This is a genomic window from Solimonas sp. SE-A11, from assembly GCF_030345715.1.
Taxonomy (GTDB): Bacteria; Pseudomonadota; Gammaproteobacteria; order Nevskiales; family Nevskiaceae; genus Solimonas_A.
Genome location: NZ_JAUASX010000010.1, coordinates 113,939 through 170,660 on the forward strand (window position 1 = coordinate 113,939; position 56,722 = coordinate 170,660).

General features: G+C 67.5%; 53 protein-coding genes and 1 tRNA gene (2 of these 54 cut by a window edge). 17 read left to right on the forward strand and 37 right to left on the reverse strand.

Annotated elements, in window-relative coordinates; genetic code table 11:
• From QT386_RS12960 to QT386_RS12990, 7 genes are all read right to left on the reverse strand, one after another.
• Positions 1-762, reverse strand: the 5' portion of a protein-coding gene (locus tag QT386_RS12960) for a prephenate dehydrogenase/arogenate dehydrogenase family protein (protein WP_289274192.1). It extends 132 nt beyond the left edge of the window; the window shows 762 of its 894 coding nt (coding positions 1-762); it begins with the start codon at positions 760-762; the stop codon falls past the left edge of the window.
• Positions 759-1,892, reverse strand: coding sequence for a histidinol-phosphate transaminase (gene hisC, locus QT386_RS12965; protein ID WP_289274193.1), 1,134 nt, complete (start codon positions 1,890-1,892; stop codon positions 759-761). Before hisC ends, QT386_RS12960 begins: the two co-directional genes overlap by 4 nt.
• An 8-nt stretch (positions 1,893-1,900) precedes the next feature.
• Positions 1,901-2,995, reverse strand: coding sequence for a prephenate dehydratase (gene pheA / locus QT386_RS12970; RefSeq protein ID WP_367401437.1), 1,095 nt, complete (start codon positions 2,993-2,995; stop codon positions 1,901-1,903).
• A 158-nt stretch (positions 2,996-3,153) separates the two neighbouring features.
• Positions 3,154-4,329 (reverse strand): phosphoglycerate dehydrogenase, encoded by a 1,176-nt coding sequence (locus QT386_RS12975; protein WP_289274195.1) that lies wholly within the window; start codon positions 4,327-4,329, stop codon positions 3,154-3,156.
• A gap of 120 nt (positions 4,330-4,449) precedes the next feature.
• The gene (gene serC / locus QT386_RS12980) at positions 4,450-5,532 is read right to left on the reverse strand and encodes a 3-phosphoserine/phosphohydroxythreonine transaminase (RefSeq protein ID WP_289274196.1); all 1,083 of its coding nucleotides are present in this window, start codon (positions 5,530-5,532) and stop codon (positions 4,450-4,452) included.
• Between the two features lie 72 nt (positions 5,533-5,604).
• Positions 5,605-6,003 carry a PIN domain-containing protein gene (locus QT386_RS12985; protein ID WP_289274197.1) on the reverse strand — a complete coding sequence of 133 codons (399 nt, stop codon included), beginning with the start codon at positions 6,001-6,003 and terminating at the stop codon, positions 5,605-5,607.
• Positions 6,000-6,251, reverse strand: a complete 252-nt coding sequence (locus QT386_RS12990; protein ID WP_289274198.1) for a ribbon-helix-helix protein, CopG family — start codon at positions 6,249-6,251, stop codon at positions 6,000-6,002. Before QT386_RS12990 ends, QT386_RS12985 begins: the two co-directional genes overlap by 4 nt.
• Positions 6,252-6,329: 78 nt before the next feature.
• Between QT386_RS12990 and QT386_RS12995 the strand changes: the two genes are divergently transcribed.
• Positions 6,330-6,479 carry a hypothetical protein gene (locus tag QT386_RS12995; RefSeq protein WP_289274199.1) on the forward strand — a complete coding sequence of 50 codons (150 nt, stop codon included), beginning with the start codon at positions 6,330-6,332 and terminating at the stop codon, positions 6,477-6,479.
• A gap of 174 nt (positions 6,480-6,653) precedes the next feature.
• On the opposite strand, the gene ybaL is transcribed toward QT386_RS12995, so the two are convergent.
• From ybaL to mtnA, 6 genes are all read right to left on the reverse strand, one after another.
• Complete coding sequence (gene ybaL / locus QT386_RS13000) at positions 6,654-8,312, reverse strand: YbaL family putative K(+) efflux transporter (protein WP_289274200.1); 1,659 nt, start codon at positions 8,310-8,312, stop codon at positions 6,654-6,656.
• Positions 8,313-8,453: 141 nt separating this feature from the next.
• Positions 8,454-11,210, reverse strand: a complete 2,757-nt coding sequence (gene gyrA / locus QT386_RS13005; protein ID WP_289274201.1) for a DNA gyrase subunit A — start codon at positions 11,208-11,210, stop codon at positions 8,454-8,456.
• 149 nt (positions 11,211-11,359) lie between these two features.
• Entirely contained in the window at positions 11,360-12,685 is a 1,326-nt protein-coding gene (locus tag QT386_RS13010) for a PepSY domain-containing protein (protein ID WP_289274202.1), read from the reverse strand.
• A complete protein-coding gene (locus QT386_RS13015; protein WP_289274203.1) occupies positions 12,685-14,784 on the reverse strand; it encodes a TonB-dependent receptor in 2,100 nt (699 codons plus the stop codon). The genes QT386_RS13010 and QT386_RS13015 overlap by 1 nt, the downstream gene beginning before the upstream one ends.
• A gap of 84 nt (positions 14,785-14,868) precedes the next feature.
• Complete coding sequence (locus QT386_RS13020) at positions 14,869-15,267, reverse strand: hypothetical protein (protein WP_289274204.1); 399 nt, start codon at positions 15,265-15,267, stop codon at positions 14,869-14,871.
• Positions 15,268-15,379: 112 nt separating this feature from the next.
• Entirely contained in the window at positions 15,380-16,381 is a 1,002-nt protein-coding gene (gene mtnA / locus QT386_RS13025; RefSeq protein WP_289274205.1) for an S-methyl-5-thioribose-1-phosphate isomerase, read from the reverse strand.
• Positions 16,382-16,446: 65 nt separating this feature from the next.
• Here mtnA and QT386_RS13030 point away from each other — a divergent pair, with 65 nt between their 5' ends.
• The 5 genes from QT386_RS13030 to QT386_RS13050 all read left to right on the forward strand — a co-directional run bounded on the left by QT386_RS13030 (position 16,447) and on the right by QT386_RS13050 (position 21,680).
• The gene (locus QT386_RS13030) at positions 16,447-17,757 is read left to right on the forward strand and encodes a TRZ/ATZ family hydrolase (protein ID WP_289274206.1); all 1,311 of its coding nucleotides are present in this window, start codon (positions 16,447-16,449) and stop codon (positions 17,755-17,757) included.
• Positions 17,758-17,865: 108 nt separating this feature from the next.
• Positions 17,866-18,576, forward strand: coding sequence for a bifunctional 2-polyprenyl-6-hydroxyphenol methylase/3-demethylubiquinol 3-O-methyltransferase UbiG (gene ubiG, locus QT386_RS13035; protein ID WP_289274207.1), 711 nt, complete (start codon positions 17,866-17,868; stop codon positions 18,574-18,576).
• Between the two features lie 12 nt (positions 18,577-18,588).
• A complete protein-coding gene (locus QT386_RS13040) occupies positions 18,589-19,257 on the forward strand; it encodes an HAD family hydrolase (protein ID WP_289274208.1) in 669 nt (222 codons plus the stop codon).
• Positions 19,254-20,903, forward strand: a complete 1,650-nt coding sequence (locus QT386_RS13045) for a diguanylate cyclase (RefSeq protein ID WP_289274209.1) — start codon at positions 19,254-19,256, stop codon at positions 20,901-20,903. The genes QT386_RS13040 and QT386_RS13045 overlap by 4 nt, the downstream gene beginning before the upstream one ends.
• Before the next feature lie 39 nt (positions 20,904-20,942).
• Entirely contained in the window at positions 20,943-21,680 is a 738-nt protein-coding gene (locus QT386_RS13050) for an SDR family NAD(P)-dependent oxidoreductase (RefSeq protein ID WP_289274210.1), read from the forward strand.
• 85 nt (positions 21,681-21,765) lie between these two features.
• Here QT386_RS13050 and QT386_RS13055 read toward each other — a convergent pair whose 3' ends face one another.
• The 6 genes from QT386_RS13055 to QT386_RS13080 form a co-directional block, all read right to left on the reverse strand.
• Positions 21,766-22,800, reverse strand: coding sequence for a pseudouridine synthase (locus QT386_RS13055; protein WP_289274211.1), 1,035 nt, complete (start codon positions 22,798-22,800; stop codon positions 21,766-21,768).
• A gap of 212 nt (positions 22,801-23,012) precedes the next feature.
• A complete protein-coding gene (gene scpB, locus QT386_RS13060) occupies positions 23,013-23,978 on the reverse strand; it encodes an SMC-Scp complex subunit ScpB (protein WP_289274212.1) in 966 nt (321 codons plus the stop codon).
• On the reverse strand, positions 23,975-24,808 hold the full coding sequence (locus QT386_RS13065) for a ScpA family protein (protein WP_367401439.1): 834 nt from the start codon (positions 24,806-24,808) through the stop codon (positions 23,975-23,977). Before QT386_RS13065 ends, scpB begins: the two co-directional genes overlap by 4 nt.
• 62 nt (positions 24,809-24,870) lie before the next feature.
• A complete protein-coding gene (gene trpS / locus QT386_RS13070; RefSeq protein ID WP_301334306.1) occupies positions 24,871-25,878 on the reverse strand; it encodes a tryptophan--tRNA ligase in 1,008 nt (335 codons plus the stop codon).
• The gene (locus QT386_RS13075; protein ID WP_289274215.1) at positions 25,875-26,561 is read right to left on the reverse strand and encodes a site-2 protease family protein; all 687 of its coding nucleotides are present in this window, start codon (positions 26,559-26,561) and stop codon (positions 25,875-25,877) included. Before QT386_RS13075 ends, trpS begins: the two co-directional genes overlap by 4 nt.
• Positions 26,562-26,599: 38 nt before the next feature.
• The gene (locus tag QT386_RS13080) at positions 26,600-27,226 is read right to left on the reverse strand and encodes an L-threonylcarbamoyladenylate synthase (RefSeq protein ID WP_289274216.1); all 627 of its coding nucleotides are present in this window, start codon (positions 27,224-27,226) and stop codon (positions 26,600-26,602) included.
• Between the two features lie 30 nt (positions 27,227-27,256).
• Here QT386_RS13080 and QT386_RS13085 point away from each other — a divergent pair, with 30 nt between their 5' ends.
• The 3 genes from QT386_RS13085 to QT386_RS13095 are packed head-to-tail and all read left to right on the forward strand — an operon-like array spanning position 27,257 to position 28,388.
• Positions 27,257-27,814, forward strand: a complete 558-nt coding sequence (locus QT386_RS13085; protein WP_289274217.1) for an inner membrane-spanning protein YciB — start codon at positions 27,257-27,259, stop codon at positions 27,812-27,814.
• The gene (locus tag QT386_RS13090; RefSeq protein ID WP_289274218.1) at positions 27,814-28,113 is read left to right on the forward strand and encodes a YciI family protein; all 300 of its coding nucleotides are present in this window, start codon (positions 27,814-27,816) and stop codon (positions 28,111-28,113) included. Before QT386_RS13085 ends, QT386_RS13090 begins: the two co-directional genes overlap by 1 nt.
• Positions 28,110-28,388, forward strand: a complete 279-nt coding sequence (locus tag QT386_RS13095) for a BolA family protein (protein ID WP_289274219.1) — start codon at positions 28,110-28,112, stop codon at positions 28,386-28,388. The genes QT386_RS13090 and QT386_RS13095 overlap by 4 nt, the downstream gene beginning before the upstream one ends.
• Here the strand turns inward: QT386_RS13095 and QT386_RS13100 are convergent.
• The 4 genes from QT386_RS13100 to smc are packed head-to-tail and all read right to left on the reverse strand — an operon-like array spanning position 28,371 to position 36,093.
• The gene (locus QT386_RS13100) at positions 28,371-29,549 is read right to left on the reverse strand and encodes a mechanosensitive ion channel family protein (RefSeq protein WP_289274220.1); all 1,179 of its coding nucleotides are present in this window, start codon (positions 29,547-29,549) and stop codon (positions 28,371-28,373) included. The two genes, QT386_RS13095 and QT386_RS13100, sit on opposite strands and share 18 nt — an antisense overlap.
• Positions 29,549-31,840 carry an NAD-dependent DNA ligase LigA gene (ligA, locus tag QT386_RS13105; protein ID WP_289274221.1) on the reverse strand — a complete coding sequence of 764 codons (2,292 nt, stop codon included), beginning with the start codon at positions 31,838-31,840 and terminating at the stop codon, positions 29,549-29,551. The genes QT386_RS13100 and ligA overlap by 1 nt, the downstream gene beginning before the upstream one ends.
• A gap of 12 nt (positions 31,841-31,852) precedes the next feature.
• Positions 31,853-32,575: a cell division protein ZipA C-terminal FtsZ-binding domain-containing protein gene (locus tag QT386_RS13110; protein ID WP_289274222.1), complete on the reverse strand. Its 723-nt coding sequence runs from the start codon at positions 32,573-32,575 to the stop codon at positions 31,853-31,855.
• Positions 32,572-36,093: a chromosome segregation protein SMC gene (smc, locus tag QT386_RS13115; protein WP_289274223.1), complete on the reverse strand. Its 3,522-nt coding sequence runs from the start codon at positions 36,091-36,093 to the stop codon at positions 32,572-32,574. The genes QT386_RS13110 and smc overlap by 4 nt, the downstream gene beginning before the upstream one ends.
• Positions 36,094-36,316: 223 nt before the next feature.
• Between smc and queF the strand changes: the two genes are divergently transcribed.
• From queF to QT386_RS13130, 3 genes are all read left to right on the forward strand, one after another.
• Positions 36,317-36,739, forward strand: a complete 423-nt coding sequence (gene queF, locus QT386_RS13120; protein ID WP_289274224.1) for a preQ(1) synthase — start codon at positions 36,317-36,319, stop codon at positions 36,737-36,739.
• Between the two features lie 3 nt (positions 36,740-36,742).
• Positions 36,743-37,162 (forward strand): DUF4124 domain-containing protein, encoded by a 420-nt coding sequence (locus QT386_RS13125; RefSeq protein ID WP_289274225.1) that lies wholly within the window; start codon positions 36,743-36,745, stop codon positions 37,160-37,162.
• Between the two features lie 119 nt (positions 37,163-37,281).
• The gene (locus QT386_RS13130; RefSeq protein ID WP_289274226.1) at positions 37,282-37,533 is read left to right on the forward strand and encodes a GlsB/YeaQ/YmgE family stress response membrane protein; all 252 of its coding nucleotides are present in this window, start codon (positions 37,282-37,284) and stop codon (positions 37,531-37,533) included.
• A gap of 3 nt (positions 37,534-37,536) precedes the next feature.
• Here the strand turns inward: QT386_RS13130 and QT386_RS13135 are convergent, their stop codons facing one another.
• From QT386_RS13135 to QT386_RS13155, 5 genes are read right to left on the reverse strand one after another with little or no spacing between them, the layout of a single operon-like run.
• Positions 37,537-39,096 (reverse strand): FGGY-family carbohydrate kinase, encoded by a 1,560-nt coding sequence (locus QT386_RS13135; protein WP_289274227.1) that lies wholly within the window; start codon positions 39,094-39,096, stop codon positions 37,537-37,539.
• Positions 39,093-40,610 (reverse strand): glycerol-3-phosphate dehydrogenase/oxidase, encoded by a 1,518-nt coding sequence (locus QT386_RS13140; protein WP_289274228.1) that lies wholly within the window; start codon positions 40,608-40,610, stop codon positions 39,093-39,095. The genes QT386_RS13135 and QT386_RS13140 overlap by 4 nt, the downstream gene beginning before the upstream one ends.
• Positions 40,594-40,986 (reverse strand): antibiotic biosynthesis monooxygenase, encoded by a 393-nt coding sequence (locus tag QT386_RS13145; protein ID WP_289274229.1) that lies wholly within the window; start codon positions 40,984-40,986, stop codon positions 40,594-40,596. Before QT386_RS13145 ends, QT386_RS13140 begins: the two co-directional genes overlap by 17 nt.
• Positions 40,983-42,575, reverse strand: a complete 1,593-nt coding sequence (locus QT386_RS13150) for an FAD-binding oxidoreductase (protein ID WP_289274230.1) — start codon at positions 42,573-42,575, stop codon at positions 40,983-40,985. Before QT386_RS13150 ends, QT386_RS13145 begins: the two co-directional genes overlap by 4 nt.
• 56 nt (positions 42,576-42,631) lie before the next feature.
• Positions 42,632-43,462: an HAD-IA family hydrolase gene (locus tag QT386_RS13155; protein ID WP_289274231.1), complete on the reverse strand. Its 831-nt coding sequence runs from the start codon at positions 43,460-43,462 to the stop codon at positions 42,632-42,634.
• 183 nt (positions 43,463-43,645) lie between these two features.
• On the opposite strand from QT386_RS13155, the gene gluQRS reads away from it, so the two are divergent.
• Positions 43,646-44,593 (forward strand): tRNA glutamyl-Q(34) synthetase GluQRS, encoded by a 948-nt coding sequence (gluQRS, locus tag QT386_RS13160; protein ID WP_289274232.1) that lies wholly within the window; start codon positions 43,646-43,648, stop codon positions 44,591-44,593.
• 58 nt (positions 44,594-44,651) lie between these two features.
• Positions 44,652-45,170: a polyhydroxyalkanoate synthesis repressor PhaR gene (gene phaR, locus QT386_RS13165; RefSeq protein ID WP_289274233.1), complete on the forward strand. Its 519-nt coding sequence runs from the start codon at positions 44,652-44,654 to the stop codon at positions 45,168-45,170.
• A 464-nt stretch (positions 45,171-45,634) separates the two neighbouring features.
• On the opposite strand, the gene pnp is transcribed toward phaR, so the two are convergent.
• The 9 genes from pnp to QT386_RS13210 all read right to left on the reverse strand — a co-directional run bounded on the left by pnp (position 45,635) and on the right by QT386_RS13210 (position 54,972).
• Positions 45,635-47,743 (reverse strand): polyribonucleotide nucleotidyltransferase, encoded by a 2,109-nt coding sequence (gene pnp / locus QT386_RS13170; RefSeq protein WP_289274234.1) that lies wholly within the window; start codon positions 47,741-47,743, stop codon positions 45,635-45,637.
• 115 nt (positions 47,744-47,858) lie between these two features.
• Entirely contained in the window at positions 47,859-48,128 is a 270-nt protein-coding gene (gene rpsO / locus QT386_RS13175; RefSeq protein ID WP_289274235.1) for a 30S ribosomal protein S15, read from the reverse strand.
• Between the two features lie 117 nt (positions 48,129-48,245).
• Positions 48,246-49,169: a tRNA pseudouridine(55) synthase TruB gene (gene truB / locus QT386_RS13180; protein ID WP_289274236.1), complete on the reverse strand. Its 924-nt coding sequence runs from the start codon at positions 49,167-49,169 to the stop codon at positions 48,246-48,248.
• 10 nt (positions 49,170-49,179) lie between these two features.
• Positions 49,180-49,605 (reverse strand): 30S ribosome-binding factor RbfA, encoded by a 426-nt coding sequence (rbfA, locus tag QT386_RS13185; RefSeq protein ID WP_289274237.1) that lies wholly within the window; start codon positions 49,603-49,605, stop codon positions 49,180-49,182.
• Positions 49,606-49,613: 8 nt separating this feature from the next.
• Positions 49,614-52,346: a translation initiation factor IF-2 gene (gene infB, locus QT386_RS13190; RefSeq protein ID WP_289274238.1), complete on the reverse strand. Its 2,733-nt coding sequence runs from the start codon at positions 52,344-52,346 to the stop codon at positions 49,614-49,616.
• A gap of 28 nt (positions 52,347-52,374) precedes the next feature.
• Complete coding sequence (nusA, locus tag QT386_RS13195) at positions 52,375-53,865, reverse strand: transcription termination factor NusA (protein ID WP_289274239.1); 1,491 nt, start codon at positions 53,863-53,865, stop codon at positions 52,375-52,377.
• A 6-nt stretch (positions 53,866-53,871) separates the two neighbouring features.
• A complete protein-coding gene (gene rimP, locus QT386_RS13200; RefSeq protein WP_289274240.1) occupies positions 53,872-54,330 on the reverse strand; it encodes a ribosome maturation factor RimP in 459 nt (152 codons plus the stop codon).
• A gap of 88 nt (positions 54,331-54,418) precedes the next feature.
• A tRNA-Met gene (locus QT386_RS13205) sits at positions 54,419-54,495 on the reverse strand.
• A 234-nt stretch (positions 54,496-54,729) separates the two neighbouring features.
• Positions 54,730-54,972 carry a helix-turn-helix transcriptional regulator gene (locus QT386_RS13210; protein ID WP_289274241.1) on the reverse strand — a complete coding sequence of 81 codons (243 nt, stop codon included), beginning with the start codon at positions 54,970-54,972 and terminating at the stop codon, positions 54,730-54,732.
• 115 nt (positions 54,973-55,087) lie between these two features.
• Between QT386_RS13210 and QT386_RS13215 the strand changes: the two genes are divergently transcribed.
• The 3 genes in view from QT386_RS13215 to QT386_RS13225 are tightly spaced (at most 12 nt apart) and all read left to right on the forward strand, a layout consistent with a single transcriptional unit that may run on beyond the window.
• Positions 55,088-55,324, forward strand: coding sequence for a hypothetical protein (locus QT386_RS13215; protein WP_289274242.1), 237 nt, complete (start codon positions 55,088-55,090; stop codon positions 55,322-55,324).
• Positions 55,317-56,513, forward strand: coding sequence for a site-specific integrase (locus QT386_RS13220; protein ID WP_289274243.1), 1,197 nt, complete (start codon positions 55,317-55,319; stop codon positions 56,511-56,513). The genes QT386_RS13215 and QT386_RS13220 overlap by 8 nt, the downstream gene beginning before the upstream one ends.
• A 12-nt stretch (positions 56,514-56,525) precedes the next feature.
• A protein-coding gene (locus QT386_RS13225) for a hypothetical protein (RefSeq protein WP_289274244.1) crosses the window boundary here: on the forward strand, positions 56,526-56,722 show its beginning. Its footprint extends 781 nt past the window's final position; the window shows 197 of its 978 coding nt (coding positions 1-197); it begins with the start codon at positions 56,526-56,528; its stop codon lies off the right edge, out of view.

Consider the following 56,722-nt stretch of genomic DNA (forward strand, 5'->3'; position numbering starts at 1 on the left):
TTCGCCCAGGTAGCCGTCGAGCGCGCCGAGCACCGCCGAGCGGTTGGCGCGGGTGATGTCGTGCCACATCTTCGGGCTGCTGGAGGCGATGCGCGTGAAGTCGCGGAAGCCGCCGGCGGCGTAGGCGAAGATTTCCTTGCGCGAATCCAGGGTGTTGAGGAAATCCACCAGGGCGAAGGCCAGCACGTGCGGCAGGTGGCTGGTCGCGGCCAGCACCTCGTCGTGGTGCTCGGCGCTCATTTCGCAGACCAGGCTGCCGGCGGACTCCCATAGCGCCCGCACCGTGGCCAGCGCGGCCGGGTCCTGGTGCGCATGCGGGGTCAGGATGCAGCGACGCCCCTGGAACAGCTCAGCGAAGGAGGCCTCCACCCCGCTCTTCTCGTTGCCAGCCACCGGGTGGCCGCCGACGAAGCGCGCGGGCAACGCGCCGAACACGGCCGCCACGTCCTGCTCCACCGAGACCTTGGTGCTGCCGACGTCGGTAAGGATGGCGTCCTCGCGCAGGTAGGAGGCGAGCTGCGACAGCACTTCGCGGGTCTGCAGCACCGGCACCGACAGCAGCACCACGTCGGCGTCGCGCACGGCGGCTTCCAGCGATGCGGCCGCGTGGGTGGCGACACCCAGTTCGACGGCCGCGGCGACGCGCGCCGGGTCGGCGTCATAGCCGATCACCTCGCGCACGGCGCCGGCCTTCTGCACGGCGCGCGCGAAGGAGCCACCGATGAGGCCCAGTCCGATGACGGCAAGTCGCTGCACGCTCACGATGCGAGGATCTCCCCGAGGGCCGCCACCAGGCGGTCGTTCTCGGCCTCGGTGCCGATGCTGAAGCGCAGGAACTGCGGCATCTGGTAGGAGGCCACCGGCCGCACGATCACGCCGCGCTGCATCAGCGCCTGGTTGATCGGCGCTGCGTCGCGGCCGAAGCCCACGGCGATGAAGTTGGCCTGGGAGGGCAGCACGGTCAGGCCCATGCCGCCGAGTGTCTGCGTCAGGCGCGCACGCTCGCGGTTGTTGAGCTCCACCGAGCGGGTGACGTGGGCCTGGTCGGCCAGCGCGGCTTCCGCCGCCAGCAGGGCCAGGCTGTTGTTGTTGAAGGGCTGGCGCACGCGGTTGAGCAGGTCGGCCAGCTCGGGGCTGGACAGCGAGTAGCCCACGCGCAGGCCGGCCAGGCCGTAGGCCTTGGAGAAGGTGTGGAACAGCACCAGGTTGGGGTACTTCTCCAGCCACTCGCGCGAGGGGCTGCGCAGGGCCGGCTCCATGTACTCGTCGTAGGCCAGGTCCAGGGCCACCACCACGTGCGCGGGCACCTGGCGGATGAAGCCCTCGATGTCCTCCGGCGCCAGCCAGGTGCCGGTGGGGTTGTTGGGGTTGGCGATGAACACCAGAGACACGTCGGGATTGGCCTTCAGTGCCTCGGCGAAGGCCTGCATGTCATGCCCCAGCGGCTGGGCATCATGGGCCGGGCGCGCCGGCACCACCACCGCGCGGGCACCCTGCGCCTGGGTGATGATCGGGTAGACCGCGAAGGCGTGCTGCGAGAACAGCGCGGCGCGGCCGGGGCCGAGGAACACGCGGCCCAGCAGCTCGATGATGTCGTTGGAGCCGTTGCCCAGGGTGACGCGCTCCGGGGCGATGCCGCGGAAGTCGCCGATAGCCTTCTTCAGGCGGAAACCACCGCCGTCCGGGTACAGGGCCAGGTTGCCGCCGGCCACGGCCTCGGCGATGGCGGCCTTCACCGCCGGGCCGGGGCCCAGGGGATTTTCGTTGGACGCCAGCTTGATCGCGTCGGCGATGCCCAGGCGGCGCTGCAACTCTTCCAGCGGCATGCCCGGGGCGTAGGCCTCCAGGCTCAGCACGCCGGTGGCGGCGTTCTTCAGCAGGGGTGAGGTCACGTTCGTCCTCAGAAGGGGGCAGTCGGGTAGGACCCGAGGATCTTGAAGTAGGCGGCGGCCGCGCGGACCTCTCCCAGCACCGACTCGATGCGCGGGTCCAGTGCGTGGCCGCGGAAGTCGATGAAGAAGTAGTAGTCGCGCACCGCCGCACCCTTGACCGGCCGCGACTCGATGCGCGTCAGGTCGATGTTCTCGCGGGCGAAGGGCTGCAGCAGCTTGAACAGCGCGCCCGGGTTGTTGCGCTGCGCGGTCATCACCACGGAGGTGACGTCGTCGCCGGTGGGCGACGGATCGTGCTTACCGATGATCAGGAAGCGCGTGGTGTTGTTGGGATCGTCCTCAATGTTCGAGGCCAGGATATTCATGCCGTAGAGCCGCGCCGCCTGCTGGCCGGCGATGGCCGCCCCGCCCTTCTCGCGGGCGATCAGCACCGCCTGGGCGTTGCTGGCCACGGTCTCCTTCTCGGCCTTGGGCAGGCGCGCGTCGAGCCATTTGCGGCACTGCGCGAAGGACTGTTGGTGCGAGTAGATGTGGGTGATCGCCTCCACCGAGGTCTCGGTGGATAGCAGGCAGTGATGGATCGGTAGCGTCACCTCGCCGCAGATGCGCAGCGTGGTCTGGGCCAGCTCGTCCAGCGTGTGGCTGACGATGCCGCCCAGCGAGTTCTCCACCGGCACCACGCCGTAATCGGCATTGCCGGTCTCGACGTCGCGGAATATTTCGTCGATGGCCGCCACCGGGCGCGCCGTGATGCTGTCGCCGAAGTGCTTCAGCACCGCCGCCTGGGTGTAGGTGCCCTCAGGCCCCAGGTAGGCGATCTTCAGCGGCGATTCCAGCGACAGGCAGGCCGACATGATCTCGCGCATCAGCCGCGCCACGGTCTCGTCGGTCAGCGGGCCGGTGTTGCGCTCCATGGCGCGGCGCAGCACCTCCGCCTCGCGCGACGGGCGATAGTGGTTGCCGGTGCTGTCGCCCATCCGTTCCTTGATATGGGCGACTTCCTGGGCGATGCGCGCGCGCTGGGAGATCAGCGCCTGGATCTGTTCATCCAGGGAGTCGATCCGGGTGCGGGCCTGGGCCAGTTCGTTGTTCATGGGTGCCATAACGAAAACAGGGAGCGCGATTGTACGCGCTCCCCGCTCATGCCCCTAGCCCTTCCAAGACCAGGCAGTCCGCGAATGAACGCAAATAAACGTAAATTAATATTCCGGCCTATTCGCGTTCATTTGCATCCATTTGCGGACCGATTTGCTGCTTAGGCTCAGCGGGCCGGGATGCAGCGCACCGACAGCACGCCCTGGATGGCCTGGAGCTCCTCCACCACGTCCTGGGCGCAACCGGAGTCCACGTCCACGATGGTGTAGGCCAGGTCGCCGCGCGACTTGTTGAGCAGGTCGGCGATGTTCAGGTTGCGCTTGGCCAGCGTCGTGGAGATCTGGCCCACCATGTTCGGCACGTTCTCGTTGACGATGCACAGGCGGGTCTTGCCCGGCAACAGCGCCATGACGGCCTCGGGGAAGTTGACCGAGTTGCGTACGTTGCCCAGTTCCAGGAACTCGCGCAACTGGTCGGCGACCATCACGGCGCAGTTGTCCTCGGCCTCGCCGGTGCTGGCGCCCAGGTGCGGGGTGGCGATGACGCGCGGGTGGCCCTTCAGCGCGTTGCTGGGGAAGTCGCAGACGTAGGCGTGCAGGCCGCCGGCATCCAGGGACTCGATCACGGCCTTCTCGTCGACGATGGCCTCGCGGGCGAAGTTCAGGATCACGCCCTTCTTCGGCATCAGCTTCAGGCGGTCGGCGTTGATCAGGCCGCGGGTGGCGTCCAGCAGCGGCACGTGCACCGAGATGAACTGGCTCTTGGAGACCAGATCGTCCACCGACAGGGCCTGGCGTACGCCGGAGTTCAGCTGCCAGGCGTTCTGCACCGTCATGGCCGGGTCATAGCCGTAGACCGTCATGCCCAGCTCCAGGGCGGCGTTGGCCACCTTGACGCCGATGGCGCCCAGGCCGATCACGCCCAGGGTGCGGCCCGGCAGCTCGAAGCCAACGAACTTCTTCTTGCCATCTTCCACGGCCACATGCATGGCCTTGTCGTCGCCTTCGAGCTTCTTCACGAAGTCCAGGGACTGCGGGATGTTGCGGGCTGCCAGGAACATGCCGGCCAGCACCAGCTCCTTCACGGCGTTGGAGTTGGCGCCCGGGGCGTTGAACACCACCACGCCACGCTTGGACAGGGCGGCGACCGGGATGTTGTTGGTGCCGGCGCCGGCGCGGCCGATGGCCTTGATGCTGGCCGGGATGTCGATCTTGTGCATGTCGGCCGAGCGCACCATCACGGCGTCCGGGTTGGACATCTCGGAGGCGACTTCGTAACGCTCGCGCGGCAGGCGCTCGAGGCCGAGGACGGAAATGTTGTTGAGGGTCTGGACCTTGAACATGGATTTTCTCGAGAATCGGGATTAGAGAATCGGGAATAGGGAATCAGGAATCGTCAGAAGCGAAGAAACAGGGGTGTTTTTTTACGATTCCCCATTCCCCATTCCCGATTCCCGTCTTGATCAGCCGCGCGTCCGCGCGAACTCTTTCATGTATTCAACCAAGGCATTGACACCCTCGATGGTCATCGCGTTGTACAGGCTGGCACGCATGCCGCCCACCGAGCGGTGGCCCTTGAGACCCGACAGGCCGGCAGCCTTGGCTCCCTTGAGGAAGTCGGCGTCCAGCTCGGCGTTGGCCAGCACAAAGGGCACGTTCATGCGCGAGCGGTCGGCCTTGGCCACCGGGTTGCTGTAGAAGTCCTGGCTGTCAATATAGTCATACAGCGCCTTGGCCTTGTTCGCGTTGCGCTCGCCCACGGCAGCCAGGCCGCCGTTGTCCTTGATCCACTTGAACACCAGACCCGACACGTACCAGGCGAAGCACGGCGGCGTGTTGAGCATCGACTCGTTGTCGGCCATCTGCTTGTAGTCGAAGATGCCCGGCGTCAGCGGCGCGGCGCCACCGATCAGGTCCTCGCGCACGATCACGATGGTGATGCCCGAGGGGCCGATGTTCTTCTGGGCGCCGGCGTAGATCAGGCCGTACTTGCTGATGTCGATCGGGCGCGACAGGATGTTCGACGACATGTCGGCTACCAGCGGCACGCCGTTGGTCTCCGGCTCCTGGTGGAACTCGACGCCGTGGATGGTCTCGTTCGGCGTGATGTGCACGTAGGCGGCGTTCGGGTCCAGCTTCCAGTTCTTGACGTCCGGGATGTTGGTGAACTTGTCGCCCTCGCTGCTGGCGGCGATGTTGACCTTGCCGTACTTGCCTGCTTCCTTGGCAGCCTTCTTGCCCCAGTCGCCGGTCAGCACGTAGTCGAAGCCGGTCTTGCCGCGCAGCAGGTTCATCGGCAGGAAGGTGAACTGGCCGGTGGCGCCACCCTGCAGGAACAGCACCTTGTAGTTGGCCGGGATGCCGGCGATCTCGCGCAGGTCCCTCTCGGCTTCCTGGGCGATGCTCATGAATTCCTTGTCGCGGTGCGACATCTCCATGACCGACATGCCCGAACCGCGCCAGTCCAGCAACTCGGCTTGCACCTGCTCAAGGACTACCAGCGGGAGGGTCGCGGGGCCGGCGCTGAAATTCACGATACGCTTCATGGTCATGCTCCTGGGCAATGAGATAACTGATTTTTCTTTAGCAGAATCGACGAGCGTCGCTTCCGTACTGCTTTAATTCCATCTCTCTACATCAAGATTCGGCACGCCCGCAAAAGCCTGCGGCCGGTCCGTCACCAGCACCAGCTGGTGGGACAAGGCCGTGGCCGCCACCAACAGGTCGTAGGCGCCTATCTTCTCGTCCATCTGCTGCGCATAGGCCGCCAGCGTCACCGCCTGCTGGGTCTCTGCCACGTCGAAGGCGATCACCTTCACGTTGGCGAAGAATTCCTTCAGCAGCTTGGCATAGCGCGCCTGGGCCCGCGGCTGCGCCCGCAGCGCCGCCTCGGCTTCCATCCGGGTCACCGCCGCCACCGCGATATCGCTGGGCTTGAGCTTGGACAGCTTCAGCACCACCGGCAGCCGCCCCTTGATGGCGCCCGCGATCACGTCAGAGTCCAGCAGGTACTTCACCAGCGCGTTTCCGCCGGGCCACCCAGGTGCTCGCGCCAGGCCTGGAAATCCAGGGTGTCCTGCGCCAGCTCCGGGGCCGGGTTGCGGAAGTGCGCCAGCAGCGACTCCGGCCAGTCCTTTTCCTCGTTCCGCGCCAGCCATTCCTGCACCGCCATGGAAATCAGGCGATTGCGCGTGACGCCCGCCCGCTCGACCGCCTTGTTGAGGCGCTCCACGGTGGCATCGTCAAAATGAACGCTGAAATTCATGAGCTTATTTTATCACCTAACAGGACATGTTAGTCAATACTGCGCAACGGAATCAGCCCACTAGCCTACACTTAAGAGATGAAGCCCATCCGCACCAAGCTATCCGATCACTTGGAGGTCAATGGCTGGGATGTCGTGCGGATCGAGCATGAAGACCTGGACTTGTGGGCCTATGAAATCTGGGAATTGGCTTCGCGCTGGGCGCCCAAGGCGCCCTGGCCTTCCTGACCTTCCTGGCTGATCCGCAGTGGGATGGCCCACGCCCACAGAGCAGCGCCGTTTGGGCTATTGGCGCCTGCAGACGACTCCCGAAAGACCGCCACGAAGCCCAGGCAGCCGGTCTGATCTACAGCAGCGCCTCGAAGGCCGACTTCGAATCCCTGCTAGACGCCCTGGAACAACTCAGGCGCCCCCGGTAGCGGCCGGCAGCCGCAGCTGCTCCACCATGCTGCGGGCAATCTCGCGCTCGCCCATGACGATGAAGCTGGCGCCGCGCTTGCGCAGGTAGTCGACCTCGGCGTCGGAATGCGCGCGGGCGAAGATCGGCAGCTCGGGCTGCACGCTGCGCGCCTGCTGGATCACCTGCCCGGCCTCGAAGGCATTGGGCACGGCCAGGATCAGGGTGCGCGCCTTGGTCAGCTGGGCCGACTTGAGGGTGTTGGGCTGGGCAGCATTGCCGACCAGCACGGGGATGCCCAGCTCACGCAGACGCTGCACCCGCTCGTCGTTCTCCTCGATCACCAGGAAGGACTGCCCCTGTGCCTGCAGCGTCTCGGCTACGGCGCTGCCGACGCGGCCGTAGCCCACCAGCACGACGTGGTCGGAGATGACCGGCGTGAAGGCACCGACGGCCCGCACCTGGCCCCAACGGCGTTCAAGCCGGTCGGAGATGATGAAGAAGAACGGGTTGGCGATGATCGAGAAGATCGCCGCGGCCAGGATCACGTCGCGCGCGGGCTCGGTCAGCAGCCCCAGGTCCACGCCCAGCGTCGCCAGGATGAAGGAGAACTCGCCGATCTGCGCCAGGCTGGCGGCAATGGTCAGGGCGGTGCCGCGGGGATACTTGAAGGCCAGCACGATCACCATGGCGGCGATGGACTTGCCCAGTACGATGATCAGGAAGGCCGCCAGCACCAGCCAGGGCTGCTCGACCAGAATCTCCGGGTTGAACAGCATGCCCACGGAGACGAAGAACAACACGGCGAAGGCGTCGCGCAGGGGCAGCGTCTCTTCCGCCGCCTCGGAGCTGAGCTCGGACTCGCTCAGCACCATGCCGGCGAAGAACGCACCCAGTGCGAAGGACACGCCGAACAACTGCGCCGAGCCGAAGGCGACGCCCAGCGCCACGGCCAGGACCGCCAGGCGGAACAACTCCTTGGAACCGGTACGTGCAATGACATGCAGCACCGCCGGGATCAGGCGGCGACCGACGATCAGCATGAAGGCGACGAAGCCGGCAACCTTGGCCAGGGTCAGCAGGATGGCGCCGAGCACGCTGGTCTCGCCGCCGCTGGGCGAAGGCTCGGCCTTGCCGCCCAGAACGCCGGCGAGCACCGGCAGCAGCACCAGGGCCATGACCATGGCCAGGTCCTCGACGATCAGCCAGCCGACGGCAATGCGCCCGCGCGTGGTCTCGATCTGCCTTCGTTCTTCCAGGGCACGCAGCAGAACCACGGTACTGGCGACCGACAGCGCCAGGCCGAAGACGAAGCCCTGACCCAGCGGCCAGTCGACGGCCCAGGCCAGCGCGATACCCAGCACCGTGGCCACCGCCATCTGGACGATGGCGCCGGGAATGGCGATACGTTTCACCGCCATCAGGTCGTCCAGCGAGAAATGCAGGCCAACGCCGAACATCAGCAGGATCACGCCGATCTCGGCCAGCTCGGTGGCCAGACCAGGATCGGCGACGAAACCAGGGGTGAAAGGACCGACGACAATGCCGGCGAGCAGGTAACCGGCCAGGGGTGGCAGGCGCAGGCGGTTGGCCACAGCACCGAACACAAAGGCCAGTACCAGACCCATGACGATAGTGGCGATCAGGGGTGTATGGTGCGGCACAGCATGGGTCCCTTTTAGTTCGTGGGACCCGGAGCGTGTCCCCGGGCCCGCTGGATTCGTCGGCGCCCCCGTGGACCCCGCCCCTGCTCCTTCTGATCGCAAAACCAGCGCCAAGTTCGGCGCCGGTCTCACATGTCCTGCTTACTCGGTGTCGGGCGCCGCTTCGCCAGCGGCATCCGAAGCGACATCGGGCGCGTCGGGGGCGGGGGCGCCGTCGGTGCCATCCGGCAGCGCCGCGGCCACGGACTCGTCGTCCTCGGCGACGTAACGGTCCACGCCGACCAGGCGGTCACCGTCCACCGGGCGCATGATGCGCACGCCCTGGGTGTTGCGGCCGGCGATGCGGACCTCGGAGGCCCGGGTGCGGATCAGGTTGCCGGATTCGGAAATCAGCATCAGCTCGTGGCGATCGTCCACCGTCACGGCGCCGATCAGGCGGCCGGTCTTGTCGGTCAGCGCCTGGCCGATCACGCCCTGGCCGCCGCGACCGCGCTTGGGGAACTGGTCGATTGGGGTGCGCTTGCCGAAGCCGAACTCGGAGACCGTCAGGATGTCGCCGGTCTCGGGCACGATCAGCGCGATCACGCGCGCACCCTCGCCGCTGTCGGCGGCATCGTCCACGGCCTCGTCGGCCTCGGACACCGGGGTGGACTCCTCGCCCTCGTCCTCGGAGCCGGCGAAGGCCTTGAGCAGGCGCATGCCGCGCACGCCGGTGGCACCGCGGCCCATGGAGCGCACGTCACCTTCGTTGAAGCGGATGGCGCGGCCGGAGTCGGAGATCAGGATGATGTCGTCATGGCCGGAGGTCAGCGCCACGCCGACCAGTTCGTCGTCCACGCGCAGGTCCACGGCGATCAGGCCGTTGCTGCGCACGTTGGCGAAGGCCGAAAGCGGGGTCTTTTTGACCGTGCCGCGGCGCGTGACCATGAAGATGTAGCGACCCTCGCCCTCGGGCTGCTCGTTGTCCGCCACCACGTTGCCGAAGGACTCCACCGGCAGCACGGCGTTGATCTTCTCGCCGGCCTCCAGTGGCAGCAGGTTGTTGAAGGGCTTGCCGCGCGAACCACGCGAACCGGAAGGCAGCTCGAACACGCGCAGCTTGTAGCACTTGCCGGCGCTGGAGAAGCACAGCAGCGTGTCATGCGAGTGCGCCACCCACAGGCGATCGACGAAATCCTCTTCCTTGGTCGCGGTGGCCATCTTGCCGCGGCCGCCGCGGCGCTGGGCCTGGTACTCGTCCATGGCCATGGCCTTGACGTAGCCCTCGTGCGAGAGCGTCACCACCATGTCCTGCGGGGCGATGAGGTCTTCGTGCGCGATGTTCAGTGCGGCGCTGGTGATCTCGGTGCGGCGCTCGTCGCCGTAGGCTTCCTTGATCTCCAGCAGTTCGCTGCGGATCACCGACAGCAGGCGCGTCTCGGAGCCGAGGATGTCGAGGTAGTCCAGGATCGATTCCAGCAGTTCGCGGAATTCCTCGTGGATCTTGTCCTGCTCCAGGCCGGTGAGGCGGTGCAGGCGCAGGTCCAGGATCGCCTGGGCCTGGGCCTCGGACAGGCGGTAGCCGCCGTCGACGATGCCGAACTCGGCGGCCAGGCCGTCCGGCCGCGAGGCATCGGCGCTGGCGCGCTCCAGCATCGCCGTGACCGGGCCGGGATTCCAGCTGCGGCCCATCAGCCCGGCCTTGGCTTCCGCCGGCGAGGGGCTGCGCTTGATCAGGTCGATGATGTCGTCGATGTTGGCCAGCGCAACCGACAGGCCCTCCAACACATGGGCACGCTCGCGCGCCTTGCGCAGCAGGTAGCGGGTGCGGCGGGTGACCACTTCGCGGCGGTGGCGCACGAAGATTTCCAGCAGCGACTTGAGCGACAGCAGCTTGGGCTGGCCACCGTCCAGCGCCACCATGTTCAGGCTGAACACGATCTGCAGCTGGGTCTGCTGGAACAGGTTGTTGAGCACCACCTCGGCGTTCTCGCCGCGGCGCAGCTCGATCACCATGCGCGTGCCGTCCTTGTCGGACTCGTCGCGCAGCTCGGTGATGCCCTCGATCTTCTTTTCCTTGACCAGCTCGGCGATGCGCTCCAGCAGGCGTGCCTTGTTGACCTGGTAGGGCAGCTCGGTGGTGACGATGGCCTGCTTGTCGTTGCCGATGTCCTCGAAGTGCGTGCGGGCTCGGATCACGATGCGGCCACGGCCGGTGGCGTAGGCGTCGGCCAGGCCGTGCGCATCCAGGATCAGGCCGTGCGTCGGGAAGTCCGGCGCCGGGATGTGCTGCATCAGCTCGCGCAACTCGATCTCGGGATTGTCGATCAGCGCAACGCAGCCGTCGATCACCTCGGAGAGGTTGTGCGGCGGGATGTTGGTGGCCATGCCCACGGCGATACCGGAGCTGCCGTTGACCAGCAGGTTCGGGAACTTGGTCGGCAGGACCGTCGGCTCGCTTTCGGAGCCGTCGTAGTTCGGCTGGAAATCGACGGTTTCCTTGTCGATGTCGGCCAGCAGCTCATGCGCGATGCGCGTCATGCGGATTTCGGTGTAGCGCATCGCCGCGGGCGCGTCGCCGTCCACCGATCCGAAGTTGCCCTGTCCGTCCACCAGCAGGTAGCGCAGCGAGAACGGCTGCGCCATGCGCACGATGGTGTCGTAGATCGCGCTGTCGCCGTGCGGGTGGTACTTACCCATCACGTCACCGACGATACGCGCCGACTTCTTGAAGGGCTTGTTGTAGTCGTTGTGCTGCTCGTGCATCGCGTACAGCGAGCGGCGATGCACCGGCTTGAGGCCGTCGCGGGCATCTGGCAGTGCTCGGCCCACGATCACGCTCATGGCGTAATCGAGGTAACTCCGGCGCATCTCGTCTTCCAGATTTACCGACAGAACTTCTTTAGCAAAATCAGTCATATGCGAGCCTGCGTCCGCCTTGCGCGGAGCCGCGATTTATGTCTAGGAATTTGTCGATAGATTCTAACATAAACCGGGGGCCGGATGGGCCTCCGGGCAGGGGCGGCCCGCCCCCTGCCCGGCACCCGGAAAACTGCACAAATCCGCGTCTAGCGACGGCGGCGCAGGGCCAGCCCGAACAGCGCCGCCAGCATGCCCAGCAGGGCCCCGGCGCTCAGCACGGCATCGCGCCAGGCCTTGCCCAGGAAATCCAGCAACTGCCATTTGTGCAGGCTGGAAAACGTCCACTGCTCGGCCACGTCCAGCGCACCGACCCGCGCCGCCACCTGGCCGAACGCGGTATCGACAAAGGCCAGCCCCTGGGGCTGCTCCACGCGCCAGACCGGCAGCCGCTTGTTGGCAAAGCCGTACTCCGGCGAGAAGCCGGCCTGCCGCGTGGCGGAACTGACCGGCGGCGTGCTGGCCAGCCACTGGGCCAGTTCCGCGTCGCCGCCCGCCAGGCGCTCGCCGCTGCGGGCGTCGTACAGCGCCAGGCTCTGCGGCCCGAAGCGGGCCCGCCACACCGCCCTGTCCTCGGCCAGCGGCAGCAGGGTCAGGGCGCGAGCGCCCTCCAGCTCCGCCGGCCAGGCCAGCGGCCCCTGCACCGTCGGGCTGATGCTCGCGGGCACCGGCTGCAGCAACGGTGACAGCCGCAGCAGGTGGAACAGGCCACTGACCGAGAACATCAGCACCGGCACCCAGGCTGCCCAGGCCAGCAGCCGGTGGCGCCGGCGCATGGCAGGCGCGCCGGGGCGCGCCCGCCGGCCCAGCAGCATCCCGATGCCCAGCATGGCCATGGCCAGCACGCTGCCGACCGCCGCCAGGATCAGGCCCAGCCGCAGGCCTTCGACACCCTCTAGGAAGTCCAGGGTATGGACGGTCTGGAACAGCGTGAGCAACACGCGCTTGCGCCGGTCGGTCAGCGAGGCCAGGCGGTCCTCGCCGGTATGGACGTAGGCGGTCAACCCTCGCTCGTCGGCGAACTCCACGCGCCAGACCGGTAGCAGCCGGTTCACCGCCGGGTACTCGCGGTCGTACTGCGTGATGTGCCGCACCTCGCTGAGCGACGCCGACTGCAGGCCGGTGTAGTGCCGCGCCAGTTGCACGGCACGCACCCGGTCGGCCTCCGGCACGGGCTCGCCGGTGTCGGCATCGACGTAGCGCAGATGCTGCCGGTCTGGCGAAGCGATTTGCCACAGGCTCTGCCCGCCCTGCGACAGCAGGCGGACGATACCGGCCGGCTCGGCCTCCAGCAGCGCCGATGGCGCCTGTGCAGGCAGCGCCAGCGGCTCTCCGGGCGGCGGCGCGAAGGCCGCCGCCCGGGGATTGGTCCAGGACATCAGCGGGTGCAGCAGGCCCGACGCGGCCCACAGCAGCAACGCGACGCCGGCCAGCAGCGACAGCCGCCGGTGCCAGCGGGAAACCGCGGCGAGCATCAGTAGGCCCAGCGCAGGCCGCCGTACACCGCCCGGCCTTCGCCCGGGTAGAAGATGTTGCGGTTGGCGGCGGTGCTGTAGTCGGTGGTGGCGGAGACGCTGCTGATGTAGCGCTCATCCGACAGGTTGCGGCCTTCGATGAACAGGCTCAGGCCGTGCGGCAGGTCCACGCCGCCGCCCAGGTTCCAGGTGGTGTAGCCCGGAGTCCGCTGGGTGTTGGCATAATCCACCGTCAGGCCCGAGGGCGAGCGCTCGATGCCGGCTTCCACGTGGAAACCTGCCGGATGGTCATAGCGCAGCTCCGCGAGGTAGTAGTGGCGCGGCTGGCCGGCCAGGCGGTTGTCGCCATAGGTTGCGTCGCCGTCGAAACGGAAGTCCGCGTAGTTGTAGACCTGCTGCAGCTTCAGCGAGTCGCCGGGGCGCGCGACATCCTTCAGCAGCTTGTAGGCCAGGCCGGCCTCGACGCCCTGATGGATGGTCTTGTCGGCGTTGAACTGGATGGAGGTCGTCGGCGAGCAGGCCCGCTGCAGCACCTCGTCACGGATCTCGGCGCGGTAGACCGAGACGTCCCAGGCCCAGCGGCCCTGCGTGCCACGCGTGCCTAGCTCCGCGGTCCAGGCCTTCTGCGCGTCCAGGTCAGCGAAGCCGTTCATCCCGGTGCCAGCACAGGTGCCGACGGCGGAGTTCTGGTTCAGGTCCGAGAAAATCGGCGGCTCGTAGCTGCGGCTGACGTTGGCGAACAGCTGCGCGTGCTCGGCCAGCGCATACAGCAGGCCCAGCTTCGGGTTGATGCCCTTGTACTCGCGATCGGCCGATTCCGCGGGGTTGACCTTGTCAGTGTAGTCCCGCTCCGCCAGAACGCCCTGCAGGCCGCCGACCAGCGCGAGCTCCGGCGTCAGCCACAGGCGATTCTCGGCATACAGGTTGTACTCCGTGGCGTCCTCGTCGCCGTTGGCGCCTGCCGCACCGCGCTGGCCGCCGACATTGGTGAAGGTCTTCGCATCGTTGCGCCCGGCTCCGATACGACTGCCCAGGGTCACCTCGTTGCGGCGACCCAGCAGCGTGCCCTCACCCGCCCATTGCGCGAAGGCGCCGAAGAAATCGCCGTCGTGGTCCACCACGATGCCAGAGATCGGATGGAACAGCTTCTTGTGCAGGTAGTAACCGCCAAGCTCGAGTTGGCCGCCAGCCAACGGCAGGCTGGTGCGGTTGGTCAGGCGCAAGGAGTCGATGTTGCGGCCGGTGTCGAAGGTGTTGGCGGTGGGCAGCACGCTGCGCGGATCGTTCAGCGCGGCGTCGTAGCCGATGGTGCCGGGGATTTCCTGGTTGATGTCGTTGACGTTCAGGTAGAAGCGCGTCTCGGCGTTCTCGCCCAGGCGGTAGCCGACGTTGCCGTTGAAGCGGCGGTTGTCGGTATTGCTCTGGTCGCGGAAGCCGTCGGACTGGCTGGCGGTGGCGCCGGCATAGAAGTCCCAGCGGTCGTAGGCACGCGCCACGCCCAGGTGCTCGCGGAAGCTGCCGAAACTGCCGCCTTCCAGGCGCAGCAGGTTGGCCTGCGCGGCAGTGCGGCCGGTGGGCGTCGCCACGTTGATGGCACCGCCCAGGGCGGAACTGCCGTAGCGCAGGCCGTTGCCGCCCTTGTAGACCTCGACGTAGCGCAGGTTCAGCGGATCCACTTCCTGGAAGTCGCCGAAGCCGTCCGGCAGGTTCACCGGCACGCCGTCCTGCAGCAGCAGGATGCCGCGCAGGTGGTTGCTGCGGCTCAGACCCGAGCCGCGGATGGAAATGCGGACTTCCTCGGCGAAGCGGGTCTGGGCGAACACGCCCGGGGTGTCGCGCAGCATGTCGCGCAGGTTGACGGCATAGCGGTCCTGGAATTCCTCGCTGGAGACCAGGTCGACGCCGCCCGGCGTCTTCTCGATGCGGTCATGCGCCTGGCGGACGGACTCCGCGGTGGGAGAGCCGGCGACCTCGCCGGTGACGGTCACCGGCTCGAGCACGACGGTGCCCGGCTCGGAGACTTCGTGGGCGGAAACAGCCAGCGGCAACAGCAGGGCCAGCGCGGCCAGCGGCCGGGCTTGCGGATGAAGCAGGGACATCTTGATCACTCCTGGAACACGGCCGCGGGCGGCCGCACAAGTCGGGGTCCGCGGCGCCGGGCGCTCGCGGGAGCAAGGGCGACTTCAGGAGTGGGAGGGCGGACCACGCGCGGAGATTCCGCGCTCGCGCCAGGGGACGACCGCCGGCTGTGGCCGGGTAGAGACGGGGATGGGCGCGGCCGACAGGTCCAGCTGGGCCGAGGCAGGGCCCGTGGCCACCGCCATGCCCAGCGCCAGGCCGAAGGCACAGTGCTCGCCGCCTGCATGCTGGCCACCGCCGGTAATGGCGTCGCCGGCCTGCCACAGTGTCTTGGGGCCTTGTGGCGTACACAGCACAATGCCGACGCCGCCGGCACCGAATTGCGGCATGAACCCTGGCGCCACCAGGCCGCGGGCGAACAGCGCCGCGAGCAGCAGCCACGGCAGCACGACACTGCGCGAGGCGCGCAGGTGATGCAGGCTGGGGGCGGTGTCGATGCTCATGATCCGGGAATTGTAGGGCAGAAAACCGGCGCTGCGAGGGGCTGGGACAATTATTCCTAGCTTATGCAGCGCCGTTTCCCTCTCCCGCTTGCGGCAGAGGGAACAGCATTCCTTAGGACAACAGCTTCCGGATCGCCTCTTCGCTCACCGGGCTGATCACGCCGCGCTCGCAGACGATGGCGTCGATCAGGTCGGCCGGGGTAACGTCGAACACCGGGTTGAAGGCGTCGTAGCCCAGCGGGGCTACCGGCTCGCCGCGGAACTCGGTGAGCTCGCGCGGGGTGCGCTCCTCGATGGGGATGGCCTGGCCGCTGGGGCAGGACAGGTCGAAGGTGCCGCTGGGGGCGGCGACCATGAACTTCACGCCGTGGCGCCTGGCGGCCACGGCCAGGGCGTAGGTGCCGATCTTGTTGGCGGTGTCGCCGTTGGCGGCGATGCGATCGGCGCCGACGATGACCCAGTCGATCTTCTCGCGCGTCATCAGGTGGGCCACGGCACCGTCGGCCACCAGCTTGGCGGGGATGCCTTCCTCGTGCAGTTCCCAGGCGGTCAGGCGCGCGCCCTGCAGCCAGGGGCGCGTCTCGGTGTTGTAGACCTGGGCCAGGTGGCCGGCGCTCCAGGCGCTGCGGATCACGCCCAGGGCGGTGCCGTGGCCGCCAGTGGCCAGGGCGCCGGTGTTGCAGTGGGTCACCACCTTGGCGCCCTGCCCCAGCAACTCGGCCCCGTAGGCACCGATCTTGAGGTTCTGGGCCAGGTCTTCCTCGTGGATGGCGATGGCTTCCGCCAGCAGGGAGTCGGCGTCGGGCCGGCGGCGCCAGACCTCGCGCAGGCGCTCCAGCGCCCAGCGCAGGTTCACCGCGGTGGGACGCGAGTCGGCCAGCACGCGGAAGGCGTGGTCGAAGGTCTGCGGATCGCGGCGCACGGCCAGCACCAGGCCGTAGGCCGCGGCGATGCCGATGGCCGGCGCGCCGCGCACAGCCATGCCGTGGATGGCGCTGGCCACGTCCTCGGCACTCTGGCAGTCCAGATAGGATAATTCGTGCGGCAGCACGCGCTGGTCCAGCAGGCGCAGGACGGGGTCGGCCCAGACGATGGGAAGTACGGCACCGGACATCGGAAGGCTCCGCGGGCAAGGTAGAATGGGGGGCGATTCTACCCCCTTCCCATTGCGAGTCCGCTATGCAGACAGCCGACCTGCTGGTCTTTCCCCGCTGGCTGGTGACCGTCGAACCCGCCGGCACGGTGCTGGAGCATCATGCCCTGGTGGTGCGCGACGGCCGCATCGCCCAGATCCTGCCGGCCGCCGAGGCCCGCGCAATCCAGGCGGCCGAGGTCCTGGAGTTGCCGGCTCACGCCGTCATGCCGGGCCTGGTCAACATCCACACGCATTCGGCCATGACGCTGCTGCGCGGCATCGCCGACGATCTGCCGCTGATGGACTGGCTGCAGAACCATATCTGGCCGGCCGAAGGCGCGCATGCCAACCGGCAGTTCTGCGTGGACGGCCTGCGGCTGGCGTGCTGCGAGATGATCCGCGGCGGCACCACCAGCTTCAACGACATGTATTTCTTCCCGGACGCCAGCGCGCAGGTGGCGGCGGAGTCCGGCATGCGGGCCAGCATCGGCCTGATCATGATCGACTTCCCCAGCGCCTGGGCCAGCGGCCCGGACGAGTACCTGCACAAGGGCCTGGAAGTGCATGACTCAGTGCGCGGCAACCCGCTGCTGCGAACGGTGTTCGCGCCGCATGCGCCCTACACCGTGTCCGACAAGCCGCTGCTGGAGGTGCGCAAGTACGCCACCGAGCTGGGCAACGGCATCCACATGCACGTGCACGAGACGGCCGGCGAAGTGGAGATGGCACTGCAGGCCGGCGGCAAGCGCCCCTGGCAGCGTCTCAAGGAACTGGAGCTGTTGGGGCCGGACTTCATCGCCGTTCACATGACCCAGCTCACCGATCAGGAGATCGCCGAGGCCGCCGAGTTCGGCGTGCACGTGGCGCACTGCCCGGAGTCCAACCTCAAGCTGGCCAGCGGCTTCGCGCCGGTGGGCAAGTTGCTGGCGGCGGGCGTCAACGTGGCGCTCGGTACCGACGGCGCCGCCAGCAACAACGACCTTGACCTGCTGGGTGAGCTGCGCACCGCGGCGCTGCTGGCCAAGGCCGTGTCCGGCGACGCGCGCACCCTGCCCGCGGCGCAGGCCCTGCACATGGCGACGCTGGGCGGCGCCCGCGCGCTGGGCATGGATGCCGTCACCGGCTCGCTGGTGCCGGGCAAGTCCGCCGACTTCATCGCGGTGGACCTGTCGGCCGCGGCGACGCAGCCGGTCTACAACGTGCAGTCGCAGCTGGCCTATGCCGCCGGCCGCGACCAGGTCACCCATAGTTACGTCGCCGGCCGCGCCCTGATGCGCGAGCGGCAACTGCTGGCGCTGGACGAGGTCGCGATCCTCGCCCGCGCGCAGGAGTGGCGACAGAAGATCAAGCCCTGAAAGCCCAGGCAGGCCATCCGCGAATGAACGCAAATCAACGCAAATGGAAGAGAATCTTCCTTTGCCCCATTGGCGTTCATTCGCGTTCATTTGCGGATTGAAGAAATCATGAATACCAACGTCGATAAACGCGAGATCGCCAACTTCGACCGCCTGGCATCGCGCTGGTGGGACCCGCGTGGCGAGATGGGCGCACTGCATCACATCAATCCGCCGCGGCTGCGCTACATCGAGGCTTGCGCCGGCGGCCTCAAGGGCAAGCGCGCGCTGGACGTGGGCTGCGGCGGCGGACTGCTGACCGAGGGCCTGGCCAAGGCCGGCGCCGAGACCCTGGGCATCGACATGGCCGAGGAGGCGCTGGAAGTGGCGCGCCTGCATGGCCTGGAGTCCGGCGTGAAAGCGGAATACCGCCACATCCCGGCCGAGGAGCTGGCGCGCGAGATGCCGGGCAGCTTCGACCTGGTCTGCTGCATGGAGATGCTGGAGCACGTGCCTTCGCCGGAGTCGGTGATCGCCGCCTGCGCGCGCCTGGCCAAGCCCGGCGGCACGCTGGTGTTCTCCACCATCAACCGCAACCCGAAGTCCTTCGCCCTCGCCATCGTCGGCGCGGAGTACCTGCTGAACCTGGTGCCGCGTGGCACGCACGACTACGCCAAGTTCATCCGCCCCTCGGAGCTCGATGCCTGGGCGCGCGCGGCGGGCCTTCAGACTCGCGAGATCAAGGGCATGCGCTACAACCCGCTGCTCAAGACCGCGACGATGGGCAACGACATCGACGTGAACTACTTCATGTATTGCGTGAAGCCGGGAATCGTTTAAAGCAACCCTGCCATGTCTTCTACGATTCCCGGGCCCGTCAGGGCCATCCTGTTCGACCTCGACGGCACGCTCGTCGACACGGCACCCGATCTCGGCCACGCCGCCAACTTCGTCCGCGGCTCGCTGGGCCTGGCGCCGCTGCCGCTGGCGGACTACCGCCCGGTGGCCTCGGCCGGCGCCCGCGGCCTGCTGGGCAAGGCGCTGGGTATCCCGGCCGACCACTCGGACTTCCCGAAGCACCGGGATGCCTTCCTCGAGTACTACCGTGCCAACCTGAGCCACGAGTCTTGCCTGTTCCCGGAGATGGATGAGGCGCTGCGCGAAATGGAGCGCCGGGGCGTGCTCTGGGGCGTGGTGACCAACAAGCCGGCCTGGCTGACCCGGCCGCTGATGGCCGAGCTGTGCCTGGACACCCGCTCCGCCGTGACGATCAGCGCCGACGAGGTGCCCAGGCCCAAGCCGGCACCGGATTCGATCCACAAGGCCTGCGAGATCCTGGGCCTGGCGCCGGCCGACTGCGTGTACGTCGGCGACGACCGGCGCGACATCGACGCCGGCCGGGCGGCCGGCATGCGGACGATCGCCGCCGATTGGGGTTATCTTGGCGAAGGTGGCCCTATCCAGGGCTGGGGGGCGGACGCGATCCTGCAGACGCCGGGAGAACTGATTCGCTGGCTATGAACACGGCGCAGAACCGACCGCTGGGACAGGACAAGCGCCTCGAGGGCCTGAACGCCGCCGCTGGCCTGCTGCGCAGCCGGACCAACCGCTACGCCTGGTACGGCCTGGGGATCGCCCTGCTGGCCATCGTTGCGGCCACGCTGCTGGCGGCCCGCGCCGCCTACGGCGACATCGGCTGGGACAAGCTGCTGCAGGTTCACGGCAGCAATCCTGCCCTGTGGCTGCTCGACGCGATGCCGCTGATCTTCCTGGTCTGGGGCCAGTACATCGGCAACGTGCTGTCCTACCAGGCCGGTGCCCTGCTGCTGGACGAGACCGCGGCGCTGCGCGAGCAGACCACGATCCTGCAGCACGAGCTGGAACGCTCGCCGGTGGAAGGCCACACCCTGGGCCTGCCCAACCGCCACTCCTTCATCAGCCTGATCGGCCGCGCCCTGACGCGGCGCCGCGTCCACGGGCTGCCGGTGGCGGTGATGACGCTGGCCAGCGAGCAGTACCACGAGACGGAGCAGTCGCAGGGACGCGATGCCTCCTATGCACTGATCAACCAGCTCACCGAACGCCTCAAGAGCGTGCTGGGCGAGAACGACGTGCTGGCGCATTTCGGCCACGACGACTTCGGCATCCTGCTGCCGCAGGTGAGCGACGAGGCCGAGGCACGGCGCTTCGCCAGCCGCCTGCAGTTCGCCCTGGACACACCGGTGACGCTGGGACGCCAGAGCCTGGGCCTGCGCGTGAGCGTGGGCATCGCGCTGGCGCCGGAGCACGGCGATGATGCGGAGACGCTGATCCGCCACGCCGAGATCGCCAAGTACGCCGCCGCCGGCGACCAGCGCGACTACCGGGTCTACGAACCCGACCTGGACGATGCCCGCAGCGCCCGCCCGCGCCGCATCGCCGAGCTGCATGCCGCGCTCTACAACGATGGCTTGGCCGACGACTACATGCTGCAGCAGCCGCTGCAGGCAGAGCTGCCGCCGCGCCTGCGCCTGGTGCCCTACTGGACCCACCCGCGCCAGGGCCGGTTGGAGGAGGCCGAGTTCCTCAACCTGCCGGACCGCTTGAGCCTGGTGCATTCGCTGACGCTGTGGCAGTTCCGCGAGGGCCTGGCACGGCTGGCGCAGTGGCGCGGCATGGGGCGGCCCGGCCTGGGCCTGGTGGTGCGGATTCCCGATGCGGCACTGCGCCAGCTGGCACTGGCTGACATGGTGACGCGCCTGCTCGGCTCGCACGACCTGCCGCCCTCGGCGCTGACGCTGGAGGTGACCGAGGCGGCCCTGATCGACGGCGGCACCCATGCGCGCAGCCAGCTGGCGAGCTTGCGCGGGGCCGGCGTGGGCTTCTGCGTCACCGGCGCCGGCCAGCCGGGCAGCTCCGCCATGACCTCGCTGTATTTCCCGGTGAACGAGGTGCGCCTGTCGCCGCTGCCGCTGCAGCGCGCACTGACCGAAGCACCGATGCGCGAGGCCTTCGACGCGCTGCTGAGCGTGCTGCGGCACCTGCGCCAGGGCATTACGCTGGGCAACCTCGACAACGCTGAGATGCTGGCGCTGGCCAGGACCCGCGAGGTCGCCTACCTGGAAGGCCAGGCCGTGCGCGCGCGTATGCGCCCCGAGGATGTCGAGCGCTGGCTCGGCGAGGCCTGATCCTCTTCTTCTCTTCTTATCTCCCACAACGATTCTTCGATGCTGCCTGAAAACTACCAGCCCGCCGCGGGCCTGCTGAAAGACCGCGTCATCCTCGTCACCGGCGCGGGCGAAGGCCTGGGCAAGGCCGCCGCCCTGGCGTTTGCGCGCCACGGCGCCACCGTGGTGCTGCTGGGCCGCACGGTGAAGAAGCTGGAAGCGACCTACGACGCGATCGAGAAGGCCGGCGGCCCGGCCCCGGCGATCTACCCGATGAACCTCGGCGGCGCCAACTGGAACGACCACGGCGAGCTCGCCAACACGCTGGGCCGCGAGTTCGGCCGGCTCGACGGGGTGCTGCACTGCGCCGCCCACTTCAAGGCCTTTGCGCGCCTGCAGGACGTGGAACCGCGCGAGTGGATCGAGAACCTGCAGGTGAACCTCACGGCCGCCTTCGCCATCACCAGCCAGTGCCTGCCGCTGCTGGAGAAAAGCCCGGACGCCTCGGTGGTGTTCTGCAGCGACCGCGCCGGACGCGAAGCCCGTCCCTTCCACGCCGCGTATGGCGTGGCCAAGGCGGGCCTGGAGAACCTGTCGCGCGTCTGGGCGCTGGAGACGGCGGACCGCCCGCAGCTGCGCTTCAACACCTACTGCCCACCGCCGCTGCGCACCGGCCTGCGCCAGAAGGGCTACCCGGGCGAGGTGCTGGACAGCCTGCCCCTGCCCGACAGCGTGACTCCGCAGCTGCTGTGGCTGATGGGGCCGGATAGTCGCGGGCAGAGCGGCAAGACGTTCTAGAGAAACGGGAGTTTTATCGCGGGAGCGGCTTCAGCCTCGATCTTTTGAAAGATCGCGGCTGAAGCCGCCCCACGTGAAACGTGAATCAGCGTGCGCGCCTCTTCACGGCGCCGGTCTTGCGGCCACCGTCGGCGGGGCCGCGCGATGACGGCCCCTTGGACACCGGACCGCGCGGCCTGGGTCCCTGCGATGAGGGCTGGGCTGCCCAGGAATGCTTCTTCTTGTTGTCCAGCCGCGACAGCTTCTTGGCCCGGAACGGCACCTCGGAATCCTCGTCCGCGCGCTCGCGGCGCTCCGAGCGGCCTGCCTTGGCAGGCGTGGGCAGTTCCAGCTGCACGCAGTCGAACAGCCGGCGCAACTCATCCGGGGTGGCCTCGCGGTAGCTGCCGCTGCGGATGCCGCGGCCCAGTTCGACCGGGCCATAGCTGATGCGGATCAGGCGGCTCACCTGCAGGTCCTGCGACTCGAACAGGCGGCGCACCTCGCGGTTGCGGCCCTCGCGCAGCATCACCTCGTACCACTGGTTGGCACGCTGGCCGTCTTCATTCAGGCCCGGGGCGATCGAGTCGAAGCGGGCATCGCCGTCTTCCAGCTTCACGCCCTTGCGCAGGGCCGAGAGCTTCTCGTCGGTCATCTCGCCGAGCACGCGCACGGCATAGCGCCGCGGCACCTCGAAGCTGGGGTGCGTCAGACGCCGCGCCAGCTCGCCGTGGTTGGTCAGCAGCAGCAGGCCGGAGGTGTTGATGTCGAGGCGACCGACGGCGATCCAGCGGCCGTTGTCGAGTTCCGGCAGGTTGCGGAAGATGGTCTTGCGGCCATCCGGATCATCACGCGTCACCATCTCTCCGGTGCGCTTCTTGAACAGCAGCACCTGCGGTGCCTCGGCCTTCGCCGACAGGCGTACAGGCCTGCCGTCGACCATGATGCGATCCTGGGGCGACACCTGCTGGCCGACACTGGCCGGCTGGCCATTCACCTGGATGCGGCCGTCGGCGATCATCGACTCGATCTCGCGGCGCGAGGCGACGCCGGCGGTAGCCAGTGCTTTCTGGATGCGCTCGCCTGCCCCCGGCGCCGTGGGCGCGGTCTGGGGGGGCAGCTCGGAAGCATCGCGCGCCACCGGCTTCGGAGCCCGAGGCTTGGCGGACGGCGCCCTTGAATACGAGGGCTTCGGGAACGAGGGCTTCGAAGCAGGCCGTGCCGAGGACGGCCGCGAAGCCGATCGCGCCGGGGACTTCCCAGAGGTCCGGGAGTCCGATGAGCGGGACGGAGACTTCGAGAACGTCGAGGGCTTCCTCGACGACGGATTGCGCGGTGCTCTGGGAGGCTTTTTCAAGGGCGGCTCGGCTCGTCGTCGGAAGCCTCGGTGGGCGGCTCGTCACCCAGCGCGTCCGGCTCGTCGGCTTCAAGCGCCGCATCCGCGGTGGGCTCGGGCTCGATCAGTGTGTCCTCTTCGCCGGGCGCTTCCTCCACCACGCCCTCTTCGACGGAAGCTTCCGCGGGTGCGGCGTCGGCAGCGATCGCTTCCGGCTCCGCCGGGGCTTCGCCTTCTTCGTCCTCCGGCGCCGGCAGCGCGGCCGCAGCACCCGGCAAGCCTTCGCCCAGGCGCGACAGTGCGGCCTCGAGCTGCGCGGGATCCTTGATCTCAGGCAGCGACGGCAGGTCGTCCAGCGACTTGATGTTGAGGTCGTCCAGCATCTGGTGCGTAGTGCCGAACAGCGAGGGGCGGCCCGGCACTTCCTTGACGCCCACCTCGCGGATCCAGCCGCGCTCCAGCAGGGTGCGGATGATGTTGGGCGACAGCGCCACGCCGCGGATCTCTTCAACCTCGCCGCGCGTCACCGGCTGGCGGTAGCAGATGATGGCCAGCGTCTCGAGCAGCGCGCGCGACATGCGCGGCGGCTTCTCCTGCCACAGACGGCTGACCCATTCGGCGTGGGTCTTGCGCACCTGGATGCGGAAACCGCTGGCGACTTCCGACAGCTCACAGGCACGGCCTTCCAGCGACTGTGCCAGCGCGTCGAGGCCGGCGCGGACGTCCTTCTTGGACACGCCCAGGTCCGGCCCCAGCAAGCGGTGCAACTGCTCCAGCGACAGCGGCAGCTCCGAGGCCAGCAGCAAGGCCTCCAGGATATTGACCAGCTGCAGCGCGGAATCATTGACCAGCAGGGCGGACTGCTCGGGCTCGGCGACCTGGGTCTTGGCGGCGGCTTCCTGCGAGGCTTCCTGGGCCGCCGGCTCTGCGGCCTGCCCGGTGACTTCCTCGGTGACGTCTTCGGTCTTTTCTTCGTTGTTCATGCGTCTTCCCCGGCGTCGTCGGCTGCGCCGAGCGCCTCTTGTTCGTCATCGTCTTCCAGCGAGGGGCGCGGCTTGGCCGGCTCCACCATCAGCGGCGAGAACGGGCCGTCCTGCACGATGTCGAGCATCGCGGACTTGGTCAGCTCCAGGATCGCCAGGAAGCACACCACCACGCCCAGCCGCCCTTCCTCGGGGTCGACCAGCTCCTCCAGGCGCATCGGTCCGCCGCGCACCAGCGACAGGATGTGCGACATGCGCTCGCGCACCGACAGGGGCTCGCGCGAGATGTGATGGTGGGTGAACAGCTTGGCCCGGTCCATCACGTCGCGGAAGGCCATCAGCAGATCACGCAGTGTCGGCTGCGGCAGGCGCGACACCTGCGGGATGACCTCCGGACGCGCCTGGGCCATGAACAGGTCGCGGCCGACACGCGGCAGCTTCTCCAGGCTCTCGCCGGCGCTCTTGAAGCGCTCGTATTCCTGCAGGCGACGCACCAACTCCATGCGCGGATCGCCTTCTTCCTCGGCCTCGTCCGGCGGCGGGCGCGGCAGCAGCAGGCGCGACTTGATCTCGGCCAGCAGCGCGGCCATGACCAGGTACTCCGCCGCCAGCTCCAGCTTCATCTCCCGCATCAGGCTGATGTACTGCACGTACTGCTTGGTGATCTGCAGTACCGGGATGTCGAGGATGTTGAGGTTCTGACGGCGGATCAAGTACAGCAGCAAGTCCAGCGGGCCTTCGAAGGCGTCGAGAAACACCTCCAGCGCATCCGGCGGGATGTACAGGTCCTCGGGCAGCCTCTCCATGGCCTGGCCATGGATCTTGGGCATCTTCAGCGCCTCGGCCGCGGCAAACTCCGTGGCGGGGACTTCCTCGGTGGCGACGGTCTCGTTCATTCCGGGATAAATCCCAGCACGTCATGCACGCGCTGCAGCGTGGCGTCGGCCCGCTGGCTGGCGGCGTCGGCACCGGCACGCAGCACGCGACGCAGGCCGTCGATGTCCTCGCGCACGGCGGCATAGCGCTCCTGCACGGGCTTGAGGCATTCCACCACGGCTTCGGCGACCTCGGTCTTGAAGTGGCCATAGCCCTTGCCGACGTAGCGCGCCTGGATGTCGGCGAAGGACTCGCCGCGGATGGCGGAGAGGATCGACATCAGGTTGGACACGCCGGGCTTCCCGGCGATGTCATGGCGGATCTCGCTGCCCAGGTCGGTGACGGCGCGCTTGATCTTGCGGGTGATCACGTCCGGGCTGTCCAGCAGGTAGATGGCGTCGGTCTCGGCATCGCCGGACTTGCTCATCTTGGAGGTCGGCTCCTGAAGGCCCATGATGCGCGCGCCCACCGGCGGGATCATCGGCTCCGGCACGGTGAAGACCTTGCCGTAGAGGTTGTTGAAGCGCATGGCGACGTCGCGCGTCAGTTCCAGGTGCTGCTTCTGGTCGTCACCCACCGGCACCTGTTGCGCCTGGTAGAGCAGGATGTCGGCCGCCATCAGCACCGGGTAGTCGAACAGGCCGGCGTTGATGTTGTCGGCGTGCTTGGCCGACTTGTCCTTGAACTGCGTCATGCGGTTGAGCTCACCCATCTGCGTGTAGCAGTTGAGGATCCAGCCCAGGCGCGCATGCGCCGGCACATGGCTCTGCACGAACAGCGTGTTCTTCTCCGGCTCCAGCCCGCAGGCGATGTACAGCGCCAGGAATTCGTAGCAGCGCTCGCGCAGGACCTTGGGATCCTGGCGCACGGTGATGGCGTGCAGGTCCACCAGCATGTAGTAGCAGTCGTAGCGCTCCGACAGCGGCACCCAGTTCTTCAGCGCGCCGAGGTAGTTGCCGAGCGTCAGGCGGCCGGAGGGCTGGATGCCGGAGAGGACGATGGGTTTGGAGGCGGTCACGGTCAGTAGAGCAAGGCAGAGTTGAGGCCCAGCAGCTTGTAGAGCAATCCTTCCGAGATTGTCAGCGGCCAGTACATGATTTTCGAGAGCAGGCCGGTGGCGAGCAAGCCGATCACGATCAGCAGCCCATAGGGTTCCAGCTTGGCGTAGCGATACGCCAAGGGCAGCGGCAGCAGGCCCGCCAGCACGCGGCCGCCATCCAGCGGCGGCAGGGGCAGCAGGTTCAGCACCATCAGCACCAGGTTGACGACGATGCCGGCCACCGCCATGTAGCGCAGGCCCAGCCATAGGCCTTCGGTGGCATTCATGGCCAGAGCCAGCTTCAGCAGCAGGCCCCAGCCGACGGCCATGGCCAGGTTGGCCAGCGGGCCGGCCGCGGCCACCAGGGCCATGTCGCGGCGCGGATTGCGCAGGCGACGGTAGTCCACCGGCACCGGCTTGGCCCAGCCGAACAGGAAGCCGCCGCCCATGAGCTTGCTCAGCAACAGCAGGACCACCGGCACCACCAGGGTCCCTACAGGATCCACGTGCTTGATGGGGTTGAGGCTCAGGCGGCCGAGCATGGCCGCCGTAGGATCGCCCAGGCGCCGCGCGGCGTAGCCGTGGGCTACTTCGTGCAGCGTGATCGCGAAAAGGACCGGGAGGGCCCAGATGGCGATGGTCTGGACCAGGCTGAATTCGACAGGCATCACCGGATTATACGGGAAGCAAGTCTATGAACCTGAATTCACAGCCCCAGGCGGGAGACGTCGCCCTTGCCCTGGCGCATCAGCTGGACCCCGCCCCCGGTCAGGTCCAGCACGGTGGTCGGCTCGGTGCCGCAGTTGCCGGCATCCAGCACCAGGTCCACCTCGCGGGCCAGGCGCTGGCGCACCTCCTGGGGGTCGCTGACCGGGCCGTCCGCATCCGGGAATTGCAAAGTGCAGGAGATCAGCGGCTCGCCCAGGGTTTCCAGCAGGGCCTGGGCCACCGCGTGTTCCGGCACCCGGATACCCACGGTCTTGCGCTTCTCGTGCGCGATGCGCTTCGGAAGCTCCTTGGTGGCGTCCAGGATGAACGTGTAAGGCCCGGGGGTCAGCGACTTGAGCAGGCGGAACTGCTGGTTGTCGACGCGGGCGTAGGTGGCGATCTCGGACAGGTCGCGGCATACCAGGGTGAACTGGTGGTGGCGGTCGAAGTCGCGGATGCGGCGCAGGCGCTCGGCAGCGTCGCGGTCGTCCAGGTGGCAGCCCAGGGCATAGCAGGAGTCCGTGGGCCAGGCGATCACCGCGCCTTCGCGCAGGCGCTGGGCCGCGAGCGCCAGCAGGCGCTTCTGCGGATTCTGGGGATGGACCTCGAGCCATTGCGCGGACATCGCAACATTCTACCGGGCTACAATGCCCACATGAAATTCCTGCTCGACTCCCTGCCCGCGCTGGTGTTCCTCGGCGCCTACTTCCTCTACGACATCTATGCCGCGACGATCGCCCTGATCGTGTCGCTGTTCGGGCTCGTGATCTTCTACTGGTTCGCGGAGAAGAAGCTGCACAAGGCGCACTTCATCACCGCCTTGGTGGCGCTGGCGCTGGGCGGCCTGACGATCTACCTGCACAACGACACCTTCATCCAGTACAAGCCGACGCTGGTCTACGGCATCTTCGCCCTGGCGCTGGCCGGCAGCCACGTGATCGGCGACAAGGTGCTGCTGCAGCGCATGGGCGAGAAGTCCGTGCCGCTGCCCGAGCCGGTGTGGCGCAAGGTCAACATCGCCTGGGTGGTCTACTTCGCCTTCAGTGCCGTGCTCAACATCTGGGTGGCGAAGAACTTCAGCTACGACACCTGGATGCTGTTCAAATTCCCGGGCACGCTGATCCTGATGTTCGTCTTCATGGTGGCGCATGCGCCCTTCCTGGGCCGCTACCTGCAGGAAGCCCAGCAGGACCAAAGCCGGGAGCAGAACTGATGCTCTACGCGATCTGGGGCGTGGACGCGCCCGACAGCCTCGCCGGCCGCCAGGCCACCCGCCCCGCCCATGTCGAGCGCCTCAAGCTGCTGCTGGCCGAAGGCCGCCTGGTGCTGGCCGGCCCGCGCCCGAAGGCCGATGCCGCGGACGCCCCGCAGGCCGGCTTCCACGGCAGCCTGATCGTGGCCGAGTTCCCGAGCCTGGAGGCCGCACAGGCCTGGGCCGAGGCGGACCCCTACCTCGCCGCCGGCGTCTACGTGCGCGTCGAGGTCACGCCCTTCATCCAGGCGCTGCCGTGAGCCGCATCGAGCGCATCCGCGAATGCCTGGCCGGCGCCTTCGCGCCGACCGAGCTGGTGGTGGAAGACGAAAGCCACCTGCACGCCGGCCATGCTGGGGCGGCCACCGGACGCGGTCACTTCCGCGTGAAGATCGTCTCAGCGGCCTTTGCGGGCAACAGCCCCGTGGCGCGGCACCGGCAGGTCTACGCGGCGCTGGGCGAGATGATGCAGACCGACATCCATGCGCTGGCGATCAGCGCGCGGACGCCTGCGGAATCAACTTCCGCTGCCTGAGGTCGCTTCGGTTCCATCTGCCGCCGGCCGCGGCGAGATCGCCCCTTCAGGCAAGGAGCGGATGTGGACATCCTGCTGCGGGAACGGCATCTCGATGCCGGCCTTGGCGAAGGCTGCGACGATGGCGAAGCGCAGGTCGCTGGCCACTCCGCCCTTGGCGTCGCTGTCGACGATCGGGGCGGACAGCTCGAAGTCTAGCGAGCTGGCGCCGAAGTTAGTGAACAGCACCGCGCCCTCACCCCGGATCGCCGGATGCTTGGCGGCCACTTCCTTCAGCACCTTGCGGACCAACTCCGGATCGCTGCCGTAGGCAACGCCGACGTTCAGCACCACGCGGCCCATGCGCGTGCGCAGGCTGCGGTTGCGCACCGGGTTCGACAGCAGGTTGGAGTTGGGCATGATGATGGTCTCGCGGTCACCGGTCTCGATCTCGGTGGCGCGGATGCGCATCTTGCGCACGATGCCTTCACTGCCGCTGACGTTGATGAAGTCACCGGTGCGGATCGGGCGCTCGAACAGCAGGATCAGGCCGGACACAAAATTGCTGACGATGTTCTGCAGGCCAAAGCCGATGCCCACCGACAGCGCACCGGCGACGATGGCGAGCTTGCTGAGGTCCAGGCCGGCATAGGACAGCCCGACCAGCACGGCGATGATGAAGGTGATGTAGCCAAACAGCGTGGCCACGGTATCGCGGGTGCTCGGCTCCACGCCGGCGCGCACCAGCCAGTCACGCTCCAGCTTGCGGCGCAGCCAGCGGGTGAAGGTGAACAGTGCCAGGAACATCAGCACGCCCGCCAGCAGCTTGCCGATGACGATGCGCACGCCGCCGAGCATGAAGCCCTTGGAGAACAACGTCTTCAGCAACTCTTCGCTCTCGTCGTGCCAGCCCCAGGCGTGCATCAGCAGGTAGGCGACGAACTGCCACAGGAAGAAGTGCATCGTCAGGAGCAGCCAGCGGATCTCCTGAAACTTCTTGTCGGCCGGCACGCCCAGGCGGGCGCGCAGGCGCTGCTGCCAGGGGTGGCGCCCATCGTTGAGTCCGCGGGCCAGCACGTGCATCACGATGACCAGCAGTGCCGCCGCACCCAGGATGACGATCGTCGAGGTCCAGGGCTGTGCCGCCAGTGCGCGAAGCAGGCGGGCGGTATCCAGTTCCATCAAGGGCTTTCTCCAGTGAGCATGCCTTGCAGGGCCGCGTAGTCCAGCACGGTGACGCCCAGCTTCTCGGCCTTGGCCAGCTTGGAGCCGGCCGCCTCTCCGGCCAGCAGGAAGTCAGTCTTGGCGGAGACCGAACCGCTGACCTTGCCTCCGGCCGCCTCGATCTGCGCCGCGGCCTCGTCACGGCCCACCGGCAAGGTGCCGGTGATGACGAAGGTCTTGCCGGTCAGCGGGCCGCCGGCCGCGGCGGCGCGCGGGGCATCGACACCCATCAGGCCGAAGCCAAGGAACTGGGCCTCCAGGCCCAGCAGGTGCTGGCGCCGGTCCGCGTCGGCGAAATGCCCCTGCACCGCGGCGGCGGTCCTCTCGTCCAGCAGCGAACTCAGCGCGCCGGTGTCGTCGATGCGCGCCAGCAGGCCGGCCACACTGTCCAGGCCGGAGGTCAGCTTGTCCGCCTTCACCGGACCCAGGCCCTTGACCTGCTGCTGCGCCAGCAGCAGGCCCAGCGAGCAGCGGTCCGCGATCTCGGCAGAAACCGGGTGCTCGCCGGTGATGCTTACCTGCGCCAGCAGCGCGTCCACTGCCTCGGCGTTGTGCGGATCTGCGAAGAAGGAGCGGATTTCCTCGGCGGCGGCGGCACCGACGCCCTCCACCAGCGTCAGCACTTCAGGCAGCGCCTCGCGGATGCGCGCGAAGCTGCCCAGGTGCTTGGCCAGGTCCTTGGCCGTGGTCTCGCCCACCGACGGAATGCCCAGCGCGTAGACCAGGCGCGGCAGTGCCAGTTCGCGGCGTGCCGCGATGGCCTCGATCATCTTGGCCGGCGCCACCTCGGCGGACTTGTACAGCACGGCGATGTCGGAGGCCTGCAGCGTGAACAGGTCGGCCGGCGTGCGCAGGCGCTCGCGGTCCACCAACTCGGAGATCAGCGCCTCGCCGATGCCGTCCACGTCCGCGGCCTTGCGCGAGACGAAATGCTGTAGCGCCTGCTTGAGCTGCGCCTTGCAGACCAGGCGGCCGATGCAGCGGTAGGCTACGCCCTCGGGATCGCGCCGCACCTCTGAGCCGCAGACCGGGCACGCGGCTGGCATCAGCACCGGGCGCACGTCGGCCGGGCGCAGGGCCAGCACCACTTCCTTGACCTCGGGAATCACGTCGCCGGCGCGGCGCACGATCACGGTGTCGCCGATGTGCACGTCCTTGCGCGCCACCTCGTCCATGTTGTGCAGCGTGGCGTTGGAGACGTTGGCGCCACCGACGAAAACCGTGCGCAGGCGCGCGGTGGGCGTCAGCACGCCGGTGCGGCCGACCTGGAAGTCGACGTTCTCCAGCAGGGTCTGCGCTTCTTCGGCCGGATACTTGTGCGCCACGGCCCAACGCGGAGCACGCGAGACGAAACCCAGTTCCTCGCGGCCGGCGAGATCATCCAGCTTGTAGACCACGCCGTCGATGTCGAAGGGCAACGAGGCACGCTGCTCGCCGACCTCGCGGTAGTAGCCCATGCAGCCCGCGGCGCCCTCGACGCGACGGACCAGGTCCGACACCGGGAAACCCCACTCACGCAGCTGCTGCAGCATGTCCATGTGCGTACGCACGGCCGGCGGCTGGCCCTGGGCCACGCTGTAGGCGTAGAACGCCAGCGGACGCCGGGCGGTGATGGTGGAATCGAGCTGGCGCAGGCTGCCGGCGGCGGCGTTACGCGGATTGACGTAGAGCTTCTCCCCCGCCGCCGCGGCTTCCTCGTTCATGCGACGGAAGCCTTCGTGCGGCAGGTAGACCTCGCCGCGCACTTCCACCGTGCCGCGGCTGTCGCCGCGCAGGCGCAGCGGGATGCGCTTGATGGTGCGCAGGTTGTCGCTGATGTCCTCGCCGGTCTCGCCGTCGCCGCGGGTGGCACCGCGGACGAACACACCGTCCTCGTAGACCAGGCTCACGGCCAGGCCATCGAGCTTGGGCTCGGCGTCATAAGCGACCTGCGGCCGGCCCAGGCCCTCGCGTACGCGGCGGTCGAAGTCGCCCAGTTCCTCTTCGGTGAAACAGTTGTTGAGCGACAGCATCGGTACGCGGTGGCGTACCTGGGAGAAGGCACTGCTGGGGGCACCGCCGACGCGCTGCGTCGGCGAGTCCGGAGTGCGCAGCTCGGGGTGCGCCGCCTCCAGCTCCTGCAATTCGCGGAACAGACCGTCGTACTCGGCGTCCGTGATGCTCGGCTCGTCGAGGACGTAGTAGCGGTGGTTATGGTCCTGCAGCTGCTGCCGCAGTGCGGCGGCGCGCTGGAGCGGTCCTTCGCTCACGGCAATCTCTCGCTACAGCGCGACGTTATTGCGTTGCGCCCAGGCGCCCACGTCGGCCTTCAGCGTGCGCGCGTTGTCCGGCGTCAGCGGCTGGCGGCTGGCGTCGAAGACCTCGGCGTTGAGCGCGTTGGCCAGCGACTGTGCCGTGGAGATCATGTCCTGCAGCGCGGAGCCCGGCTTGGCCGGCCCCGGCAGCAGCATGAACACGGTCAGGCCTGGGGTGGAGAAGCCCTGCTGCTCGGCCGGGTCCAGCAGGCCCGGCTTGACCAGGCTGGCCACCGAGAACACGGCCCTGCCGCCCTGCAGGCGGTGGTAAATGCGGTGCTCGCCGTACTGCAGGCCCTGGGCCTGCAACGCGAGATGGATCTTGGGGCCGAAGATAGCCGTGCCTTCGCGCTCGGCGATCAGCAGGGTCACGATCTTCTCTTCGACCGGGGCCGCCGCGGCCGGCGCGGCGGCAACCGGCTCGCCGAACAGGTCCTGCTCGGCGCGCTTGCGCGGCTTGCCCACGCCGAATTCGTCGAACTCACCGCCCCGGGAACCCTGGGCGAACATATCCATCTGGTCGGCGCCCGGCTTGCCGGGCAGCCCCGGCACGCCGCCGCGCGGCACGCTACCCCGGCCGGAGGGTGGCTCCCAGTCCTTGGGCAGGCGGCTGCTGCGCCGGCTGACGACGTAGACCGCGATGACGGCGGCCGCTCCCACGATCAGCAGTGCCCACTGCAACACGCTCATTCGGCTTTCTCGGTCTCGGCTGGGTTGCTGGACGTCATTTCCACTGCCTGGTCGATATCCACGCTTACCAGGCGCGACACGCCCGGCTCCTGCATGGTCACGCCGTGCAGCTGCTTGGCCAGCTCCATGGTGATCTTGTTGTGGGTAATGATAATGAACTGAACGCCCTGCGACATCTCGCGGACGATCTCGCAGAAGCGGCCGACGTTGGCGTCGTCCAGCGGGGCGTCGACTTCGTCCATGAGGCAGAACGGCGCGGGGTTCAGCTGGAACAGCGCCAGCAGCAGGGCCACGGCGGTCATCGCCTTCTCGCCGCCCGATAGCAGCTGGATGGAGCTGTTGCGCTTGCCCGGCGGGCGGGCCATGACGCGCACGCCGGCATCGAGCAGGTCGTCGCCGGTCAGCTCCAGGTAGGCCTCGCCGCCACCGAACAGCTTGGGGAAGCGGTCGCGGAAGACGGTATCGACCTTGTCGAAGGTCTGCTTGAACAGCTCCTTGGTCTCGGCGTCCATCTTGCGGATCGCCTCTTCCAGGGTCTCCAGGGCGCCGTGAAGGTCGGCGTGCTGGTCGGCCAGGTACTGTGACCGTTGCTGTGCTTCTTCCAGTTCCTGGATGGCGGCCAGGTTGATGGCGCCCAGGCGGTCGATGCGGCGCAGGATGGACGCCAGCTTCTCCTCCCAGCCCTGCAGTTCGGCTTCCGCGGCCAGGCCGGCGAACAGCTCCTCGCGGTTGAAGCCGGTCTCGGTGAACTGCTCGTCCAGGCTCTCGCGGTGGGCGCGCAGGTTCTCGAACTCCAGCTTGGCCTGCTGCAGCTTCTCCAGCGCCTCGTCCTTGGCGCCTTCGGCGTTGCGCGAGACCTGGATGGTTTCGGTGAGCGACTTGTCCATCTGCTCGACCTGCAGGCGCACCTCGCGCAGCTTCTCGCGGGCGGCTTCCACCCCGGCGCGGGCGGCCTCCACACCCTCGACCTGTTCGGCCAGCGGCGCGTCCAGCTCGCCGGCGCGGGCTTCTTCCTCGGCCTTGCGCTCGATCAGGCGCTCGCGGTTCACGGCCAGGTCCTGGATGCTCTGCTCCAGGGCGGCGACCGACGAGGCCTGGCTGGCGATGCGCACCTGGATCTGGTTGCGCGCCGCCTGGGTCTGCTGCAGCACCACGCGGGCACGCTGCACCAGGTCACGCTTGCGCGCCAGGGTCTGCTGCATCTCGGCGCGCTGGTTGCGCAGCTGCTGCGCCACGTCCTCCAGCGACACCAGGCGGGTACGGGATTCCTCCAGCTCGGCGGTCTGCAGCTCACGCTGCTCGCGCAGCGCCTCCAACTCCTGCCCCAGCGCCGACTGCCGGCCCTGGGCCTGCTCCAGGCGCACCGCCTGGGCCTGGCGGAAGGCCATCTTCTGGGCCTGGCGGTTGCGCGACTGGTCGAACTTGCCGGACAGCTCGCGGCGCTCGGTCTCGAGCGTACGGATGCGCTGGTGCAGTTCGCCCAGGCGGGCCTCATGCTCCTGCACGGCGGCGGTCTGCTCCTCGACCTGGGCCTTGAGCTGCTTGAGCAGCTGACCGCGGGCGATGACGCCGCTGTTGCCCTCGCCCCGCTTGGGGTAGCGGATCCAGTTGCGGCCGCGCCAAACGCCATCCGGCGTGATGACCGACTCGGCCGGGCCGAGGGTCTGGGCCATGGCCTCGGCCTCGCCCGGGTTGTGGGCGACCTGCACGGTGGACAGCAGATCCAGCACGGCCTGCGGGCCGCTGACCTTGGCACCCAGGCCCACGCTGGCGCTGCCGCCGGCCTGGTTGAGCAGGGCGATGCCGGCCTTGGGCGCCTCGCCCATACCGCGCAGGCGCGCGGCGAAGTCCGGCAGCAGCGGCGCCTGCAGCAGGCCTTCCAGCACCTGCTCCACCGCCGATTCCCAGCCGCCTTCCACCTGCAGCGCACTGGCCAGGCGCGGGGCCTCGGTCAGCTGCTGCTGGCGCAGCCACTGGTTCAGCTCGGCGTCGTCCTGGCGCAGTGCGGCCTGCTGCAGCGTCTCCAGCGAGGCCACGCGGCCCCGGGCGCTCTGCAGGATCTGCCGCGATTCGTGCAGGGCGTTCTCGGTCTGGGTACGGTCCTCGCGCAGCGTCTGCAGGTCGGTGTCGAGAGTCTGCAGGCGCTCCTGCGCCACCTCGATCTCCTCGCCCAGCAGGCGCAGCTCGTTGTCGGCATCGGCCAGGCTGGCCTGGATCGGCCCGAGGTTGATGGCGCCGTGCTCGGCCTCCAGCCGCTTGTAGCGCTCGTCGGCCTGGAAGCGCGCGCGCTCCAGCTGCTGCACGCGCACGCGCTCCGCCTCGGTCTGCATCAGCGGCGTTTCAGCGTCCTGGGCAAAGCTGTCCCAGCGCTTCTGCTCGGCGTTGGCGTCGTCGTCGGACTCGATCAGGTCGGACTGCGCCTGCTCTTCCTGCGCGACGGCCTGCTGGGCCTGGTCTTCCAGCTCGGCGGTCTGGCGCGCGGAGTCCTGGAGGCGCTGCTGCTCGCGCTGCTGGCGCTGCTCCAGCTCCGCCACCTGGCGGGCCAGCTGCTCCAGCTCGCGCATCTTCATCTGCTGCAGCTGGCGCGCGTGGTTCAGGCTCTGCTCCTGGCGCGCGAGACCGGCCTCGGCCTCGTAGACCTGGCTCTGCTCGTCACCCAGCTTCTGCGCCAGCACGCGCTGCTCGATCTCGGCGGCGATGCGGGCGTCGGACAGCTCGCTGACGCGCAGGCGTGCGGCCTCCAGGGCCTGTTCCAGCTCGCCGATGGCGGCCTCGTGGCCGGCCGACTGCTGCTGCAGCGTGCGGATGCGCAGGGCCAGGATCTCGGCGCGCAGCTGGCGCTCGCCGCCCTTGAACTCCTTGTACTTCTCGGCGTTGGCCGCCTGCTTGCCCAGCACTTCCAGGCGCTGCGTGATCTCCGAGCGCAGGTCGTTGAGGCGCGCCAGGTTCTCGCGCGTGCCGCGGATGCGCGACTCGGTTTCCTTGCGGCGGTCCTTGTACTTGGAGATGCCGGCGGCTTCCTCCAGCCACTGGCGCAGTTCCTCGGGCTTGGCGGTGATCATGGTCGAGACCATGCCCTGCTCAATGATGGCGTACTGGTTCTTGCCGCCGAGGCCGGTACCCAGGAACAGGTCGGTGACGTCGCGCTTGAGGCACTTGCGGCCGTTGAGGAAGTACTGCGAGCTGCCGTCGCGGGTCAATTCGCGGCGCACCGAGATTTCGGAGTAGGCGGCGTAGGGGCCGGCGACCTGGCCGTCGGAGTTGTCGAACACCAGCTCCACCATGGCGCGGCCCACGGGCTTGCGCGACTTGGAGCCGTTGAAGATCACGTCCTCGGAGTCGGCGCCACGCAGGTTCTTCATGCTGGTCTCGCCCAACACCCAGCGCACCGCGTCGATGATGTTGGACTTGCCGCAGCCATTGGGGCCGACGACACCGGTCAGGTTCGTCGGCAGGGGCAGGCTCGACGGATCGACAAAGGATTTGAACCCGGCGAGTTTGATGCCAGAAAGTCGCATGGAATGATCGGGCCGGCCCTCTGGGGGCCTTTTCTAGTGGGTGATGAAGTAAGCCCCTAGTGTAAATTATTGATCCGGCGCCATACAGGAAAATACCCGCCCTGGCTTGCCCGCCCACATCCCTGGATTGAGTCCTGGGAGCGCCAGATCAATAATTTCCCCCGTTTGTTTGGGCTGGACCGCAAGCGATCCAGCCAAAAGACCTTCCAACCTATTGAAAAACATGGCAAGCCTGCCCAGCAAGACCCTTGAGACCTTCCCAAACCCGGCCCCGCAGCGCGATTTCACCATCCGCATGCGCATCCCGGAGTTCACCTGCCTCTGCCCCAAGACCGGTCAGCCGGACTTTGGCACCCTGTACCTGGAGTACGTAGCGGACAAGGCCTGCGTGGAACTCAAGGCCCTGAAGATGTACATCTGGAGCTTCCGTGACGAGGGCTGCTTCCACGAGGCCGTCACCAACCAGATCCTGGACGACCTGGTGAAGGCCACCAAGCCCCGCTACATGCGCCTGACGGCGGTATTCAACGTCCGCGGCGGCATCTACACCCACGTCACCGCCGAGCACCGCAAGAAGGGCTGGAACGGCACGCTGCCCCCGTCGGCCTGGCACGTGGACCCCACCGGCGCCGGCCAGACGCCCTGAGACATGCGGCGGACTGCCCTCGCCCTCTGCCTGCTGCTGGCCCCGGCCCTGGCCGGAGCCCAGGCCTACCGCTGGGTCGACGCCCAGGGCCAGGTCCATTACAGCCAGACTCCGCCGGCCCAGGGACAGTACGGGCAGGTGGCCCCGCCACCACCCTCGCCCGGCGCCAGCCCGCACCTCGAGGCGATGGAAGCGGTCGGACAGAGCCCCACCGACAAGGCCCGAGAGCAGCGGCAGGCGGCTTCAGCCGAGCGGCAACGGCAGCAACGCTGCGAGCAGGCCCGGCGGCAGAGTGCCCACATGCAGGGCACCGGCGTCTATTACTCCGCGGACCAGAAGGGTGATCGCAGCTATCTCAGCCCCCAGCAGATCGACCAGCGGCGCGCCGAGGCCCGCGCGGCCGTGCAGGAACACTGCGACTAGGGCCTGCCATCCATTCCCCGTCGCCTCGACGGGGAATGGATGGCAGGCGCTGGCCAGACAGCCACCGTTCATTTTGCATGCCCACAATCCGGACACTGAACACCTGAAGGGGAATGATGATGGGCATCCTGTCGTGGATCGTGCTGGGCCTGATCGCGGGCGTGCTGGCCAAGTGGCTGCTGCCGGGCAAGGACCCGGGCGGCTTCATCATCACGATCCTGCTGGGCGTCGGCGGTGCCTTCGTCGGCGGCTGGGTCGGGACGCAGCTGGGTATCACCAGCTTCAACGGCTTCACCGTGCAGGGCATCCTGGTGGCGACCCTGGGCGCGGTGCTGTTGCTGGTGATCTACCGGCTGCTGCGCAAGGCCTGAGCCTCAGGCCGGATACCCCGTGATCTGCCGAATCTTCCGGTACAGCGGCCGCAGCCGCGGATACATGCCGCGGTAGATCTCGCGATACAGCGCGTCATAGGTCTTCACCACCTCCGGTCGCGGCTCGAAGCGGCGGCCGATGCGCGCCATCGCCGCCACGGCGGTCGCGAAGTCTCGATGCAGGCCCAGGCCCACGGCGCAGCTGATCGCCGCGCCCAGCGCGGAGGTCTCGTAGTGCTCCGGCCGCTCGGCCGGCAGGTTGAAGACATCCGCCGTGATCTGCAGCGCTTCGTCGGACTGCGAGCCGCCGCCGGCCACGCGCAGCAGGCGCAGCGGACGGCCGGTGCGGCGCTCGATCTGCTCGCGGCCGGCACGCAGGCCGTAGACCAGGCCTTCCAGGATCGCGCGGTAGACATGGGCGCGGGTGTGCACGTCGCCGAACCCGATGATGGCGCCCTTGGCCTCCGGGCCTGGCTCACGCACGCCCGGGGTCCAGTAGGGCTGCAGCATCAGGCCCATGGAGCCCGGCGGCACGTTCTTCACCAGTTCGTCGAACAGCGACTCGACCGCGACGCCGCATTCCTTTGCCAGTGACTCTTCGCGCATGCCGAACTCGCGCCGGAACCAGCTCACCATCCAGAAGCCGCGGAAGATCTGGATCTCGGTGTTGTAGGCCTGCGGCAAGCCCGCCGGCCAGGGCGGCAGCATGCGCTGCACTTCGATGTAGCGGGACTGCGTGGTGTTGATGGTGGCGGTGGTGCCGAAGGACAGTTGGCCGACATCGGGCTCCAGCACGCCGCAGCCCAGCACCTCGCAGGCCTTGTCGGCGGCGGCGGCGATCACCGGCGTGCCCGAGGGCAGGCCCAGCTCCGCGGCGGCGGCGGCCGACAGCCGGCCCATCGGCGCGCTCGGCGGCACCAGGCGCGGCAACTGCTCTGGCCGGACGGCCAGGGCCTTCCACTTGAAGTCACTCGGGCCGGCCCAGTCCAGGCGCTTGTAGTCGAAGGGGATGAAGCCGACCTGCGAGCCGACGGAGTCGAGGTACTCACCGGTCAGCCGATAGCCGAGCCAGCCGGACAGCAGCAGGAATTTCGCCGTGTCGCGCCACAACTGCGGCTCGTGCTGCGCCAGCCAGTTGGCCTCGGCCTGGCGCTGCAGGTGGCCGATCAGATCGGTGACGCCGGCCAGTCCGAACAGCGTGTTCCACAGCGGACCCATCGGCGGCGGCTGGTCGCAGCGGCGCTGGTCCAGCCACAGGATAGCGGGTCGCAGCGGCTTGCCGGCAGCATCCAGGCAGACCACCGTGGCGCGCTGCGTGGTCAGCGAGATGCCGCTGATCTGCTCGGGCCTGACGGTGCCCTGCTCCCAGAGCCGGCGGCAGCAGGCGGCGACGCCCTGCCAGTAGAGCTCCGGGTCCTGCTCGGCCCAGCCGGGCTGCGGCGAATGGTAGGTGGGCTCGAACACCTGCTGCGCCTTGGCCAGCAGGCGGCCCTGGGCGTCGAACACGATGGCGCGAGCGCTCTGCGTGCCAACATCGATGGACAGCAGGCGAGCGTCGTTCATCGCGGGGCGTGCTGCGCCTGCCAGTGTTCCAGCCAGGCCGCACGCTCCGACTGCCAGCGTGGCTCGTCCCAGCCCAGTTCCTCGCGGCAGACGGCGCCGATGCGCTCCAGCAGGGCCTCGCCGCCACGCGGCAGCAGCAGACCCAGTCGGGTACGGCGCAGCAGCAGGTCGTCGAGGTGTCGGACCCGCTCGGCACGCGCGGCCCAGCGCAGCTCGGCCCAGGTGAAGGGCGTGCCGCCAATACCCTGCATGGCCTCGCGCGGGAATTCGCGGGCGATACGCGCAACCACGGCGGCGCCCAGGCGCCCCTTAAGGCGCTGACTGCCGCCGCCGGCCGGCGCGGGGAACACCGGGGCATCCTGCGCAGGCGCGAGCTTCGGCAGCTGCCTGGCCGCCTCGACCAGGGCTTGGCGCGCGGTGACGCGGAAGGTGGTGAGCTTGCCGCCGGTGATGCCGACCAGGCCCGGGCTGCTCCACAGCGCGGACTCGCGCGAGGCCGCGGAGGGATCGCCGTCGCCGCTGGCGACCACCGGGCGCACGCCGGCGTAGACCGAGATGGCATCGTTTGCCTTCAGGCCCAGCGTGGGGAATTGCGCGTCCAGCGCCTCGATGAGGTAGGCAGACTCGGCCGTGCTCATGCCGGGGCGGTCCAGCGCGCCTTCGTGGTCCAGGTCGGTGGTGCCGAGCAGCACCGCGCCCTCCCAGGGATAGGCGAAGACCGGCCGGCGATCGCGCGGATGCAGCCAGGACACGGCGCGGGCCAGCGGCAGCCTGGCGGCCGGAAACACGAAATGGCTGCCGCGCAGCGGCCGCAGCAGCGGAGCACCCGCCGGCGCGCCCGGCAGCCCCCCGGCCCAGCAGCCGGCGGCGTTGATCACCATGCCGGCGTCGATGTCACGCTCCGCGCCGGTCTCGACATCGCGCAGTCGCAGGCCGCACACGCGGCCGCCGTCCTGGCGCAGTTCGGCGCGGGTGTAGTTCAGGGCGGTGCCGCCGGCGGCACTGCCTTCGAGAATCTGGCGCAGCACCAGGCGCGTGTCGTCGGTGCGCGCGTCCTCGTAGGCCATCGCGCCCAGCAGGTTCTCGCGGCGCAGGCCCGGCTCCAGCCGCAGCAGTTCGTCACGCGGCACCCAACGCGACGCCCGGCGGCCCGCCATGAGGTCATAGACCGCCAGGCCCGCGCGCATGACGCCGCGCCCCGGCTTGGCTCCCCGATAGAGTGGCATCAGGAAGGGCTGCGTCTCCACCAGTCCCGGCGCATCGGCCAGCAGGCGCTGGCGCTCGCGCACGGATTCCAGTGTCAGCCGCCACTGTCCTTCCTTCAGGTAGCGCAGGCCACCATGCACCAGCTTGGAGGACCAGGCGGAGGTCCCGGACGCAAAGTCTCCCTGCTCCACCAGCAGCACGCGAGCGCCGGTGCGCAGTGCCTCGGCGAAGATGCCGGCACCGGTGATGCCGCCGCCGACGATCGCCAGATCGAAGGACGGCGCGAGGGATTCAATGCCTGGCGTCACGCGGCAGGTCCAGCTGCGTCTGCTCGGGGACGAGCCGGTCGGAGACCGTGCTCAGGAACATGGGCGACCAGGCTTCCTCGACCGTTTCGAGCAGGCGCATCGAGAGCCTGTCGCCCTCGTCCGGCTCGGCGACCGCGACCGGTGCGTCGCCCTCTTTCTGCACGGTGCAGGACTTCTCCCAGGCCCGCTGGTCGGGCCACTGCGTGTAGGCCACGAAGGTGCCGTTGTCAGTGCGGTGCAGGCGCGCACCCAGGGCACCGTAGCGCTGCTCCATCCAAGCGGTGAGGTCCTCCCAGGCGGCGCGGAACTCGGCCCCCATGCCGGCCTTGATGCGCCACTGATAGACCACGGCGAAGCCGGTGCGCGAGAGTTTCATGCGAACAGCTTCCCGGGATTCATGATGCCGGCCGGATCGACCTCGCGGGCCATGGCACGGATCAGGTTCATGCCCAGCTCGCCCTTCTCGGCGGGCAGGTACGGCGCATGGTCGCTGCCGACACCGTGCTGGTGGCTGATGGTGCCGCCCTGGGCGACGATGGTTTCCGACAGCCGGGCCTTGAGCTTGCGCCAGCGCTCGTAGTCCGCCTCCGGCGTGCCGGTGGAGCGGAACACGAAGGTGGAGTAGATGCTGCAACCCTGGCGGTAGACATGCGACAGGTGGGTAAAGGCGTGGACTCGTTCGTTCTGCTCGCCCAGCACCTCGCGCGCCGCCTGCTCGATGGCGCGCATCATCGGCGTGGCGCGGTTCCAGTTGATGGCGGTCTCGACGGTGTCGGCCGAGTAGCCGGCCTCCCAAAGCGAGTTGCGCAGGTAGGGGCCGCGGAAGCGGTTCTTGGCCCAGCCCTTGCCGATGGTCTTGCCAACGTGCACGCCACGATGGCGCTTGGCCAGTGCCAGGGCGTCGCGGCGCATGCGCCGGGCCTCGGCCAGGCTGCCGGTGACACCGAAGACCAGCATGCACTGCCCTGGGCCGATGCCGCGCACGCCCAGGTAGCGCTGCAGCCACTTGATCATCTCGGGGTGGCCGGCCAGGCGCAGCTGGGTCTCGGTCTCCACCTCGTTGGACAAGCGCAGCATCGACAGCGGCACGTCCGCCTGGGTGATCGCACGCACGGCCTGCAGGCCAGCATCCCAGCTCGGGAAGAACACCGAGTGGAAGCTCTCCTGCTGCGGCAGCGGGCGCACGCGCACCGTCACGTCGGTCAGCAGGCCGAAGCGGCCTTCCGAGCCCAGCACCGCCTCACGCAGGTCCGGCCCCGCGGAAGACGCGGGATGGCCGCCGACGCGCAGTTCGCCGCGCGGCGTCGCCAGGCGGCCGGCGGCGAACATCTGCTCAATGCGGCCGTAGCGATAGGACTGCTGGCCGGAGGAGCGGGTCACCACCCAACCACCGACCGTGGAGTATTCATAGGACTGCGGAAAATGCCCGAGCAGGAACCCGTAGCGCGCCAGTTGCGCCTCCACCATCGGCCCCGGCGTACCGGCGCCGATGCGCGCCAGCTGGCATTCGGCATCCACGTCCACCAGGCGGTTCATGCGCTCCAGCGAGATGTTGACTACCGGGCGATCGCCAGCCGGCACATTCAGGTGACCGGCAACGCTGGTGCCGCCGCCGTAGGGAATCACCAGGGCCCCCAGGCGCTGCGCCTCGGCCAGGGCCTGGGCGGCTTCCTCATGGCTGGAGGGTAGCGCGACGCCGTCGGCCACCGGGCCGAAGCGGCCGCTCTTCATCGCCACCCAGTCGGGGAAACTCTGGCCGCGCGCGCGCAGCATGCGCAGGCGTGCGTCGGTGCTGAACACGGTGGATTGCGGCAGGCGGCTGACAGGAACCTGCGCCAGCGCCTCGTCCTGCGTGGCATCGCGGTTGGGCCGCGTCTCACCGACGCGTTCCTTCAGGAACGCCAGGGCATCTTCGCCCAGGGGGTTATTCTCGGCGTCGTCGCCCCAGCCATTCCAGCGTCGCACGGATTGCGGCTCCCTTGAATTTTCGAGGGAGTATAGGGCCCCGCTGGTATGAAGGCCTAGGCGGCCTGGGCGTGCCGCATCACGGTCAGCGCGACCGGCGCCGGAGGCGCGAGGCGCGCGTCGCAGATGCGGCGCAGCGTATCCAGCGTCACCCAGGGATACTCGCCGAGCTCGCCGCGGATCACGCGTGTTGGTGCGCCCGGCTCGCCGAGGCTGCTGACCACCAGCGAGGCTTCGGTGAAGTCCTGCGCCACGGTGTCGGAATTGATGGTGACCACGGCCGCCAGGCCTGCGGCGGCAGCGGCTTCCAGGCCCATCTCGGAGTCCTCCAGCACCACGCATTCTTCCGGCGTGACGCCGAGGCGTTGCATGGCCAGGCGGTAGAGATCGGGCGCCGGCTTCTTGTGGCGCACTTCCTCGCCGCTGGCGATCACGGCGATCTCGGCCGCCAGCTCCGGGCCCATGCTGTAGCGCAGCACCGGATGCAGGGTCTTGCGGCTGGCGTTGGTGACGATGGCCAGCTGCACGCCGGCCTCGCGCGCCTCGCGCATGATGCGGGCAATGCCCGCACGCAGCGGCACGCGGCCGTGGCGCATGTAGCGCTTGAAGTGGCGGGATTTCAGCTCATGGACACGGGAGACCCAGGCGTCCATGTTGGCGTCGGCCTCGGCCTGGTGCTCGCCTAGGGGGGGACGCTCGGATTCGAAGAAATACTTGAGCCGCTCGCGGCCACCGGGCTGCTTCAGCAGGCGGCGGTAAAGCTTGGGGCCCCAGCGGAACTGCAGCCCCAGCTCGCGAAAGGCGCGGTTGTAGGCGGGGCGATGGCCCAGGGCCTCGGTGTCGGCGAGGGTGCCGTCCACATCGAACAGTACGGCCCGTAACGTCATGAGACCGCTCCGACGTTACGGCAACTACCTTGGCAAGGCTCTGATTCCATGGTGTCCTGCAACTGTTGACACTGAGATTACTGTAGCATGATTTCGAACATATTGTGTGATTCTCCGCACTTTCATCACACTCTGCCGATACGCACATCACAGTGGTATCTACTGTAGACCCAGGCTTTCCAGATGCAGCATTCCACCGACGACAGGGGCCCTTCGGCCGATGGAAACCCCGACAAGCCCTACGTCGGGCGTTTTGCACCGACGCCGAGCGGCCCGCTGCATCTGGGCTCGTTGCTGACCGCCACGGCCAGTTGGCTGCAGGCGCGCACTCGCGGCGGAAGCTGGTTGCTGCGCATCGACGACCTCGATCGCCCGCGCTGCCCACCCGGCATGGAGGTTGTCATCCTGCAGCAATTGGAGGCCCACGGGCTGGCCTGGGACGGTGAGCCGCGCTACCAGACGGGCTGCCAGGCGGAGTACGACGAGGCCCTGGAAAGTCTGGCGGCCGCGGGACTCACCTACCCTTGCTCCTGCACGCGTGCACGCCTGCAGCAGACCTCCCTGCCCGGCCCGGACGGCCCGGTCTACGACGGTCATTGCCGCCGGCATCCGCCCGAGGCCGGCAAGCCGCTGGCGCTGCGCCTGCGCGTTGAACAGGGTGAACTGCGTTTCGCGGACCTGTGGCGGGGCGAACAGCGCCGCAGCCTGGAGCGCGAGGTGGGCGACTTCGTGCTGCGGCGTGCCGACGGCATGACTGGTTACCAACTCGCTTGTGCGGTGGATGAACAGCACCAGGGCATCACCGAGGTGGTACGCGGCTCCGACCTGCTGGGCTCGACCTTCCGGCAACGGCTGCTGGCGCAGCGGCTGGGGTGGCAGCCGCCCGCCTATGCCCATGGCCCCCTGCTGCTGGGCGGCGACGGCCTCAAGCTCAGCAAGCAGAACCATGCTGCACCGCTACAGGCTGGGGAGGCCGGCTCCAGCCTGTGGCAGTGCCTGCATGCGCTGAAGCAGGCCCCTCCGCCTGAGCTCAAGGGCGCGGCACCGGCGGAAATTCTGGCCTGGGGCCTGGCCCACTGGCGCCCCCAGGCGCTTGTCGCGGCGCAACATCGCAAGGTGGAGACTAATTGACCATTCTGGCATGATGCTATGCAGCAAACGCAGTGCAGCAAAATCCAGCCAGAGCGACATGTCCGACATCCGCATCATCAAGAAGTACCCGAACCGTCGTCTCTACGACACGCACATCAGCCGCTACATCACGCTGGAAGAGATCCGGCTGCTGGTGCTGCAGGGCGCCAAGTTCCGGGTGGAGGACAAGCGCACCCACGAGGACATCACCCGCAGCATCCTGCTGCAGGTGATCGCCGAGCAGGAAGAAGGCGGCAACCCGATCTTCACCAACGATCTGCTGGAGTCGATCATCCGCTACTACGGCGATCCGATGCAGACCAGCATCAGCCGCTACCTGGAACTGTCGGCCCAGCTGTTCCAGGACCAGCAGAACCAGTTCACCGACCAGCTGCGCAACATGCTGGGCCAGGCCCAGCAGCCGCTGCATGTGCTCAAGGAAATGGCCGACAAGCAGGTCCCGATCTGGCGCTCGGTGCGCCGCGAGTTCCTGAAGAACCTCTCGACCAAGGCCAAGCTGATCAAGCGCCGCGCCGGCATCGACGAGAACGGCGAAGAGCTGCCGCCCTCCGAGTAAGGGCTCCGGAAGGGCCGCCTCCTCCATCCGGAGCAGGCGGCTTTTTTGTGCCCGGGCTACGCTGCATCGCACAAAAATACAGCTGTACTTTTGGCTTAAGTGATTGATTGGCTTGTTATTAAATTTTCGTTAAATTTATTGACAAGCAAGCTAACCATCCCTATACTGCACTGCAACATAGAACGGCAGATAACAAAAAACCCGGCAACGGGTTGCGCTGCCGGGTCTGAACGGTCTCCTCCAGAAAGGCCTAGCGCCTTTCTCGCACCTTGCCCCCGGTCCCCCCGGGGGTTTTTTTATGGACCGCCGTCTTAAGCCACTCAGTTTTTATATTTTGCGCCGCCGTTATGGTTGTAATCGGCGCGTTTCCCCCTCTCCAGAAAGACTTGTGGCGCACCTCTCGGTGCGCCACAAGCTGCCACTTCAATTATTGTGCGTTTATCGCAGCGCACAAATCAAGCGGATCAGGCCTGGGCCTCGACGTCCAAGGACTTCATCGACAAGCGGATCTTGCCGTCCTTGCTGACCTCGAGAACCTTGACCTTGACGATCTGGCCTTCCTTGACGACGTCTTCCACCTTCTCCACACGCTTGTCGGCGAGCTGGGAAATGTGGACCAGGCCGTCCTTGCCCGGGGTGATCGTCACGAACGCGCCGAAATCCATGATCTTGGCGACCTTGCCTTCGTAGATCGCGCCGACTTCGACGTCGCGGGTCAGCGCGTTGATGCGCGCGATCGCGGCTTCGGCAGCCTTGCCGTCGACGGCGGCGACCTTGATGGTGCCGTCGTCGTCGATGTCGATCGAGGTGCCGGTCTCGCGGGTGATCGCCTGGATGGTGGCGCCGCCCTTGCCGATGACCTCACGGATCTTGTCCGGGTGGATCTTGATCATGGTGATGCGCGGCGCGTGCATCGACAGCTCGGTGCGCGGCTTGGCGATCACTTCGTTCATCTGGTTCAGGATTGTCAGGCGGGCGTCCTTCGCCTGCTTGAGGGCCTGGGCCATGATCTCGCCGGTGATGCCGGCGACCTTGATGTCCATCTGCAGCGCGGTGATGCCGTCCTGCGTACCGGCCACCTTGAAGTCCATGTCGCCGAGGTGGTCTTCGTCACCGAGGATGTCGGTGAGCACCGCCCAGCGGCCTTCTTCCAGGATCAGGCCCATGGCGACACCGGCCACCGGTGCCTTGATGGGCACGCCGGCGTCCATCAGCGCGAGGCTGGAGCCGCAGACCGAGGCCATCGACGAGGAGCCGTTGGATTCGGTGATCTCCGAAACCACGCGCACCACGTACGGGAATTCCTTCTGCAGGTCCGGCATCACGGCGGCGACGCCGCGCTTAGCCAGGCGACCGTGGCCGATCTCGCGGCGCTTGGGGGAGTTCAGGCGGCCCGTCTCGCCCACCGAGAACGGAGGGAAGTTGTAGTGGAACATGAAGTGCTCATGCCACTCGCCGCTGATCGCGTCCATGATCTGGTAGTCCTTGCCGGTGCCCAGGGTGACCACGGCCAGGGCCTGGGTCTCGCCACGGGTGAACACGGCCGAACCGTGGGTGCGCGGCAGCGTACCGACGTTGATCGACAGCGGACGCACGGTGACCTTGTCGCGGCCGTCGATGCGCGGGTGGCCATCGAGGATGCGGTTACGCACGATCTTGGCCTTGAGCTCGTCGAGCTCGTACTTCACCTGGTTGACGGTGAAGCCGGCGTCTGCGGTGAGGGCAGCCTTGGCGGCCTTGCTCACTTCATCCAGCTTGCCGTAGCGGACCTGCTTGTCGGTGTAGCCGTAGGCCTCGGCGATCTGGCCCTCGAAGGGGGCGACGAAGGCCTGGACGGCCGAGCGGTCGCTCGCCTTCCAGTCCCACTTCGGCTTGCCGGCTTCGGCGACGAACTCGTTGATCGCGGTGATGGCGGCCTGCATCTGCTCGTGACCGAACAGCACGGCGCCGAGCATGACCTGCTCGGACAGCATGTCGGCCTCGGACTCCACCATCAGCACGGCGTCCTTGGTGCCGGCGACGACGAGATCGAGCTCGGAATCCACCAGCTCGGAGACGTTCGGGTTGAGGATGTAGTTGCCGTTCTTGTAACCGACGCGGGCGGCGCCGATCGGGCCCTGGAAGGGCACGCCGGACAGCGCCAGCGCGGCGGAGGCTCCGAGCAGCGCCGGGATGTCACCGTCCACGTCCGGGTTCAGCGAGACGACCTGGGCGATCAGCTGGATCTCGTTGTAATAGCCTTCCGGGAACAGCGGGCGGATCGGGCGATCGATCAGGCGCGAGGTCAGGGTTTCCTTCTCGGTCGGACGGCCTTCGCGCTTGAAGAAGCCACCCGGGATGCGGCCACCGGCGTAGAACTTCTCCATGTAGTCGACCGTGAGCGGGAAGAAATCCTGCTCCGGCTTGGCTTCTTTCTTGGCGACCACGGTGACCATCACCACGGTGTCGTCGATATTGACGATGACGGCGCCGGTGGCCTGGCGGGCCATGTGGCCGGTCTGCAGGCTGACGGTGTGGTTGCCATAGCGGAACGTCTTGGTGACGGGCGCTGCAGGATAGGCGGAGATCGCCATGGGCATGTCCTCGTTAACTAGGCGGCCCGCCGAAGGTTCGAGCGGGCCGCGTGGATTTCAGTCCGATGGAGAGAGGCCGCACCAGCCGCATCTCCAGAAAGCAAAAGCGCCGCGATTAGCGGCGCAGGCCCAGCTCGGCGATGAGCTTGCTGTAGCGGGGCTCGTCCTTGCTCTTGAGGTAGTCCAGCATCTGGCGGCGCTGGTTCACCATCTTGAGCAGGCCACGGCGGGAGTGGTTGTCCTTCTTGTTCTGCTCGAAGTGCGGAGCGAGGCTGTTGATGCGCTCGGTCAGCAGGGCAACCTGGACTTCCGGCGAACCGGTATCACCCTGGCCGCGGGCAAACTTCTTCACCACTTCGGCCTTCTGTTCAACGGTCAACGTCATTGACTCTTGCTCCAACTCTAAAATCGTCTGTCGTAAAGCGCCGGATTATAGCGGCCCGGCGTACAGCCTAACAAGCGGTTCCTGCGGCATTTTTCACCCAGCCGACCGGCGGCGAGCCTATGCGCCGGCAGCCGGCACGGCCAGCCAGCGGCGCGGCGCCACCAGGCCGTCCGCATCGATTTCGGCCAGGCACAGCAGCCGTCCGGCCTCGTCCAGCACCGCCACGCGCCCCCGCGCCGGCGCGCCGGCCACCCGCACGGGCTGTCCATGGGCCAGATACCCGGCTCGGGCCTCCTCGACGCGGACCTGGGGCCAGCCCCGCACGGCGGCCACCGTATCCAGCAGACAGGCATCCAGGGCCGCCTCGCCCTGGGCCGCGAGGGCTTCCAGGGCGTCCCAGGCCAGCGGCGCACCCTCGAACGGCTCCACCGCGACGCGGTACAGGCCGATCAGGTGGGCACAATGCCCGACTGCGGCAGCCAGGTCCTCGGCCAGGGTGCGGATGTAGGTACCCTTGGAGCAGCGCACGTCCAGCTCGCACTCGCCATCGCCGAAGGCGGTCAGGCGCAGCTCGTGGATGGTGACCTCGCGCGGCTGGCGCTCGATCTCGACGCCCTCGCGGGCCAGCTCGTAGAGGCGCTGGCCCTGGTGCTTGAGCGCCGAGTACATCGGCGGCACCTGGGAAATGGGGCCAGTGAAGGCCGGTACCGCCGCCTCCAGCATCTCGCGGGTCAGCCCGGAGGCGTCGCTGGTGGCAATCACCTCGCCCTCCGCGTCGCCGGTGGTGGTCTTCTGGCCCAGGCACAGGCGCGCGACATAGCGCTTGTCGGACTCCAGCAACTGGCCGCAGAGCTTGGTGGCTTGGCCAAAGCAGATCGGCAGCATACCACTGGCGAGCGGATCGAGGCTGCCGGTGTGGCCGGCCTTCTCGGCACGGAACAGGCGCTTGACGCGCTGCAGCGCGTCATTGGAGGACAGACCCAGCGGCTTGTCGAACAGCAGGATGCCGTTGACCGGACGCCGTGGAATCCGGGGTTTCATGTGCCGCAGGCTAGTTGCCCTCTTCGTCCGGCGTGGCCGTGGGCTGGCTGCCCGGCTCTTCGCCGCGGTCACGGGCGTGCTGCTTGTCGGCCTCGATCACACTGCGGATCAGGCCGCTGACCTGGTCGCCGGCGCGCAGCGCCAGGTCTGGCACGAAACGCAGGTTGGGCACGGTACGCATCAGCATGCGCTTGGACAGGCCGTGGCGCAGCTTGCCGGCGGCACTGCCGAGGCCCTTCAGTGCATCCTTGAGCTGCTCGTCGGAACCGAACAGGCTGACCATGACCTTGGCTTCGCGCATGTCCGGCGCCACGTCGACGCCGGTCACGGTGACACCCGCCACCCGGGGATCCGACAGCTCGCTACGGATCAGCTGAGACAGCTCGGCCTGCAGCTGGGTATTGACGCGTAGCTTGCGCGGATATTCCTTGGGCACGTCTAAGCCTACGCTGCGGCCTGGACCTTGCGGCGCACTTCGATGCGCTGGAAGCACTCGATCTGGTCACCGACCTTGACGTCGTTGTAGTCCTTCACGCCGATACCGCACTCGGTGCCGGCCTCGACCTTGGCAACGTCGTCCTTGAAGCGGCGCAGCGATTCCAGCGTGCCCTCGTAGATGACCGTCTGGTTGCGCAGCACGCGGATCGGCAGGCTCTTCTGCACCTGGCCATCAATGACCAGACAGCCGGCGATGGCGCCGAACTTGGAGCTGCGGAACACGTCGCGCACCTGCGCGATGCCGACGATCTGCTCGCGCGTCTCGGTGCCCAGCAGGCCCGAGATGGCGTCGGAGACGTCGTCCATGATCTCGTAGATGATCGAGTAGTAGCGCACGTCCACACCCGTATCCTGGATGTGCTTGCGCGCGCCGGCGTCGGCACGGACGTTGAAGCCGATGATGATGGCCTTGGACGCCAGCGCCAGGTCGACGTCGGACTCGTTGATACCGCCAATGGTGGTCGACAGGACGTTGACCTTGACCTCTTCACTGGGAATCTTGCGCAGCGCTTCGGTGATAGCTTCGGCGGAACCCTGCACGTCGGCCTTGACCATGAGGTTGAGCGACTTCTGCTCACCCTCGCCCATGCGGGCAAAGACCTGGTCCATGCGTACGGCCTGCGACTGCGCCAGACGCTGCTCGCGCTGCTTCTGCTCACGCACGATCGCCAGCTCGCGGGCCTTGCGCTCGTCGGCCACCACAACCACGTCGTCGCCGGCATCCGGCGCACCGGACAGGCCGAGGACCTGGACGGGGATGGACGGGCCGGCTTCCTTCACCGGGCGGCCCGCTTCGTCGAACATCGCACGCACGCGGCCGAAATGCGGACCGCTGAGGATCACGTCGCCCTGCTTCAGGGTACCGGCGCGCACCAGCACGGTGGCGACCGGGCCACGGCCCTTCTCCACCGAGGATTCGAGGATGTTGCCGCGCGCGGCGGCTTCGACCGGAGCAGTGAGCTCGAGGATTTCGGCTTGCACCAGGATCGCGTCGAGCAGTTCGTCGATACCCTGGCCGGTGAAGGCGGACACGCCGACGATCTGGGTGTCGCCACCCCACTCTTCCGCCACGACCTCGTACTTGGTCAACTCGTTCTTGACGCGATCGAGATCCGCTGCCGGCTTGTCGATCTTGGTCACGGCCACGATCATCGGCGCCTTCGCCGACTTGGCGTGCTGTATCGCTTCACGGGTCTGCGGCATGACGCCGTCATCGGCCGCCACCACCAGGATGACGATGTCCGTCACCTGGGCGCCACGGGCGCGCATCTTGGTGAACGCGGCATGGCCCGGGGTGTCGAGGAAGGTAATGATGCCCTTGGGCGTCGTCACGTGGTAAGCACCGATGTGCTGCGTGATGCCACCCGCTTCGCCCGCGGCGACGCGGGTCTTGCGGATGTGATCCAGCAGCGAGGTCTTGCCGTGGTCGACGTGGCCCATGATGGTAACCACCGGCGGACGCGGCGTGCCTTCGGCTTCCTGGTCGCCGCCGGTCACGGCCTGCTCGAGGCTTTCCTCGAAGTCGCTAGCCTTGACGGTGCGGACGGAGTGGCCCATTTCCTCGACCATCAGCACCGCGGTGTCCTGGTCGAGCGTCTGGTTGATGGTGGCCATGACGCCGTTCTTCATCATGACCTTGATCAGCTCGGTGGCCTTGATCGCCATGCGATTGGCCAGCTCACCGACGGTGATCGCCTCCGGCACCTCGACCTCGCGGACGATCGGCGCCACCGGCTTCTCGAAGCCGTGGGCATTGTCGACGCGGATGCGTCCGGTGGGTTTCTTGCTCTTCTTGTTGTCGCGCTTGCCGCCCTTGCCCTCGGCCAGGTGCAGCTCGGTGCGGTGATGGCGGTCGTCACGGCGACCGCCGCGGTCGGCACCCGGCGCGGGCGCGGCTCCGGGAGCCGGGGTCGCGGTGGTGGCGGAGGCCGGGCGGCGCGGGGCGGCGGCCGGGGTCGGTGCCGGCGGCGGGGCCAGGGCGGCCAGGCGCGCGGCCTCGGCGGCACGGCGTACGTTCTCCGCGGCGCGGTTGCGCGAGGACTCGGCCTCGTACTTGGCGCGGTAAAGCGGGTCTTCCTTCATGCGACGCTCGTGAGTCTCACGAGCCTCGCGCGCGCTGGCCTCGGCCTCGGCACGCTTGCGTTCTTCCTCAGCGGCAGCCTGCTGGCGCTCGAGGTCTTCCTGGGCACGCTGGGCAGCCAGTTCGGCAGCCCGCTCGGCGGCGGCGGCCTTGACGGCAGCGGCGCGCTGGGCAGCCTCTTCCGCCGCGCGGATGGCCTCTTCGTCCAGCGGGGCCGGCTCGACGGCCGAGGGTGCGGCAACCGCCGTGGCGGCGGCTTCCGCGCCGCCCTCCATCAGGTCGTCCTTGACGTAGGTGCGCTTCTTGCGAACCTCGATGCTGACCGTCTTGGTCGGCGCGCCACGACCACCGCCGAGCTTGAGCTCGGTGGTTTCCTTGCGCTTGAGCGTGATGCTGCTGCTACGGGTGCCGAGCGTGCCACCACCGCCACCCGGCGCCTTCTGGCGCAGGTAGGCCAGCAGCGCCACCTTGTTCTCGGGGGTGATGGAAGACTGTGCGTCGGATACCGACACACCGGCTTCGCTGAACTGCACCAGCAGTTCGGCGACAGGCCGCTTCAGCTCGTTGGCAAAATCCTGAACCGTGACGTTTGTCGACATAGTGTTCCTTCGCCTTACGCAGGCAGCCTCAGGCGTAAGCCTTGGTACGCGCCGCCATGATCAGCGCGGAGGCCCGCTCGTCGCCCAGGTCGGGCAACATTTCCAGCAATTCATCGGTCGCGAGGTCCGCCAGGCTCTCGCAGTTGGCAACGCCGGCTTCGGCCAGCGCATAGGCGGTGTCCTCGTCGATGCCGTTGAGCGACAGCAGGTCCTCGGACGGGGTGGCACCGGCGGCACGCTCGGCCTTGGCGATCGCCTTGGTCAGCAGTACGTCGCGGGCGCGGTTGCGTAGCTCCTCGACAATGGCTTCGTCGAACTCGTCGATCTGCAGCAGTTCCTCGGCCGGCACGTAGGCGATCTCCTCGAGCGAGGTGAAGCCCTCCTGCACCAGCACGCCGGCCACTTCGGCATCGACGTCGAGGCTGTCCATGAACACCTGCAGGACGCCCAGGTTTTCCTGTTCCTTCTTGGCCTCGGCCTCAGCCGCGGTCATGACGTTGAGCGCCCAGCCGGTCAGCTCGGAAGCCAGGCGTACGTTCTGGCCGCCGCGGCCGATGGCCTGCGCCAGTTTGTCCTCGGACACGCCGATGGTCATGGCGTGGGATTCCTCGTCGACGACGATGGTCTCGACTTCGGCCGGGGCCATGGCATTGATGACGAACTGGGCGATGTTGTCGTCCCAGGGCACGATATCGACGCGCTCGCCGGCGAGCTCGTTGGACACGCTCTGCACGCGCGAACCGCGCATGCCGACGCAAGCACCGACCGGGTCGATGCGCTTGTCCTTGGCCTGGACGGCGATCTTGGCGCGCAGACCCGGGTCACGGGCGGCGCCCTTGAGCTCGATCAGGCCCTGAGCGATTTCCGGCACCTCGAGCTTGAACAGCTCCATCAGGTACTGCGGCGAAGTGCGCGACAGGAACAACTGCGGGCCGCGGACCTGCGGGCTGACCTCGTAGAGGTAGCCGCGCATGCGGTCGCCCGGACGCACCGGCTCGCGCGGGATCAGCTGGTCGCGCAGCACGATGGCCTCGGCGTTGCCGCCCAGGTCCAGGATGACGTTACCGCGCTCGATGCGCTTGACCAGGCCGGTGATCAGCTCGCCGACGCGCGCCTTGTAGGCCGCCACGATCTGGGAACGCTCGGCCTCGCGCACCTTCTGCACGATGACCTGCTTGGCCTTCTGGGCGCCGATGCGGCCGAAGTCCACGGACTCGACCTTGCGCTCGATGACGTCGCCGGGCTGGGAGTCTTCCTTTTCCTTCTGCGCGTAGGTCAGCTTGATCTGGCGCTCGGGGTACTCGAAGTCCTCGCTGTCGTCCTCGAGAACGGCCCAGCGGCGGTAGGTGTCGTACTCGCCGGTGGTGCGGTCGATGGCGACGCGCAGCTCCGACTCGTCGCCGTACTTTTCCTTGCCGGCGGAAGCGAGCGCGGCCTCCAGGGCCTGGAAAATCATTTCCTTCTCGACGCCCTTCTCGTTGGAGACGACGTCTACCATCAAGAGAATGTTCTTGTTCACGCGCTACTACTCCCGGTCATAGTCAGGAACGAGACGCGCCCGTTCCATCTCGGAATATTCGATATCGACGCGGCCCTGGTCGGTCTCGAGGGTCACGCTCTTGTCGCTCGCCGCGCGGATCCAGCCGATGAAGCGGCGACGCCCGCTCTTGGGCGCCAGCAACTGGATGCGGGCCTGTTCGTTCATGAAGCGTTCGAAGTGCGCCGGCTTGACCAGCGGCCGGTCCAGGCCTGGCGAAGAGACTTCCAGCGAGTACTGGGTGCTGATGGGGTCTTCGACATCGAGCTGGGCCGCCACTTCACGGCTGACCTTCTCGCAATCTTCCAGGCCGATGCCGTTGGCGCTGTCGATGAACAGCCGCAGCAGGGCGTTGTGGCTGTTCGGGCTGTACTCAAGCAGCACGAGCTCGTAACCCATCGATTCCACGACGGGTTCCAGCATCTGCACCAGTCTCTCGCGCAGCACGGTCATCTTTCGAAAAAAAGCCTCAGAAAATCTTCAGAAATGAAAATGGCCCACAAGGGGCCATGTCGGAGCCTACAAAATCTTAAATTGGTAGCGGGGGCAGGATTTGAACCTACGACCTTCGGGTTATGAGCCCGACGAGCTGCCAGACTGCTCCACCCCGCACCAGACAGACGACTATTGTAGAAGATTTGAGGCCACCACTACAAGGAAAAGTTTCCTACTTCCTTGAAGACACTGGTGAAACTCCAACCGCCCGAACGCGAGCAGTAGCGTCCGGGGCGGCGATTATAGACACAAGAATGCCGGGTTGCACTAAGTTTTTTCGCCGCCCGATTTCTGCCATGGCCCATCTATGGCCCATTGGTGGCCCATTCGTAGCCCACGCAGAGGTCCCGTCTATTTTTTTTGACCGTCGGGCTGTTCATCAACCCAGGTGAGTAGGCTGCCCGGCTGACACTGGAAGTACCTGCACAGGACATCCAGCGTGTCGGTTCCCGTTTTGTACCCGGGCACGTTCGCAATTCGCGACACCGTGGGGCGCGAGAGCCCAGTTTCGTCACTCACATCATTGAGCGTGATTTTTCGCCTTTCGCGGAAGGCTTTCTCATCCAGCATCTGCGCGAACAGGATCCGAATCATTGCATTGACCTATTTCTGTGATTCATATGAATCTTGTGATTGACTAAATGTAAACTGCGTGATACATATGCTTCACGATTCAAATGAATCATGGAGTTTACAAAGGAGCAATTAGATGAGTCAGACGTATCTTACGACGGAGGAACTAGCGGCGCGAATTAAGTATGACGTTCGGACCATTCGCGAACGTTTGAAGGATTCCGTTTTGCTGGAGGGAAAGCACTACGTCCGCCCCTTCGGCGGCCGAAAGATTTTGTACCTGTGGGAAACGATCGAGCAGGACATGCTTTGCGGCACCGCTGCGTCCATGGTGGCCATCCCGATGGCGAACGGTGCGGTTTGCCATGGCTAGTATTCGAAATTCTAAGGGCGGCCTGTTCTTCGACTTCCGCTACCAGGGCGTCCGCTGCCGCGAGTACACCAAGCTGGCGGACACCCCGGCCAACCGGAAGCTGATGCAGCGGGTGCTCGACAATATCGAAGCGGCGATCGCAACCGGCGCCTTCGACTATGCCCGGCAGTTTCCCGGCAGCACCCAGGCCGAGCGCTTTGTCGCCAAGGCCGCCCCGGCGACCATTCTGCCGGCTGCGGTGAAGTCCGAGACGCCCCTCTTCAAGGATTTCGTCCAGACCTGGACCACCGAGTTCAAGCCGTCCTGGCGCAAGTCGCACCTGGCCACGGTCGAGTCGACCGTGAACGGCCACCTGATCCCGAACTTCGGCGAGAAGCCGGTCGGCGAGATCACCAAGTCGGACATCCTGCAGTTCCGAGCGGTCCTGGCACAGGCAAAGGGCCGCAATGGCAATGCGACCCTCTCCCCCAAGACCCTCAACCGGGTCGTCCAGATCCTCGGCCAGATCCTGGCGGAGGCCGCGGAGCGGTTCGAGTTCGTTAACCCGGTCGACAAGATCAAGCGCCTCAAGCAGCCCAAGATCGACATCCATCCGTTCACGATGGACCAGGTCCGGCTGATCCTGGACACCGTGCGGACGGATTACCGCAACTACTTCACCGTTCGCTTCCTGACCGGTATGCGCACGGGAGAGATCCACGGCCTGAAGTGGAAGTACGTGGACTTTGAGCGGGGCCAGATCCTGGTGCGCGAAAACCTGGTCCGGGGCGAGCTCGAGTACACCAAGACCGACGGCTCGCAACGCGAGATCGAAATGAGCAAGCCGGTGCTCGAGGCACTGCGCGCCCAGCAGGCGATCACAGGGGACCAGGAGTTCGTCTTCTGCAACCGCGAGGGAGAGCCGCTGGACCTGGACAATGTGACCAACCGGGTCTGGTATCCCCTGCTCCGCCACCTGGGCCTGGAGAAGCGTCGGCCGTACCAGACCCGCCATACCTGCGCGACCTTGTGGCTGGCCGCCGGCGAGAACCCGGAGTGGGTCGCCCGGCAGTTGGGCCATGCCAACACGATGATGCTGTTCAAGACCTATTCCCGATTCGTCCCGAACCTGACGCGGCGCGATGGCTCAGCTTTCGATCGCCTGGTGAGCGGCGCCCTGCACCCGACTCCCGCGCCGGCCACGACCTAAGAGACGCTATTAATGAGTACTGCAGTGCCCCTTTTGAACTCCACTCAGCTGCTGGACCACCTAGGCCAGGTCGTGAAGATGCCGGCTTGGGTGGTTTCCCGCCGGGATAAGACCCTCTCGAGCGGCAAGCTGCAGATCCAGCTGATTCTCGGTGACGGGTACGACTCTGTAATTGGCTACGTGTGGCCCGAGCACCGTGATCACGTGGG

Coding starts and splice junctions, on each gene's coding strand:
- pnp (WP_289274234.1), bottom strand. CDS start 47,743: ATGGCGATCTCCGCCTATCCTGCAGCGCCCGTCACCAAGACGTTCCGC.
- QT386_RS12990 (WP_289274198.1), bottom strand. CDS start 6,251: ATGAATTTCAGCGTTCATTTTGACGATGCCACCGTGGAGCGCCTCAAC.
- QT386_RS13125 (WP_289274225.1), top strand. CDS start 36,743: ATGCGGCGGACTGCCCTCGCCCTCTGCCTGCTGCTGGCCCCGGCCCTG.
- serC (WP_289274196.1), bottom strand. CDS start 5,532: ATGAAGCGTATCGTGAATTTCAGCGCCGGCCCCGCGACCCTCCCGCTG.
- QT386_RS13100 (WP_289274220.1), bottom strand. CDS start 29,549: ATGGAACTGGATACCGCCCGCCTGCTTCGCGCACTGGCGGCACAGCCC.
- phaR (WP_289274233.1), top strand. CDS start 44,652: ATGTCCGACATCCGCATCATCAAGAAGTACCCGAACCGTCGTCTCTAC.
- QT386_RS13020 (WP_289274204.1), bottom strand. CDS start 15,267: ATGAGCATCGACACCGCCCCCAGCCTGCATCACCTGCGCGCCTCGCGC.
- QT386_RS13155 (WP_289274231.1), bottom strand. CDS start 43,462: ATGACGTTACGGGCCGTACTGTTCGATGTGGACGGCACCCTCGCCGAC.
- scpB (WP_289274212.1), bottom strand. CDS start 23,978: ATGAACAACGAAGAAAAGACCGAAGACGTCACCGAGGAAGTCACCGGG.
- QT386_RS13040 (WP_289274208.1), top strand. CDS start 18,589: ATGTCTTCTACGATTCCCGGGCCCGTCAGGGCCATCCTGTTCGACCTC.
- QT386_RS13085 (WP_289274217.1), top strand. CDS start 27,257: ATGAAATTCCTGCTCGACTCCCTGCCCGCGCTGGTGTTCCTCGGCGCC.
- QT386_RS13045 (WP_289274209.1), top strand. CDS start 19,254: ATGAACACGGCGCAGAACCGACCGCTGGGACAGGACAAGCGCCTCGAG.
- ubiG (WP_289274207.1), top strand. CDS start 17,866: ATGAATACCAACGTCGATAAACGCGAGATCGCCAACTTCGACCGCCTG.
- QT386_RS13110 (WP_289274222.1), bottom strand. CDS start 32,575: ATGAGCGTGTTGCAGTGGGCACTGCTGATCGTGGGAGCGGCCGCCGTC.
- QT386_RS13015 (WP_289274203.1), bottom strand. CDS start 14,784: ATGTCCCTGCTTCATCCGCAAGCCCGGCCGCTGGCCGCGCTGGCCCTG.
- gyrA (WP_289274201.1), bottom strand. CDS start 11,210: ATGACTGATTTTGCTAAAGAAGTTCTGTCGGTAAATCTGGAAGACGAG.
- QT386_RS13220 (WP_289274243.1), top strand. CDS start 55,317: ATGGCTAGTATTCGAAATTCTAAGGGCGGCCTGTTCTTCGACTTCCGC.
- QT386_RS13050 (WP_289274210.1), top strand. CDS start 20,943: ATGCTGCCTGAAAACTACCAGCCCGCCGCGGGCCTGCTGAAAGACCGC.
- smc (WP_289274223.1), bottom strand. CDS start 36,093: ATGCGACTTTCTGGCATCAAACTCGCCGGGTTCAAATCCTTTGTCGAT.
- QT386_RS13010 (WP_289274202.1), bottom strand. CDS start 12,685: ATGCTCGCCGCGGTTTCCCGCTGGCACCGGCGGCTGTCGCTGCTGGCC.
- QT386_RS13075 (WP_289274215.1), bottom strand. CDS start 26,561: ATGCCTGTCGAATTCAGCCTGGTCCAGACCATCGCCATCTGGGCCCTC.
- pheA (WP_367401437.1), bottom strand. CDS start 2,995: ATGGCACCCATGAACAACGAACTGGCCCAGGCCCGCACCCGGATCGAC.
- QT386_RS13135 (WP_289274227.1), bottom strand. CDS start 39,096: ATGAACGACGCTCGCCTGCTGTCCATCGATGTTGGCACGCAGAGCGCT.
- QT386_RS12975 (WP_289274195.1), bottom strand. CDS start 4,329: ATGTTCAAGGTCCAGACCCTCAACAACATTTCCGTCCTCGGCCTCGAG.
- QT386_RS12995 (WP_289274199.1), top strand. CDS start 6,330: ATGAAGCCCATCCGCACCAAGCTATCCGATCACTTGGAGGTCAATGGC.
- QT386_RS13130 (WP_289274226.1), top strand. CDS start 37,282: ATGGGCATCCTGTCGTGGATCGTGCTGGGCCTGATCGCGGGCGTGCTG.
- QT386_RS13080 (WP_289274216.1), bottom strand. CDS start 27,226: ATGTCCGCGCAATGGCTCGAGGTCCATCCCCAGAATCCGCAGAAGCGC.
- gluQRS (WP_289274232.1), top strand. CDS start 43,646: ATGCAGCATTCCACCGACGACAGGGGCCCTTCGGCCGATGGAAACCCC.
- QT386_RS13090 (WP_289274218.1), top strand. CDS start 27,814: ATGCTCTACGCGATCTGGGGCGTGGACGCGCCCGACAGCCTCGCCGGC.
- QT386_RS13030 (WP_289274206.1), top strand. CDS start 16,447: ATGCAGACAGCCGACCTGCTGGTCTTTCCCCGCTGGCTGGTGACCGTC.
- QT386_RS13210 (WP_289274241.1), bottom strand. CDS start 54,972: ATGATTCGGATCCTGTTCGCGCAGATGCTGGATGAGAAAGCCTTCCGC.
- truB (WP_289274236.1), bottom strand. CDS start 49,169: ATGAAACCCCGGATTCCACGGCGTCCGGTCAACGGCATCCTGCTGTTC.
- queF (WP_289274224.1), top strand. CDS start 36,317: ATGGCAAGCCTGCCCAGCAAGACCCTTGAGACCTTCCCAAACCCGGCC.
- QT386_RS13145 (WP_289274229.1), bottom strand. CDS start 40,986: ATGAAACTCTCGCGCACCGGCTTCGCCGTGGTCTATCAGTGGCGCATC.
- infB (WP_289274238.1), bottom strand. CDS start 52,346: ATGTCGACAAACGTCACGGTTCAGGATTTTGCCAACGAGCTGAAGCGG.
- mtnA (WP_289274205.1), bottom strand. CDS start 16,381: ATGTCCGGTGCCGTACTTCCCATCGTCTGGGCCGACCCCGTCCTGCGC.
- QT386_RS13215 (WP_289274242.1), top strand. CDS start 55,088: ATGAGTCAGACGTATCTTACGACGGAGGAACTAGCGGCGCGAATTAAG.
- QT386_RS13065 (WP_367401439.1), bottom strand. CDS start 24,808: ATGCCCAAGATCCATGGCCAGGCCATGGAGAGGCTGCCCGAGGACCTG.
- rpsO (WP_289274235.1), bottom strand. CDS start 48,128: ATGACGTTGACCGTTGAACAGAAGGCCGAAGTGGTGAAGAAGTTTGCC.